The sequence below is a fragment of the Desulfitobacterium sp. LBE genome, from assembly GCF_007830365.1.
Lineage (GTDB): Bacteria > Bacillota > Desulfitobacteriia > Desulfitobacteriales > Desulfitobacteriaceae > Desulfitobacterium > Desulfitobacterium hafniense.
On sequence record NZ_VLKD01000001.1, the window covers coordinates 202,904 to 260,574 of the forward strand.

55 protein-coding genes (1 of these 55 cut by a window edge) are annotated in these 57,671 nt (G+C 48.4%); 53 read left to right on the forward strand and 2 right to left on the reverse strand.

The features are described from left to right. The first annotated feature begins 60 nt into the window (after positions 1 to 60). The 12 genes from DESLBE_RS00940 to DESLBE_RS00995 all read left to right on the forward strand — a co-directional run bounded on the left by DESLBE_RS00940 (position 61) and on the right by DESLBE_RS00995 (position 15,791). Positions 61 to 2,793, forward strand: coding sequence for a molybdopterin-dependent aldehyde oxidoreductase (locus DESLBE_RS00940; protein ID WP_011459977.1), 2,733 nt, complete (start codon positions 61 to 63; stop codon positions 2,791 to 2,793). Between the two features lie 125 nt (positions 2,794 to 2,918). Next, the gene (locus tag DESLBE_RS00945; RefSeq protein WP_144674859.1) at positions 2,919 to 5,216 is read left to right on the forward strand and encodes a pyridine nucleotide-disulfide oxidoreductase/dicluster-binding protein; all 2,298 of its coding nucleotides are present in this window, start codon (positions 2,919 to 2,921) and stop codon (positions 5,214 to 5,216) included. After that, positions 5,213 to 5,422 (forward strand): DVU_1557 family redox protein, encoded by a 210-nt coding sequence (locus tag DESLBE_RS00950; protein WP_015944419.1) that lies wholly within the window; start codon positions 5,213 to 5,215, stop codon positions 5,420 to 5,422. Before DESLBE_RS00945 ends, DESLBE_RS00950 begins: the two co-directional genes overlap by 4 nt. A gap of 11 nt (positions 5,423 to 5,433) precedes the next feature. Continuing rightward, complete coding sequence (locus DESLBE_RS00955; RefSeq protein ID WP_144678595.1) at positions 5,434 to 5,874, forward strand: DVU_1555 family C-GCAxxG-C-C protein; 441 nt, start codon at positions 5,434 to 5,436, stop codon at positions 5,872 to 5,874. Further along, on the forward strand, positions 5,867 to 6,613 hold the full coding sequence (gene trsM, locus DESLBE_RS00960; RefSeq protein WP_144674860.1) for a DVU_1556 family methyltransferase: 747 nt from the start codon (positions 5,867 to 5,869) through the stop codon (positions 6,611 to 6,613). Before DESLBE_RS00955 ends, trsM begins: the two co-directional genes overlap by 8 nt. Beyond that, on the forward strand, positions 6,610 to 7,923 hold the full coding sequence (gene trsS, locus DESLBE_RS00965) for a radical SAM (seleno)protein TrsS (protein ID WP_144678596.1): 1,314 nt from the start codon (positions 6,610 to 6,612) through the stop codon (positions 7,921 to 7,923). The genes trsM and trsS overlap by 4 nt, the downstream gene beginning before the upstream one ends. 2 nt (positions 7,924 to 7,925) lie before the next feature. Then, complete coding sequence (locus DESLBE_RS00970) at positions 7,926 to 9,269, forward strand: DVU_1553 family AMP-dependent CoA ligase (protein ID WP_144674861.1); 1,344 nt, start codon at positions 7,926 to 7,928, stop codon at positions 9,267 to 9,269. Then, entirely contained in the window at positions 9,266 to 10,435 is a 1,170-nt protein-coding gene (locus tag DESLBE_RS00975) for a DVU_1551 family NTP transferase (RefSeq protein WP_015944414.1), read from the forward strand. Before DESLBE_RS00970 ends, DESLBE_RS00975 begins: the two co-directional genes overlap by 4 nt. Next, a complete protein-coding gene (locus DESLBE_RS00980) occupies positions 10,428 to 11,624 on the forward strand; it encodes an XdhC/CoxI family protein (RefSeq protein ID WP_144674862.1) in 1,197 nt (398 codons plus the stop codon). Before DESLBE_RS00975 ends, DESLBE_RS00980 begins: the two co-directional genes overlap by 8 nt. Beyond that, positions 11,621 to 12,214: an alpha-ribazole phosphatase gene (cobC, locus tag DESLBE_RS00985; RefSeq protein ID WP_144674863.1), complete on the forward strand. Its 594-nt coding sequence runs from the start codon at positions 11,621 to 11,623 to the stop codon at positions 12,212 to 12,214. Before DESLBE_RS00980 ends, cobC begins: the two co-directional genes overlap by 4 nt. 323 nt (positions 12,215 to 12,537) lie before the next feature. Continuing rightward, positions 12,538 to 14,571 (forward strand): methyl-accepting chemotaxis protein, encoded by a 2,034-nt coding sequence (locus DESLBE_RS00990; RefSeq protein WP_144674864.1) that lies wholly within the window; start codon positions 12,538 to 12,540, stop codon positions 14,569 to 14,571. A gap of 233 nt (positions 14,572 to 14,804) precedes the next feature. After that, positions 14,805 to 15,791, forward strand: a complete 987-nt coding sequence (locus DESLBE_RS00995; protein ID WP_172625506.1) for an Rpn family recombination-promoting nuclease/putative transposase — start codon at positions 14,805 to 14,807, stop codon at positions 15,789 to 15,791. 83 nt (positions 15,792 to 15,874) lie between these two features. Here the strand turns inward: DESLBE_RS00995 and DESLBE_RS01000 are convergent, their stop codons facing one another. Then, positions 15,875 to 17,431, reverse strand: a complete 1,557-nt coding sequence (locus DESLBE_RS01000) for an ABC-F family ATP-binding cassette domain-containing protein (protein ID WP_144674866.1) — start codon at positions 17,429 to 17,431, stop codon at positions 15,875 to 15,877. A gap of 146 nt (positions 17,432 to 17,577) precedes the next feature. On the opposite strand from DESLBE_RS01000, the gene DESLBE_RS01005 reads away from it, so the two are divergent. The 9 genes from DESLBE_RS01005 to DESLBE_RS26425 all read left to right on the forward strand — a co-directional run bounded on the left by DESLBE_RS01005 (position 17,578) and on the right by DESLBE_RS26425 (position 26,705). Then, positions 17,578 to 17,895 (forward strand): hypothetical protein, encoded by a 318-nt coding sequence (locus DESLBE_RS01005; RefSeq protein WP_144674867.1) that lies wholly within the window; start codon positions 17,578 to 17,580, stop codon positions 17,893 to 17,895. 124 nt (positions 17,896 to 18,019) lie between these two features. Beyond that, positions 18,020 to 18,712 (forward strand): ATP-dependent Clp protease proteolytic subunit, encoded by a 693-nt coding sequence (locus DESLBE_RS01010; protein WP_015944411.1) that lies wholly within the window; start codon positions 18,020 to 18,022, stop codon positions 18,710 to 18,712. Positions 18,713 to 18,953: 241 nt separating this feature from the next. Further along, positions 18,954 to 21,293 (forward strand): DNA translocase FtsK, encoded by a 2,340-nt coding sequence (locus tag DESLBE_RS01015; RefSeq protein WP_144674868.1) that lies wholly within the window; start codon positions 18,954 to 18,956, stop codon positions 21,291 to 21,293. A gap of 66 nt (positions 21,294 to 21,359) precedes the next feature. Then, the gene (gene mnmH / locus DESLBE_RS01020) at positions 21,360 to 22,439 is read left to right on the forward strand and encodes a tRNA 2-selenouridine(34) synthase MnmH (protein WP_005812887.1); all 1,080 of its coding nucleotides are present in this window, start codon (positions 21,360 to 21,362) and stop codon (positions 22,437 to 22,439) included. After that, a complete protein-coding gene (locus tag DESLBE_RS01025) occupies positions 22,423 to 23,160 on the forward strand; it encodes a DUF3388 domain-containing protein (protein ID WP_005812888.1) in 738 nt (245 codons plus the stop codon). Before mnmH ends, DESLBE_RS01025 begins: the two co-directional genes overlap by 17 nt. 23 nt (positions 23,161 to 23,183) lie before the next feature. Beyond that, positions 23,184 to 23,987 carry a helix-turn-helix domain-containing protein gene (locus DESLBE_RS01030; protein WP_018211455.1) on the forward strand — a complete coding sequence of 268 codons (804 nt, stop codon included), beginning with the start codon at positions 23,184 to 23,186 and terminating at the stop codon, positions 23,985 to 23,987. A 48-nt stretch (positions 23,988 to 24,035) separates the two neighbouring features. After that, the gene (locus tag DESLBE_RS01035) at positions 24,036 to 24,527 is read left to right on the forward strand and encodes a YajQ family cyclic di-GMP-binding protein (RefSeq protein WP_015944407.1); all 492 of its coding nucleotides are present in this window, start codon (positions 24,036 to 24,038) and stop codon (positions 24,525 to 24,527) included. A gap of 53 nt (positions 24,528 to 24,580) precedes the next feature. Continuing rightward, positions 24,581 to 26,515 (forward strand): YgiQ family radical SAM protein, encoded by a 1,935-nt coding sequence (locus DESLBE_RS01040; protein WP_144674869.1) that lies wholly within the window; start codon positions 24,581 to 24,583, stop codon positions 26,513 to 26,515. 19 nt (positions 26,516 to 26,534) lie between these two features. Next, on the forward strand, positions 26,535 to 26,705 hold the full coding sequence (locus DESLBE_RS26425) for a hypothetical protein (protein WP_172625343.1): 171 nt from the start codon (positions 26,535 to 26,537) through the stop codon (positions 26,703 to 26,705). A gap of 125 nt (positions 26,706 to 26,830) precedes the next feature. Here the strand turns inward: DESLBE_RS26425 and DESLBE_RS01045 are convergent, their stop codons facing one another. After that, the gene (locus tag DESLBE_RS01045) at positions 26,831 to 27,433 is read right to left on the reverse strand and encodes a hypothetical protein (protein ID WP_144674870.1); all 603 of its coding nucleotides are present in this window, start codon (positions 27,431 to 27,433) and stop codon (positions 26,831 to 26,833) included. A 318-nt stretch (positions 27,434 to 27,751) separates the two neighbouring features. Here DESLBE_RS01045 and rimO point away from each other — a divergent pair, with 318 nt between their 5' ends. From rimO to DESLBE_RS01205, 32 genes are all read left to right on the forward strand, one after another. Beyond that, positions 27,752 to 29,080 (forward strand): 30S ribosomal protein S12 methylthiotransferase RimO, encoded by a 1,329-nt coding sequence (gene rimO, locus DESLBE_RS01050; protein ID WP_058490735.1) that lies wholly within the window; start codon positions 27,752 to 27,754, stop codon positions 29,078 to 29,080. Further along, a complete protein-coding gene (pgsA, locus tag DESLBE_RS01055; RefSeq protein WP_015944403.1) occupies positions 29,077 to 29,634 on the forward strand; it encodes a CDP-diacylglycerol--glycerol-3-phosphate 3-phosphatidyltransferase in 558 nt (185 codons plus the stop codon). Before rimO ends, pgsA begins: the two co-directional genes overlap by 4 nt. A gap of 326 nt (positions 29,635 to 29,960) precedes the next feature. Continuing rightward, on the forward strand, positions 29,961 to 30,500 hold the full coding sequence (locus DESLBE_RS01060) for a hypothetical protein (protein ID WP_015944402.1): 540 nt from the start codon (positions 29,961 to 29,963) through the stop codon (positions 30,498 to 30,500). Between the two features lie 41 nt (positions 30,501 to 30,541). Further along, positions 30,542 to 32,023 (forward strand): AAA family ATPase, encoded by a 1,482-nt coding sequence (locus tag DESLBE_RS01065; RefSeq protein WP_144674871.1) that lies wholly within the window; start codon positions 30,542 to 30,544, stop codon positions 32,021 to 32,023. A 286-nt stretch (positions 32,024 to 32,309) separates the two neighbouring features. Further along, positions 32,310 to 32,768, forward strand: coding sequence for a hypothetical protein (locus DESLBE_RS01070; protein WP_144674872.1), 459 nt, complete (start codon positions 32,310 to 32,312; stop codon positions 32,766 to 32,768). 314 nt (positions 32,769 to 33,082) lie between these two features. Next, a complete protein-coding gene (locus DESLBE_RS01075; protein ID WP_144674873.1) occupies positions 33,083 to 34,330 on the forward strand; it encodes a competence/damage-inducible protein A in 1,248 nt (415 codons plus the stop codon). Positions 34,331 to 34,337: 7 nt separating this feature from the next. Further along, positions 34,338 to 35,930 (forward strand): DEAD/DEAH box helicase, encoded by a 1,593-nt coding sequence (locus tag DESLBE_RS01080; protein WP_015944398.1) that lies wholly within the window; start codon positions 34,338 to 34,340, stop codon positions 35,928 to 35,930. 234 nt (positions 35,931 to 36,164) lie between these two features. Continuing rightward, the gene (locus DESLBE_RS01085; RefSeq protein WP_243131207.1) at positions 36,165 to 37,919 is read left to right on the forward strand and encodes a CotH kinase family protein; all 1,755 of its coding nucleotides are present in this window, start codon (positions 36,165 to 36,167) and stop codon (positions 37,917 to 37,919) included. Positions 37,920 to 38,009: 90 nt separating this feature from the next. After that, positions 38,010 to 38,546, forward strand: coding sequence for a tyrosine-protein phosphatase (locus DESLBE_RS01090; protein WP_144674874.1), 537 nt, complete (start codon positions 38,010 to 38,012; stop codon positions 38,544 to 38,546). A 1-nt stretch (position 38,547) separates the two neighbouring features. Beyond that, positions 38,548 to 38,733: a tyrosine-protein phosphatase gene (locus DESLBE_RS01095; protein WP_144674875.1), complete on the forward strand. Its 186-nt coding sequence runs from the start codon at positions 38,548 to 38,550 to the stop codon at positions 38,731 to 38,733. A 115-nt stretch (positions 38,734 to 38,848) separates the two neighbouring features. Next, positions 38,849 to 39,559, forward strand: coding sequence for a response regulator transcription factor (locus DESLBE_RS01100; protein ID WP_144674876.1), 711 nt, complete (start codon positions 38,849 to 38,851; stop codon positions 39,557 to 39,559). Next, on the forward strand, positions 39,552 to 40,940 hold the full coding sequence (locus tag DESLBE_RS01105) for a HAMP domain-containing sensor histidine kinase (RefSeq protein ID WP_172625344.1): 1,389 nt from the start codon (positions 39,552 to 39,554) through the stop codon (positions 40,938 to 40,940). Before DESLBE_RS01100 ends, DESLBE_RS01105 begins: the two co-directional genes overlap by 8 nt. A 177-nt stretch (positions 40,941 to 41,117) precedes the next feature. Next, on the forward strand, positions 41,118 to 42,194 hold the full coding sequence (locus tag DESLBE_RS01110; RefSeq protein WP_172625508.1) for a bifunctional glycosyltransferase family 2/GtrA family protein: 1,077 nt from the start codon (positions 41,118 to 41,120) through the stop codon (positions 42,192 to 42,194). Between the two features lie 100 nt (positions 42,195 to 42,294). Next, positions 42,295 to 43,230 carry a phosphodiester glycosidase family protein gene (locus tag DESLBE_RS01115; protein ID WP_243131208.1) on the forward strand — a complete coding sequence of 312 codons (936 nt, stop codon included), beginning with the start codon at positions 42,295 to 42,297 and terminating at the stop codon, positions 43,228 to 43,230. Then, complete coding sequence (locus tag DESLBE_RS01120; protein ID WP_144674879.1) at positions 43,211 to 43,615, forward strand: hypothetical protein; 405 nt, start codon at positions 43,211 to 43,213, stop codon at positions 43,613 to 43,615. Before DESLBE_RS01115 ends, DESLBE_RS01120 begins: the two co-directional genes overlap by 20 nt. Positions 43,616 to 43,791: 176 nt before the next feature. Further along, positions 43,792 to 45,006: a trypsin-like peptidase domain-containing protein gene (locus tag DESLBE_RS01125; RefSeq protein WP_144674880.1), complete on the forward strand. Its 1,215-nt coding sequence runs from the start codon at positions 43,792 to 43,794 to the stop codon at positions 45,004 to 45,006. A 219-nt stretch (positions 45,007 to 45,225) separates the two neighbouring features. After that, on the forward strand, positions 45,226 to 45,699 hold the full coding sequence (locus tag DESLBE_RS01130) for a hypothetical protein (protein ID WP_144674881.1): 474 nt from the start codon (positions 45,226 to 45,228) through the stop codon (positions 45,697 to 45,699). A gap of 265 nt (positions 45,700 to 45,964) precedes the next feature. Continuing rightward, positions 45,965 to 46,651, forward strand: coding sequence for a response regulator transcription factor (locus DESLBE_RS01135; RefSeq protein ID WP_144674882.1), 687 nt, complete (start codon positions 45,965 to 45,967; stop codon positions 46,649 to 46,651). After that, the gene (locus DESLBE_RS01140) at positions 46,644 to 47,351 is read left to right on the forward strand and encodes a HAMP domain-containing histidine kinase (protein WP_172625345.1); all 708 of its coding nucleotides are present in this window, start codon (positions 46,644 to 46,646) and stop codon (positions 47,349 to 47,351) included. Before DESLBE_RS01135 ends, DESLBE_RS01140 begins: the two co-directional genes overlap by 8 nt. Before the next feature lie 146 nt (positions 47,352 to 47,497). Beyond that, the gene (locus tag DESLBE_RS26850; RefSeq protein WP_243131209.1) at positions 47,498 to 47,671 is read left to right on the forward strand and encodes a DUF3102 domain-containing protein; all 174 of its coding nucleotides are present in this window, start codon (positions 47,498 to 47,500) and stop codon (positions 47,669 to 47,671) included. Positions 47,672 to 47,762: 91 nt separating this feature from the next. Continuing rightward, a complete protein-coding gene (locus DESLBE_RS01150) occupies positions 47,763 to 48,095 on the forward strand; it encodes a metalloregulator ArsR/SmtB family transcription factor (protein WP_144674884.1) in 333 nt (110 codons plus the stop codon). Then, positions 48,092 to 49,144 (forward strand): methyltransferase domain-containing protein, encoded by a 1,053-nt coding sequence (locus DESLBE_RS01155; RefSeq protein WP_144674885.1) that lies wholly within the window; start codon positions 48,092 to 48,094, stop codon positions 49,142 to 49,144. Before DESLBE_RS01150 ends, DESLBE_RS01155 begins: the two co-directional genes overlap by 4 nt. A gap of 191 nt (positions 49,145 to 49,335) precedes the next feature. After that, positions 49,336 to 49,971, forward strand: a complete 636-nt coding sequence (locus tag DESLBE_RS01160) for a helix-turn-helix transcriptional regulator (protein ID WP_144674886.1) — start codon at positions 49,336 to 49,338, stop codon at positions 49,969 to 49,971. 311 nt (positions 49,972 to 50,282) lie between these two features. Further along, positions 50,283 to 50,810: a hypothetical protein gene (locus DESLBE_RS01165; protein ID WP_018211468.1), complete on the forward strand. Its 528-nt coding sequence runs from the start codon at positions 50,283 to 50,285 to the stop codon at positions 50,808 to 50,810. Positions 50,811 to 50,887: 77 nt separating this feature from the next. Continuing rightward, complete coding sequence (locus DESLBE_RS01170) at positions 50,888 to 51,706, forward strand: hypothetical protein (protein WP_144674887.1); 819 nt, start codon at positions 50,888 to 50,890, stop codon at positions 51,704 to 51,706. A 167-nt stretch (positions 51,707 to 51,873) separates the two neighbouring features. Then, a complete protein-coding gene (gene recA, locus DESLBE_RS01175; protein WP_015944387.1) occupies positions 51,874 to 52,914 on the forward strand; it encodes a recombinase RecA in 1,041 nt (346 codons plus the stop codon). A gap of 1 nt (position 52,915) precedes the next feature. Then, entirely contained in the window at positions 52,916 to 53,410 is a 495-nt protein-coding gene (locus DESLBE_RS01180; protein ID WP_144674888.1) for a RecX family transcriptional regulator, read from the forward strand. Between the two features lie 328 nt (positions 53,411 to 53,738). After that, on the forward strand, positions 53,739 to 55,313 hold the full coding sequence (gene rny, locus DESLBE_RS01185; protein WP_005812942.1) for a ribonuclease Y: 1,575 nt from the start codon (positions 53,739 to 53,741) through the stop codon (positions 55,311 to 55,313). 189 nt (positions 55,314 to 55,502) lie between these two features. Beyond that, positions 55,503 to 56,015, forward strand: coding sequence for a hypothetical protein (locus tag DESLBE_RS01190; protein ID WP_144674889.1), 513 nt, complete (start codon positions 55,503 to 55,505; stop codon positions 56,013 to 56,015). An 85-nt stretch (positions 56,016 to 56,100) separates the two neighbouring features. Then, positions 56,101 to 56,880 carry a TIGR00282 family metallophosphoesterase gene (locus tag DESLBE_RS01195; protein ID WP_144674890.1) on the forward strand — a complete coding sequence of 260 codons (780 nt, stop codon included), beginning with the start codon at positions 56,101 to 56,103 and terminating at the stop codon, positions 56,878 to 56,880. A 134-nt stretch (positions 56,881 to 57,014) separates the two neighbouring features. Further along, complete coding sequence (spoVS, locus tag DESLBE_RS01200; protein ID WP_011459952.1) at positions 57,015 to 57,275, forward strand: stage V sporulation protein SpoVS; 261 nt, start codon at positions 57,015 to 57,017, stop codon at positions 57,273 to 57,275. A gap of 106 nt (positions 57,276 to 57,381) precedes the next feature. Continuing rightward, positions 57,382 to 57,671, forward strand: partial view of a dipeptidase gene (locus DESLBE_RS01205; protein ID WP_144674891.1) — the 5' end (the start) only. The gene runs 658 nt beyond the window's last position; only the first 290 of its 948 coding nucleotides appear in the window; the start codon lies at positions 57,382 to 57,384; its stop codon lies off the right edge, out of view.

Here is a 57,671-nt window from a genome sequence, read left to right on the forward strand (position 1 = left end):
TGGAACTTGCAATATATAGTTTAAAGTTGAAAATATTCTGATAAAAAAGGAGTGGTTTCTTTGATCAACAAGAGCATCATCATCAACGGAGTGCGTCAAACCCTCATCGTCGATGAGGAAGTAACCCTGGCTAATGTGCTGCGGGGACAACTGCATCTGACCGGAACCAAAATTGGCTGCGGCAAAGCTCAATGTGGCGCCTGCTCCGTCATCATGGACGGCAAGGTGATTCGTTCCTGTGTGACCAAAATGAAACGGGTTCCCGACGAAGCACAGATCACCACCATTGAGGGCGTCGGTACCCAGAAGGAGCTTCATCCCCTGCAGCTGGCCTGGATGATCCATGGCGGAGCCCAATGCGGTTTCTGCAGTCCGGGCTTCATCGTTTCTGCCAAAGGGCTGCTGGATGAGAACACCAATCCTACCCGGGAAGAGGTTCGGGACTGGTTCCAAAGACACCGCAATGCCTGCCGCTGTACAGGGTATAAGCCCTTGATCGATGCGGTCATGACCGCAGCCCGCTTAATCCGCGGCGAGGTCAAAGTGGAGGAACTGTGGGAAAAACTGCCTCAGGACGGTTCTATTTGGGGCAGCAATTATATCCGTCCCTCCGCTCTGGCTAAGGTCACCGGAACCTGCGATTACGGCGCGGATCTGGGGATCAAAATGCCCTGCGGGACCTTGCAGTTGAAATTGGTTCAAGCCAAGGTTTCCCATGCCAATATCCTTTCTATCGACACCAGTGAAGCAGAAAAAATGCCGGGAGTTTATAAGGTGATTACCCATAAGGATGTGAAAGGGAAAAACCGCATTACCGGCTTGATCACCTTCCCCAACAATAAGGGTGACGGTTGGGATCGGCCTATCCTCTGCGATGAAAAAGTCTTCCAGTTCGGGGATGCCATCGCCATTGTGGCCGCCGATACGGAAGAACATGCTCAGGCCGCTGTGGAAAAAGTCAAGGTCGAACTGGAGATCCTGCCCGCTTATATGAGCGCACCGGCGGCCATGGCGGATGATGCCATCGAAATCCATCCCGGCACCCCCAATATTTACTGGGAAACCAAGGTCATTAAAGGGGAAGAAACCGCTCCCATCATGGAAGACTCTGAGGTTGTCGTAGTTCAGGATGATTTCTATGTCGGGCGTCAGCCCCATCTTCCCATGGAGCCGGATGTAGGCTTTGCCTATATCGATGATCAGGAGCGGGTGGTGGTTCACTCCAAGAGTATCGGCATCCATCTCCACCACGCCATGATCGCTCCGGGCTTGGGCTTAGAGCCGGATAAATTAGTGCTGGTCCAGAATCCCGCCGGGGGAACCTTCGGCTACAAATTCAGTCCCACCATTGAAGCCCTGCTGGGAGTGGCGGCCATGGCCACCGGCAAGCCGGTCTTCCTGAACTTTGACTACTATCAGCAAATAACCTATACCGGCAAGCGTTCCCCCTTCTTTATCAACCTCAAGTACGGAGCGACCAAGGAAGGGAAGCTGCTGGCGATGGAAGCGGACTGGAGCGTTGACCACGGTCCTTATTCCGAATTCGGTGATTTGGTCACCCTGCGGGGCAGTCAGTTTATCGGTGCCAGCTATATGATTCCCAATATCCGCAGCAACGGCCGTACCGTCTGCACCAACCATGCCTGGGGTTCCGCTTTCCGTGCCTATGGCTCTCCCCAAAGTCTCTTTGCCACGGAAGTGCTGATGGATGAACTGGCTGAGAAGCTGGGCATGGACCCTTTTGAGCTTCGCTATAAGAATATCTACCGGCCCGGCGATACCACTCCGACCGGTTGTCAGCCCGATGTCTACAGCCTGGTGGAAATGATGGATAAATTGCGGCCCCTGTATGATGCCGCTAAGGAAAAAGCCCGGGCAGAGTCCACAGCGGATAAGAAACGGGGTGTGGGGATCTCGCTGGGCGCTTACGGAGCCGGTCTGGATAATCCGGATGGCTCAGAAGCCTGGGCTGATTATACGGAAACCGGAGTAACCATCTTCAACGCCTGGGAAGACCACGGCCAAGGGGCGGATATGGGGACGCTGGCCACCGCCCACCAAGCCCTGCTGCCTTTGGGCATCAAGCCGGAACAGATCAAGCTGGTGATGAATGACACCTCCATAACCCCGGCCAGCGGTCCCGCCGGAGGGAGCCGCTCTCAGGTCATGGTGGGCAACGCCATTAAGATCGCCTGCGAAGAATTGCTGAAAGGGATTCAAAAGCCCGACGGCACTTACCGGACCTATGCCGAACAGGTTGAAGCAGGTCTGCCCACCCACTTTATCGGCAAGTACGGCACCCCCGCCGGTTATAACGGCTGCGATCTGGAAACCGGACAAGGGGCTCCTTTCACCACCTATATGTATGCAGCCTTTATGTCTGAAGTGGAAGTGGATGTTCAGACCGGCAAAACAAAAGTTCTCGGTATGACAGGTATCTTTGATGTGGGAACCCTGGCCAACAAGCTAGTGGTGGACGGTCAAATGTACGGCGGCATGATCCAGGGACTGGGCCTGGCCTTAAGCGAGGACTTTGAAGACCTGAATAAACATATCGACCTGATCAGCTGCGGCTTGCCTTACCCTAAAGATATTCCCGAGAAACTGGTGGTTGACTATGTGATGACACCCCGTGAACATGGACCCTTTGGCGCTTCCGGTGTGGGTGAAGCACCCCTGACCTCTCCCCATGCCTCCATTATCAATGGGATCACCGATGCTTGCGGCGTACGCATCACCAGACTGCCCGCCCTTCCGGAAAAGGTCCTGGCCGGATTAAAGGCCAAACAATAATTCTGTTAGGTTTCTTACATCCCGTTAGTTGCTGATGCTGCTGCAAACCTGGCCGGTTCAGGCCGGTAAGGTTTGCAGCGGCCCTTCTTCACACGGTCGGAATAAGTCAAAAAGTGGGTATGAAAATGGAACAGGATGAACTGAGACGATTGGAGAGCAAATGTATTCAGGAAAATCCCCCGGCCTGCACGGCAGGATGTCCCATCCATGTTGATGCCAGACAAATGCTGCAGGCGATTCAGAATCAGGACTGGCAGAAGGCTTTGGGGGCTTTGTGGCAAAAACAGCCTTTTCCGGGGATCATCTCCCGGATTTGTGATCATCCCTGCCAGGAGGTTTGCCGGCGGGGGGAAGTTGGCGAGGCCATTTCCATCTCCGCCCTGGAGAAATATTGCGTGGAAAACCATAGTTATCAAGCTCCTAAGGCCAAACCTATCGCTTATAAAAATCAAAGGGTTGCTGTGATTGGCGGGGGGCTGAGAGGATTAACGGCTGCCCTGGATCTGGCGAAAAAAGGATTTCAGGTTACCCTCTTCGAGGCCGGGGACCGGTTGGGGGGAAAACTTTGGACTTATTCCCGGCAGCAGTTGCCAAGGGATGTTATAACCGAGGATTTAAAGCTTCTCAACCGTCCCAACGTGGAGGTGCGGTTGAATGCTCCAATCACACAGCAGGATCTCCCTCCTTTGCAGGAGGAGTTCCCTGCTTTGTATATCGCCTTGGCGGCCGGATCCACTCCTGCCACGGATGTGTTGGGGGAGGGCTATGCGGTGGATACACAGACCTGTGCCACCGGCCGGGCCGGGGTGTTTGCCGGGTCCTATGGCGGCGAGCCTTCACCGATTCAAGAGGTTGCCGAAGGCAGAAGAGCCGCCCTTTCCATGGACCGCTACCTGCAAGGGGCTTCTTTAACCGCTTCCCGGGAATGGGAGGGTGAATCGATCAGCAACCTCTTTGTCAATTTGGAGGGAATTGCTCCCCTGGCTGCGGTGGTCAGGAAAGATAAGGACCTGGGTTACAGTGGAGAGGAAGCCTTGGCGGAGGCCGGGCGCTGCTTGAATTGTCAGTGTTTGGAATGTGTCAAAGCCTGCAAATACCTGGAGTCCTATGGCCGTTATCCCAAAAAATATCTGCGGGAGATCTATAATAACGATGCCATTGTTAAAGGGACCCGTTATGCCAATAAAATGATTAATTCCTGCAGCCTCTGCGGATTATGTGCGGAAGTCTGTCCCCACGATCTGAATATGGGGGATGTCTGTCTCAGCTCCCGGGAAGGGATGGTCAGAAACAAGCGGATGCCCCCGTCGGCTCATGATTTTGCCCTGCGGGATATGGCTTTCAGCAATAGCGGGCAATTTCTGCTGACCCGTCATCAGCCCGGATTCAATAAGAGCCGGTTCGCCTTTTTTCCAGGCTGTCAGCTCAGCGGTTCCTCACCGGAGCATGTGGAGAAAGTATACGCCTTATTAACGGCCAAGCTGCCGGGAGGAGTGGGCTTGATGCTGCGCTGCTGCGGTGCTCCCGCCCAATGGGCCGGGGAAGAGGAACTGTTTAAGGAGGCTATGGCCGATCTGGTCAAGGAATGGGAGGGCTTGGGACGGCCCCAGGTCATTGCGGCCTGCTCCTCCTGCTATAGCATGTTTAAAGAGACACTGCCGGTGGTATCCCTGTGGGAAGTGTTGAATGACCTGGAAATTTCCCTTCCTGCCACCAGCACACCTTATCCATTGGCGGTGCAGGATCCCTGCACCACCCGTCATGAAGAGAGTATTCACAAGGCCGTCCGGGGACTTCTGACCAAGCTCAACTGTCAGGTGGAAGAACTGCCGTTCAGCAGGGAGCTGACCAAGTGCTGCGGTTTCGGGGGCTTGATGTCCTTTGCCAACCGAACCTTAGCCCAAGAGGTCACGGTGGCCAGAAGTCAGGAAAGCCCCCTGGACTATCTGGCCTATTGTGCCATGTGCCGTGATCGTTTCTCCGCTTATGGCAAGCGGATCGTCCATATTCTCGACCTGATGTTCCCCAGGGCGGAAGGGGAGGCGGCGACCCGGGAGGATCCGGGTTTTTCACACCGCCACGAGAACCGGGCCAGGTTAAAAAGAAAGATGCTGCGGGAGACCTGGCAGGAAGGTCTGGGATCAGAAGGGAGGGAGCGGGCCATCGAACTGGTAATCAGCCCGGAGATCAGAAAAAGTATGGAAGAGCGGCTCATCCTGCCTGAGGATATTGAGCAGGTCATCCAGGCCGCTGAACAAAGCGGCCGCAAGTTCATTAATCCTGAAAATGGTCATAGTTTAGCTCACCACCGCCCGAGCCGGGTGACTTACTGGGTGGAATACGAGACTCAGGAAAGCGGTGTCTATCGTGTTCATAATGCCTACAGCCACCGGATGGAAGTGATCGAGGAAGTGAAGTCATGAGTAAGACGGAGAATCAACCCCAGACAGTCTGGAAATGCGGTAAGTGCAATGTGGAACTCAGCCGGGGTACGATCATTGTTGCTTACCTGGGTAATGAAATCCGGGTGGAAGAACTGAAGTGCGCCCAATGCGGCCTGGTCTTGATTACGGAGGATCTGGCCCTGGGCAAAATGTTCGAGGTGGAGCAAAGCCTGGAGGATAAATAGAGGTGATCAAGATGCCGGTCGATGGTTTTCGTTTATTCCAATTAGCGGCTCAGGGATTTTGCTGCAGTCAAATCCTCATCATGATTGGTTTGGAGGACCAAGGCAAGGTTGCCCCGGAACTGATCCGGGCAATGCATGGCTTATGCGGCGGCATGGGGCGTTCCGGCGCTACCTGCGGTGTGCTGACCGGGGGAGCCTGCCTGATCGGGCTGGCCGCCGGCAAAGGAACCGTGTCCGAGCAAGCCCATCCCCGCATCCATCGGATGGTGCAGGAATTCCTGGAGTGGTTCGAGGAAGCCTATGGCAGCCTCCTCTGTGAGGATATTCTGCATTACAAGCTGGAAGAGGGTACGGATTATCCGGTGAAATGCGGCAGCACCATCTCCGCTGCCTATGATAAGGTTCAGGAACTTCTGGCTGCCCATATGGAACCGGAAAATGAATATGAATAATTTTTATGAGAATGATCTGTTGTACAGGACAACCGGCCCTGCCTTGCGTCCCGGCGGGTTTGAGCTGACGGATTGGGCAGTGGAGCATTGCCGGTTTCAGGCGGGAGACAGGATTCTCGATGTGGGCTGTGGTCGGGGGGCTACTGTAGATAGGCTGAGATCCCACTATCATTTGGAAGCCTATGGTATCGACCCCTCGGCAACCTTGCTGACTCTCGGCCAGGAGACCTATCCGGATTTGCCGCTCAGCAAAGGCCGGGGAGAGGATATCCCTTTTACAAACAGCTGCTTCGACGGTGTATTTGTGGAATGCAGTCTCTCTTTAATGACCGATCCCGATCAAGCCTTGAGCGAAATCCGGCGGGTACTTAAGGTCAAGGGGAAGCTGATTATCCATGATGTCTATGCCCGCAATCCCCAAGGCACTCCGGACCTCCGGGAACTCAACATAGGAACATGCATCAGAAATGCCTTAGTTAAGGAAGACTTGGAGCACGGCCTGGAGAGCAAGGGATTGCGGACTATCCATTGGCAGGATCATTCCCCTCTCTTAAACCGACTGATGATGGAACTGATCATGACCCATGGCTCCATGAGTGCTTTCTGGCTGAAATCAACCCATTGTTCAGCGGATCCCAACAGAGTGCAGGCTGCACTTAAGAAGGCTAAAGTAGGGTACTTCCAGTTGATTGCCGAAAAAGAAGCAGAAAAGGAGGCTGAACATTGTCCAGTACGATGATCTCTGATACACGCAGCGTTTGCCCGGAATGTCTGAAGCGGATTCCTGCCCGGCGGATAGTGGAAGAGGATCGGGTTTATATGGTAAAACGATGCCCGGAGCATGGTGAATACAGGGCTCTCCTCTGGAGAGGAAATCCCGGTTGGGAATCCTGGGTGAGACCCACACTTCCCAGTCAGCCCTTGGCTTGTTTTACAGAAGTGGCAGAGGGTTGTCCTTATGATTGCGGCCTATGCGCCGACCATTGGAAACAGACCTGTGCGGCGCTGTTGGAAGTCACTCAGCGCTGTAATCTGAACTGCCGCTTCTGCTTTGCCGATGCAGGGGGCAGCGCCCGGGATCCATCCCTGGAAGTTTTGACCCGATGGTTCCGAAAGGTGATGGAAGCCAGCGGCCCTACGAATATTCAGTTATCCGGCGGCGAACCGACCTTAAGGGATGATTTGCCTGAGATTGTTGCTTTGGGTAAGTCGGAGGGGTTTGATTTTATCCAGGTTAACTCCAATGGGCTGCGTTTAGCCGCTGAAAAGGACTATGTACGGCGGTTACAGGAAGCGGGGCTGGATTCCCTATTCCTGCAATTTGACGGAGTGGATGACACCGTTTACAGTGCTTTGCGGGGACGAAAGTTGTTGTCCACAAAGATAAAAGCCATTGAAAATTGTGCAGAGCTTGGCGTGGGAGTCGTTCTTGTGCCAACATTGGTGCCAGGTATTAATACTCAGCAGATTGGGGATATGGTAAGGTTTGCCCTGGAGTATCATCCCGGGGTGCGGGGGATTCATTTTCAGCCGGTCAGTTATTTCGGACGGATTCCCCAGGAGCCCCGGGATGAGGATCGCTTTACCTTGCCGGAGGTCATTCAGGCCATCGAAGAGCAGACCCAGGGGCTCATCAAGGCCTCCGATATTAAGCCTAATAACGGGAAATGTTCCTTCAGCAGCAGTTTTGTCAAACAAAGTGACGGTTCTTTAAGAAGTGTCCAGACCAAAAATTGCTGTGGTGAGCCGGAACGTGCCGAGGATTTAGTCCGCAAAACCCGATCTTTTGTCGCCCGGCAGTGGGGTGGGATAGAACAAACAGCCGGCACCTGCTGCAGCGGGAATTCCTGGGATCTCCAGCTCAGGCAGATTAAAAGCGCCGGTTTTGCCCTGACCGGCATGGCCTTCCAGGATGCCTGGAATCTTGACTTAGAGCGTCTGCAGAACTGCTGCATCCATGTTCTGAGCCCTGAAGAGAAAATGATTCCCTTCTGTGCCTATAATCTTACCGACTGTCAGGGAAAATCCCTCTACCGGAAGGAGTCCTAGCCGTGGTGCCGGAGAAAACCCCTCTGGAAGCCTGGATTGCCCGGAAGGTTACGGGCAGCAGTTCAGAGATGCTTACCACCAAAAAACTGAGAGATTATCAGCTGAACAAACTGGGGGAGACCTTAGACTACGTAAGGGCAAAAAGCTCTTTCTACCAAAGGCACTTGCCAAGGCATGGGGCCAAGGCCGATTGCTCTTTGGTTCAGCTTGAGGATATCGGGGCGCTGCCTTTTACTACCGCTGCTGATCTGCGCCGGTTCGGACAGGAGATGATCTGTGTTAAAGGAAGCGATATTCACCGGATTGTCACTCTCCAAACCTCCGGAACCACAGGGCTCCCGAAAAGAGTATTCTTCACCGAAGAGGATCAGGAATTGACTCTTGATTTTTTCCACCAAGGCATGCTGACCATGGTTAAGCCCGGGGACCGGGTACTGATCCTTCTGCCGGGGAAAGTACCGGGCAGTGTGGGTGAGCTTTTGCAGCGGGGGCTGGCCCGTGCCGGAGCCGAGGGGCTTGTTCATGGACCGGTGGTTACTCCCCAGGCCGCTCTGGAGCAAATGAACCGGGACAAGGTGAATGTGTTGGTAGGCATACCTACCCAGGTCCTGACTTTAGCCAGAGTGCAGAAAAAGGCTCAGGTAACGCTCCCGCCTTTGCACAGTGTTTTGCTGACTACGGATCATGTTCCCCGCAGCATCGTCAGGGAATTGGTTAAAGTCTGGGGATGCCAGGTTTTTAATCACTATGGCATGACGGAAATGGGCCTGGGCGGCGGCGTCGATTGCCGGGGGCTGAGTGGTTACCACTTGCGGGAAGCGGATCTCTACTTTGAGATCATCGATCCCTTGACAGGCCGGCCGGTTCAGGCAGGAGAATTCGGTGAAATTGTGTTTACCACATTGACTCGTACAGGGATGCCCCTGATCCGTTATCGGACCGGAGACTATTCCCGCTTTATAGTTGATGCCTGTCCTTGCGGGACTGTTCTGCGCAATTTAGAGCGGGTAGGTTCCAGGGACTGCCTGAATCTCGGTGCCGGTAAACTGTTAAGTATGGCTGATTTGGATGAAGTGATCTTCCCTTGGGACGGGGTGCTTGATTTTTCGGCAAGGATGGCTGAGGAGTATGGAAAAATGGTTCTAACCCTTGAGATTCTTATGGACGGCCCTAATCGGGAAAGGGTAGAGCAAACTATCCGTCAAGAGGTTGAAACACATCCGGCCCTTCGGAATCTTATGGAGGAGGGGCAGCTCCAAGTGAACCTAAACTTTAATGCCGATACCGCCGCCTACAGCGGTGGCAATGGAACAGGGAAAAGGATGATTTGTGACCAAAGGGGATGAATGGCATAGGAGCAACACCATACAGCGAATCCCAAAAATTTCATATTGCCGCCATCATTTTGGCAGCCGGTTTTTCCTTGCGGATGAAAAGCTTTAAACCCCTTCTGCCCTTGGGTTCAGCCAGTGTCATAGAAACAGCGATCCAATCATTCCGGAAAGCAGGCTTCATGGATATTCGGGTTGTTCTTGGACATAAAGCCGGGGAGCTTTTGCCGATATGTGATGCATTGGGTGTTCAGCCTATCTTGAATGAAGATTATGCTGAAGGAATGTTTTCCTCGGTCAAGGCCGGAGTGAAGAGCTTAGGTCGGGAAGTGGACGGATTTTTTCTCTTGCCTGCTGATAACCCCCTCATCCAGGCGGACACCCTACAGAGGCTATATGAAGGCTTCAACCTGGGGCCGGGAGGCATCGTTTATCCGGTCTGCCAGGGAAAAAGAGGTCATCCCCCTTTGATTTCCCGATCCTATAGGGACAGCATTCTCAGCTGGAGGGGTGAAGGCGGACTTAGGGCCCTTCTGGAACATTACCAGGCTGATGCCCTTGAGGTGGGCACGGAGGATCAAGGAGTGCTGCTGGATATGGATACCCCTGAGGATTACAGGACCCTATTAAAGCATTATGGCTGTGCCCCTACCCCCACAGAATTCGAATGTTATGAATTGCTTAAAGGGAACAACACCCCGGACCAGGTCATCAAACACTGTGAAACGGTGGCCCGTTTAAGTGTTTTTTTGGGCGAGCAATTAAGCGAAGCAGGGCTGCATTTAAATCGGGAATTATTAAGAACCTCTGCTTTATTGCATGATATAGCCAGGCTTAAACCCAATCATCCCCAAGAAGGAGCTAAACTTACTGCTGCCTACCCGGAGGTTTCCGCTATTATTGCCGCCCATATGGACTGTCCCTGGGAGCCTTCCCAACCGCTGACCGAGCAGGAAATCGTCTATCTGGCGGATAAACTGGTGGCCAAGGAGCGGATTGTTTCACTCCAGGAGCGATTTAAGGGGAGTGTGGAACGGCATCAAAACGAACCGGAAGTTCTTGAACATGTTTATCGGCGCTTTGGTCAGGCCTATAGAATCCATGACCGTGTCGAAGAAATCCTGGGAAAATCGGTACAAACCTTAATCAAGTCAAATCTGGGGAGTGATGTTCATGGATAAAGAGATTAAAATGGGGCTGCAGCATGTTCTTGAAGAAAAACTGGAGGCAGCTTTGATTACCGTCACCAAAGTGTTGGGCTCCGCCCCCAGAAAACCGGGAGCACAAATGCTGGTTCTGGCGGACGGAACCAGCGCAGGGACCATTGGCGGCGGCTGCGGTGAGGCTGATGCCAGGCAGGCAGCCCTTCAAGTCCTGGCCACGGGAAAGCCAAGGAAGCATTGTTTGAATATGACGGCGGACATCGCCGAGGATGAAGGTATGGTTTGCGGCGGTATTATGGAATTATTTATCGATTACCTGGGCCGGCACAATGGGACGGAACAGCTCAATCTCCTGGAAAACTATGTGCTTTCCTTCCATCACGGCGAAACCCCTGTCCTGGTTACCTTAACGGAGTCCAAACAGGACAAGGCCGGTCAAAAGCTGGTCATTCAAAAAAATGGTCAGGTTACAGGGGATTTAGGCTTACCCATACTGAACCAGATAGCCCTTGAGGAGGTTTGGGCGGGTAGGGGTCATGGCCATTTTGCTGTGCTCAATCTTGACGAGAGGTTCAATCCCTGTGACACAACCACTGAAGTCGCCTACCAGATGCTTCTTGAGCCACCGGTCTCAGAAACGAAGCTGGTGATTTTAGGAGCAGGACATATTGGCCTGCCTTTGGCCGGTATGGGAAAAATGCTGGGTTATGAGGTCACCGTCGTGGATGACCGGCCCTCCTTTGCCAATTCCGGCCGGTTTAGAACGGCTGACCGGGTGATCTGCAATGATTTTGAAAAAGCCTTAGCAGACCTGGTCATCGACTCCCAGACCTATGTGGTCATCGTAACCCGAGGTCATCGGCATGATAAGGTCTGCTTGAAAAGAGTAATTCATCAACCGGCGGGCTATATCGGGATGATTGGCAGCCGCCGCAGAGTGAAGGTGATGTTGGCCGAATTACAGGAAGAAGGGATTCCGGCCGCAGCCTTAGAGAAATTGTACTCCCCCATCGGCTTGAAGATCGGCGCGGAAACTCCTGAAGAAATTGCCGTTTGCATTCTGGGCGAGATCATCAAGGTTCAGAGGGAGCATAAGGACAGGGTAAAACAGCAAGACGGTGTAAGGCAGCAAGATAATGTAAAACTGCAGGAAGAGCCGGCAACTAGTGTCAGGAACAATGAAGAACCTCAGAAAATGCTCGTATGAAAAAAGTGTATATTGTGCGCCATGGTGATATCGGATTAGGCAGGAATAAACGGTATATAGGGATTCAGGATCTTTCCTTGAGTGAAGAAGGCAGGGAGCAGGCCTTTTCCTTAAAAGAGCGGCTGCGGGAGGTTCCTTTGGACAGGATCTATTGCAGTGCTTTAAGCCGGTCCCGGGAGACCGCGGCGATCATAACTGAGGCTCATTCCTTATCTTTGACCGTTCTTCCCGAGCTGCATGAGATCGGGATGGGGGAATGGGAAGGCCAGCTTTTCAGTGAGATACAGGAGCGGTTTCCGGCGGAGTACCGGCTGAGAGGGGAGGATATTGTCCATCACCGTCCTCCCGGAGGGGAAAGTTTCCTCCAGTGTTCCCGGCGCGTTATCCCCTTATTCGAAAGCATTGTCCGCTCTGATGCCCAAACCAGTCTTATTGTCGGGCACGCCGGGGTCAACCGGGTGATTTTATGCCATGCCCTGGGATTGCCCCTTCAGGAACTCTTTAGTTTTAAGCAGAGTTATGGATGCTTGATTCTATTGAACCAGGCTCATCGAGGGCAATGGGAAGTGAAGTATATTATCCCAGAATGAAACTATTTATGGCTGTTTAAGAGCAGGTATGAGGGCCGTGGAAATCTTATGATTTGCTGCGGCTCTTTGCTGTTTCTTCGGTAAAAGAAACCGCTACGGCCAGGTCTATTTATGTCGATTTATGTACTATTTTTCTTGAAATATATCTTATTTTTAAGTAAAATTAAGATAATACAGATTAAAAGCCCCCCTTTGCAAGAAGGTTAGCCAAATTCGGTAGGATAGGATGTGAATAAAGAAACAATCTGTTGTAGGGTTTTTACAGCAGATTATTTTATAGAGGCTGATTTAAACATATAAAAGTTACGAAGGAGACGAACGAGATGAAGCTGAAAAAAATCAAATATAAGCTGCTGCTGGTGTTTATGCCGATCTTTTTGCTGTCTTTCATTGCGCTTTCGGCAATCAGTTATTATTTGTCAAGCAGTGCCCTGTCCCAAAGCGTTGAGGAGACCGGAATGGCTGTGGGAAGGGAGTATGCGGTAAGGGTAGAGGGTTACATAGAACAGGCCATCATTCAGCAGGAAGCTTTTGCAGCGGAAATAGTTTATATGGGTGCCCTTGAGGATCAGCAGCTGGTAAAAACGCTGGAATGGGGTAAATCCAGAAGCAAGGTGCTGGAAAGCGCTGTCTTTATCGCTCCTTCCGGCGCTGCGGTCCGCTCCGATGGAACGACGGTTGAATTGGGGGACCGGGACTACTTTAAAAAAGTTCTGGCAACGAAGAGCCCGGTGGTTTCAGAGCTGGTTACTTCAAGAACCACGGGGAAAACAGCCTTTAATGTTGCTGTTCCTGTCATGGACGGTGATCAGGTTTTGGGCGTACTGACAGGGTCTTTCGCCATGGAAAAACTGGGCGGACTGATGAAGGATTTGAAGTTTCTGTCTACCGGCTATGGTTTGATTGTGGATGGCTCGGGCCTTGTGATTGCTTTTCCTCAAGCGGAGGAGATGGTAGGGAAATTGGATCTGTCCAAAGAAGATATTGATGAGTCCCTTAAGACAAAGGAAGCTAAATTGGACAAAAAACTGATGGAATTATTCAGCCAAAGCATGGAGGAGAAGGGACAGCTGGTCGGGAGATACACTTCCATTCGGGGCGTCGAAGTGATTGGCACCTTTACGCCGATTAACCTGGCCGGAGACCGTCAGTGGAATGTTTTGATTGCGGCGCCTGTGACGGAGGAGTATGAGCCCATAAGCAATCTGGCCAGGTCCATGGTCGTGACGTCTTTCCTATGCATCCTTATTTCCATCGCCGTTACAGTTATCTTCAGCGGCAGGATGAGCAGGGTTTTCATTCGCTTAAGGGATGAATGCCTGGTCATGGCCGAGGGGGACTTCCGTCAGAGGGATGAGGAAGCTGAAGCATACGACGAGGTAGGGCAGGCTTCGGCAGGACTGGTGAAGATGCGGTCCAATGTCAGGGAACTGATCGCAAAAGCCATGGCCGGCGTTGAGCAGGTGGCTGCTTCCAGCCAGGAGTTGACGGCGGTATCCGAACAATCAGCCAGTGCCGCCGATCAAGTGGCCCAATCCGTAGGTGAAATTGCCTGCAGTGCAGAAACTGAGGCCGTCGCTATCAAACATTTGGAAGAAGAATCCCAACGGATCATCGAGGGTCTGGAAAAAATAGATAGCTCTACCGCAAATGTGGAGAGGCTGTCTTTGGATGCCAGACAGAGCGCGGATCATGGCCTGCTTAAAGTGGAAGAAGCCATTGCCCAGATGCAAAAAGTAGGTCAAGGGTCTGCAGAAATGCAGGAAACCGTCGCCAAACTGCAGAACGGATTTGGGGAGATCTCTCAAATTGTGGATATTATTACTTCCATTGCCGAGCAAACCAATCTGCTGGCTTTAAATGCCGCCATAGAGGCGGCCCGTGCCGGTGAACATGGGCGGGGCTTTTCCGTGGTGTCTGAGGAAGTGCGCAAGCTGGCGGAAGAATCCCGGACGGCGGCAGACCGGATCAGATTGCTGGTGAAGGATAATCAGGAAAATGTTGAAATGACCGTTCAGGTTTCCCATGAAAGTGCAGAAAGCATCGACCTGGGGATTAGCCATGTTTTTTCGACCGGAGAAAGCTTTAAAGGGATCAAGACGGCTATCGAAAACCTGTCCCAAGACGTCGGCCAGGTGTCGGCAGCGGTTGAGCATTTGGCGGAGATTGGCAGAAGCTTCTATGGACAGTTGGATAAAATTAATGAAATGAGCGAGAGAACTTCAGGTGAGACTCAGAATGTCTCCGCCGCAACGGAAGAACAATTGGCGGCCATGCAGGAAGTTGCCAACTACAGCCAAAGACTTTCGGAAATGGCGGGCAATCTGCAGGCGGTCATAGGAGAATTCAAAATATAAATGCCCGGAATCCTAAAAGGCGAACATTGCCAGGCAGCCCCCGGATGCAGAAAAATAACTGCGTCTGGGGGCTGGTTTTGATCAAAAGAGATATATGAATAAGGGACCGGAAAAAGAAAGAAAACGGCGGGAACGGTCTAAAAACAATCACACCATGGCCGAGGATTATGGTATAATATGGGTGAAACCCTTGCGTGAGCTAAGAACCTTGGCGAAAAGGGGAGGTGAACGTGCTGAAAGAGTTTATCAGCCTTAAAATCGATTATGCCTTCAAGCTTATTTTCGGCAAAGAAGGAAATGAAGCCATCCTGATTGCCTTTCTCAATGCGGCGCTCAAACTGCCCCCAGAGAGCCGGATTGAAGACATTACGATTATGAATTCGGAATTAAACAAAGAATATAGAGAAGATAAGAAGTCGATCCTTGACGTTCGGGCCATAACCGGCCAAGGGATGCAGATTAATATCGAAATACAATTGAACAATCAATATGATATGGAGAAACGTTCCCTCTATTATTGGGCGGAGATATACTCCCGCCAGATCCGGGAAGGGATGGGCTATAAGGAGCTGGCCAAAACAGTGTCCATCAACATTCTGGATTTCAATTACCTGAAGCAGACTCCCAACTACCATAGTGTGTTTCATCTTTATGAAGATGAAGAGAGATTCCAGCTGACCGATGTCTTGGAAATGCACTTTATGGAGCTGCCCAAGCTGCTGATCAAGTGGAGGAACCGGGAAGTAAGCCCTTGGGAAGATGGGTTGGTCCGCTGGCTGCTGCTCCTGGAGGGAGCGGATAATCAGGAAATTTTACAGGTATTGGAGGAGATAGCCGTGAAAGACCCAGTGTTGTATCAGGCGATGGCAGCCTGGGAAGAAACCAGCGATGATCCGCGGGTGAGAGAAGCGTATTATGACCGGCGTAAGGCCATATTGGATGAGAAAGCCGCTATACGGGAGGCAGAACTCCGCTTGAAAGAAGCCCTGGAGAAGGGCATGGCTGAAGCTATGGAAAAAGGTATGGAAAAAGGTATGGAAAAAGGCATAGAGAAAGGTATAGAGAAAGGTATAGAGAGAGGCATAGAAAAGGGTATAGAAAAAGGCAAAGCAGAAGTGGCCAGAAAACTCTTGGATCTGGGTTTTGAAATAACAAAAATCAGCGAAGCGACTGGTTTGACTGAAGAGGAATTAAGAAACTTAAGAAATGCGCAAGTTTGATGATAGCCTTTCTTTCGCCTGTATAACCCATAATGAAAAACGCCCAATCTCAGTTTTAGATGAGATTAGGCGTCTTTTGTTATTTAGACTATTTTCGTGGTCCACTGCTCCAAATTCCAAATATCGCTGACCCAATCGCTGTAGAAGTCAGGATCATGGGATACTAAAAGAACTGTACCTTTGAACTCCTGGATAGCCTTTTTCAATTCGTCCTTGGCGTCCACATCGAGATGGTTGGTGGGCTCGTCCAGGACGAGGAAATTGATGTCTTTCAGCATGAGCTTGCAGAGGCGTACCTTGGCGCTTTCACCGCCGCTCAGAACCATCATTTTATTGGAGATATGCTCATTGGTCAGTCCGCACTTGGCCAGAGCCTGACGGACTTCATAGTTGGTCAGTCCGGGAAACTCCTGCCAGATCTCCTCGATGGGAGTATTGGTGTTGCCCCGGCTGGATTCCTGTTCGAAATAACCGGGGTAAAGATAATCCCCTAAGATGACTTCGCCGCTAAGAGAGGGAATGATCCCCAGCAAGGTTTTCAACAGGGTGGTCTTACCCAGACCATTGACTCCGCGGATGGCCACTTTTTGACCTCTTTCCAGGTGCAGACTGAGGGGGCGGGTTAAGGGCTCATTATAACCAAGAACCAAATCCTTGGCTTCAAAGATGACCCGGCCGGGACTTCTGGCCTCCTTAAACCGGAATTGGGGCTTGATTTTCTCTTTGGGCTTTTCCAGAATCTCCATTCTGTCCAGCTGTTTCTGACGGCTTTTCGCCCGGCCGGTGGTGGAGATGCGGGCTTTGTTGCGGGCGATAAAATCTTCCAGGCGGTCCACTTCTTTTTGTTGTTTCTCATAAGCCTTCAGCTCTTGCTCTTTTTTGATGTTATAGAGCTGCATAAATTGCTCGTAGTTCCCGGTATAACGGGTTAAGTCGGCATTTTCCACATGATAGATTACATTGACCACATCGTTTAGGAAGGGGATATCATGGGATACCAGGATAAAGGCGTTCTCATAATCCTTCAGATAATTGCTTAACCAAATGATATGTTCGGCATCTAAATAGTTGGTCGGCTCGTCTAATATTAATATAGTAGGCTTTTGGAGCAGAAGCTTGGTCAGCAGAACTTTTGTCCTTTGACCGCCGCTCAAATCGGCAACATCTTTATCCAGACCGATTTCACCGAGGCCTAAGCCGTTGGCCACTTCTTCCACTTTGGCATCGATCATATAGAAACCATTGCTTTCCAGAATGGTCTGAATTTCCCCGACATCCTCCATCATCTTGTTCATCTGCGCTTCCGTAGCTTCAGCCATGCGGTTGTAGAGCTCCAGCATCTCAGCTTCCAGCTCGAACATCTTTTGAAAGGCTTCCCGGAGAACATCGCGAATGGATTTACCTTGGGTCAATACAGTATGTTGATCCAGATAGCCCACGGACACCCGGTTGGACCATTCCACCTTCCCTTCATCGGGAATAAGTTTGCCGGTGATAATATCGAGAAAGGTTGATTTCCCTTCTCCGTTGGCTCCTACCAACCCCACATGTTCACCTTTGAGGAGACGGAAGGTTGTATTTTCCAGAATCTTACGACCACCGAAGCCGTGATTGACATTTTCAACATTTAATATGCTCATGATAAAACTCCCTTTACTTTCATACTTATCTATCTTAAAAAAAGCTTATAGACTTGTCAAAGGATATTTATAAGCGGACAGGTTATGGGGTGTTATAGATGGGGTTAAAAAGACATAGGGATGAGTAGAGGGGGAGTGGGAGTGGTATGCTTATTTGGAGTTTAATGCTGGTCTGCTTGCTTAATATTCCCTTTGGATATTGGCGGGAAAATGTCAGAAAGCTTTCCCTGCCTTGGTTTATGGCCATTCATCTTCCGGTGCCCTTTGCCGCCCTGCTGAGACATCATTTGGAATTACCCGGGGCAACACTGTTAGCTTTTTTGGCGGCCTATTTCCTGGGGCAATATTTGGGCAGCAGATTATCCAGGACGCTGCGGCCTTATGGTAAAGTCAGTTCATCCCTGGTTCATGACTTAGTTCACCGCTCCTGGATTATCATCATTGGCAGACAAATAGGAAGGTGAAATTGTGCAGGAAGAGTGACCTGCATTTTTTTATGAGCAAATCCTCATAATAGTAGAAGACAGGTTAATCCGTCTTTTGGGAATTGAGAAGGAAATGCAGACGTTATCGGAAGGAGTGCACCTTGTGAGAAGTGAAAGTGAAAATCAAAATGAACCCATAAATCCGGAGGTCCAAGCTTTAAAAGAGATGGGCCAGATTCGAATCCCTGAGCCTTCGGAGAGCATCTATTGTCTGACCGTTGTCGGACAAATCGAAGGACATCAAGTCCTTTCCGCTCAAACCAAGGCTACCAAATATGAACATGTTATTCCTCAACTCTTTGCTGTGGAGCAGAATCCTAAAGTAGAAGGGATATTGTTGATCTTAAATACGGCCGGGGGAGATGTGGAGGCGGGGCTAGCCATATCCGAGCTGGTGAGCAGCTTAAGCAAACCCAGCGTTTCCATTGTTTTGGGGGGCGGGCACAGTATCGGGATTCCCATCGCTGTGAGTTGCGATCGCAGCTTTATTGCGCCAACGGGCACCATGACCTTGCACCCCATACGTTATACTGGGTTAGTGATCAATGGACATCAGCAGTTCGATTATTTACAAAAAATGCAGGAGAGAATCAATAGCTTTATTATCCAACATTCCCAGATAACAGAAGAGCAGCTGAAAAAGCTCATGTTCGCCACCGGTGAACTGGCCCAGGATATCGGGACTATTTTAATCGGACAGGATGCTGTCGATATAGGGCTGATTGATGCTGTCGGAGGCCTGAAGGAAGCCTATGGGGAACTAAAGCGCCTGATCGGGTCAAAGCGTGAAAGTTAAATTTACAATAAAATCGGCTGAAGAGCCGATTTTTTGCTATACTATCAGAAGGTATGAGTCAAAGCGGCAGCGAAGCAACAAAATGCGCAAATGGCAAGCGTGTTTGCAACAAAGGAATTGCAGTTGAACTAGGAGGGAAAAATTTCCTTTGTGTAGAAATAGACACTACATAAGGCTTGGCAAGAATCAGATGAGTAAAGTATGATGTGAGGGATGTTTTTTGGCTAGGAAGAAAAAGAAGATGACGGTAAAGAAAAAAGGGTTTCTCAAAGATAATGTCCGCCATGAACTGATCGGCATTGTGGCCTTGGGATTGGCGGTATTGGGCATTGTGGCCCTATACTCCGGAAGCAATGGTATCGTAGGCGGCAAGATCAAAGAAGGCTTAACCGTGCTGGCCGGCAACGGTCGGGTCTGGCTGCTGCTTATGCTGGGTGCCTGGGGAATCGCTTATATGAATCGTAAACATATCAATAACCAGTGGAGAACGGTAGGAGTTCTTTTGCTATGGCTGGCTTTTGAAGGACTATTGCATTTTCAACTCCCCGGTCTTAGTGGTTATACTAATGAAACGATCCTCGATGAAGGATTGCTGGGACACGGAGGAGGAGCAATCGGTGCCCTCCTGACCATGGCTCTGAAAAGCTCAGTGGGTATTTCCGGAGGTTATGTGGTACTTATTGTCACCGCACTTAGCGGAGCTTTACTGGTAACGAACCGCTCCCTCATCGGCGGTCTGCAGCAAGTGCAAAAGGCCGGTAAAGAATCAGGCCGCTGGGTCAAAAACCACGTGGAAGATTTTATCTATGTGATTCAGGATACTGAAGAGAATCCTGAAGAAGTCTTTCCCGAAGAGCCTCTGGAAAAGAGAGCTTTAAAAAAGAATATCAAGAAGAAAGAGACGAAAGCGACCACGGAGCCCTTAAAGGTACTGGAGCCTGAATTGGTGGAGCGGCCGGTGATTATTAAGACCCTTCAGGATCTGGCGGACCATGGCGGAGAGGAAGAGAAGCCTCTGGCAGACACTCCCATCATCCAAACCGTGCTTCCTTTTGCCGAAGAAAAGAAACAGAAAACGAACCCGCCGGGCAAGGTCACAGGAACCCCTGTTTCCAGGTTGGCCCAGAAGGAGAGCGGTGATTTTCAACTTCCTAATTTAACCCTGCTCAATAAAACCATGAAGGTGAAGAATCCTCGTATTAATAAAGATTTGGCGGATAATGTGAAGATTCTTGAAGATACCCTGGAGAGTTTCGGGGTTAAAATTAAAGTTACTCATGTAACTCAGGGACCGGCGATTACCCGCTATGAGGCCCAGCCTGCTCCTGGGGTTAAAGTAAGCAAGATCACGAATTTATCCGATGATATCGCGCTGAGTTTGGCGGCTACCGATGTGCGTATCGAGGCCCCTGTTCCGGGGAAATCGGTGGTGGGAATCGAAGTGCCCAATAAAGAGATCGCTACGGTGCATTTTCGGGAAGTCCTGGAGACACCGGAATTTCAGAATTCCCTCAGTAAGCTGACGGTCGTGCTGGGCAAAGATATTACAGGGAGTCCGATTGTGGCGGATTTAACCAAAATGCCTCACTTATTGATTGCCGGCGCCACCGGCTCAGGTAAGTCTGTCTGTGTCAATACCTTGATCAACAGCATTTTGTATAAAGCAAGGCCGGATGAAGTCAAGTTCTTATTGGTGGATCCGAAGATGGTGGAACTGACGAATTATAACGGAATTCCTCATCTGATCGCACCGGTGGTCACGGATCCGAAAAAGGCGGCCGGAGCCTTAAAATGGATTGTCACGGAAATGGAGACCCGTTACGAGCTGTTTGCTGCCGCCGGGGTCAGGGATATTGTCCGCTATAATTACCTGCGCACCCAGGAAAAGAAAGAAGATGCGCCGCCTCTTCCCTATGTGGTGGTGATTATCGATGAGTTAGCAGACCTCATGATGGTAGCCCCCGGAGATGTGGAAGATTCGATTTGCCGCTTGGCGCAGATGGCGCGGGCGGCGGGAATCCATCTTCTGATTGCTACCCAGCGTCCATCGGTGGATGTGATCACCGGTTTGATCAAAGCCAATGTTCCTTCCCGGATTGCTTTTGCTGTATCTTCTCAGATCGATTCGCGGACCATCCTGGATATGAATGGAGCGGAGAAGCTCTTAGGCCGGGGGGATATGCTTTACTATCCTATGGGAGCCAGCAAACCCATCAGGGTACAGGGATGCTTCCTGGCCGATAAGGAAGTGGAAAATGTGGTCCGCTTCCTGCAGAATCAGGCTAAACCGGAATACCAGGAGATTCCTAATATTGAGCTGGGAACCGACAAGCCTGCGGAAGATACTGGGGATGAGCTCTTTCATCAGGCGGCTCTGCTCTTTATCGAGGCGGGCAATGCTTCCGTCTCTTTACTGCAAAGAAGGCTCCGCATCGGCTACACCCGGGCGGCCCGTTTGATGGATTTGTTGGAAGAAAAAGGGGTCGTGGGCGGTTATGAAGGCTCAAAACCCCGGGAAGTTTTGCTGACCAAGGGGCAATTTGATCAAAAGTTTGGGTTAGGTGAAGAAGAAATCGGGTAAAAGTTGCACATTTTGTTGAGAGGATTTATGATAATAGAAGAGAATAGTATAATTTAAGAAGGAAATATGATGGTTCAGGATATAACGATTGAAGAGTTGCTGAAAATTAAAGATATAGTTCTTCTCGATGTTCGCTCTGAAGGTGAATATGAGGAAGCTACCATACCTGGTGCACTGAATCTGCCTCTGTTTAGTAATGAAGAACGAGCCATGATTGGCACTACTTATGTACAGGTCTCGCCCGCTTTAGCCAAGGAGCAAGGGCTGGCTATAGCCGGTCCTAAGTTGGATGGACTTTATAACCAAGCCAGGCAATGGTCCAAGGGCCGGCCTGTGGTGCTCTTTTGCTGGCGGGGAGGGATGAGGAGCAAATCCTTAGCCACTGTTTTGGGTCTGATGGGCTTGCCTGTTTACCGCTTGCAAGGAGGATATAAGGCTTATCGCCATTTGGTTCATGATTATTTTAGCCGGGAGTTCCCCTTTAAAGTTGTCGTGCTGCGGGGGAATACCGGTGTAGGCAAGACTGAACTATTAAAGCGGTTAAGGGCTGACGGCTATCCGGCCATTGATTTAGAGTCCCTGGCTAATAATCGGGGCTCTGTATTTGGGTCGGTGGGCTTGGGTTCAGGTCCTTCTCAGAAAAGCTTTGAAGCCGCTTTGTACGAAGAGCTTAGGATGTTAGCGGATTTCCCTTATATTATAGTTGAATGTGAGAGTAAGCGCATTGGCCGCATCAATTTGCCGACCAATGTTTATGAAGCTATGAAAATGGGCCCGCAAATCCTGATCTATGATTCAGTTCAGCATCGGGTTGAACGCTTAATCAAAGAATACACCCAGTATCCTCATGCTGACCTGGAGATTAAGTCGGCGCTTGGGCGTCTGACGAAAAACCTGGGGCATAAAACGATTGCCCAGTACAGCGCTTTGCTGGAACAAGGAAATTTGGAAGAGTTTACAGAAGGAATGCTGAAATACTACGACGCTCTTTATGCCTATCCTAACCATCCCAGCAATGATTATGATGATTCCATAAGCAATGAAGATCCGGAAAAGGGGATCAAAGAATTGGAGGATTACCTTGATCAGTGGTCGGGTATACTCAGAAGAACAACTTTATTTGGAATATGTGATACAGCAAAATAAACCCGGCTTGCTGGGTGCTGTCTCCACATTATTGGGAATGCTTGAGATCAATATCTTAACCGTCAATGGGATCGGTGAGGACCGCCGGGGGTTTTTGCTTCAGTATCCGTCCCCGGAGAAGGTTCAAGCCCTCCAAGAGGCTTTGCAGCATGTCGATACCATTGAGATCGCAGCTTTTCGCCCGCCGACGATCTTTGATCGCCTGGCCTTGCGGCATGGGCGGCGTTTGGATAAGGCGGAAAGCAATCCGCCGACTTACCGCTTTATTAGGGAAGAATTAGGATTGCTTGTGGACTTTTTAGGAGATACTTTAGTTGAGGGTGGCAATCAGTTGATTGGTATCCGCGGGGTTCCCCGGGTAGGAAAAACGGAAGCTGCGATCAGCGCCTGCGTTTATGCCAATAAGAAGTGGATCCTCCTTTCTTCGACGATTATCCGGCAAACCTTGCGCACAACCCTTATGCTGGACGAAGCTGAAGATTCCGTGTTTTTAATCGATGGGATGACAAGCACCTCCCGTGGCAATGATGCCCACTGGGAATTATTGAACCGGGTGATGGAATTACCCACACCGAAGATCATCGAACATCCTGATGTATTTTTGCGGGATGGCCGGATCAAAAGAGACCTGGATTTTATCATTGAGATTCGTAATCAACCTCAGGATGAGATTGGGATTGATGATGTAGCCGTTAGTTTTTCTGCTTTTGATATTAGCTAAAACACTAAGAAGGAGGGTTTATCATGGCAGGAGAGGGACAAATCCTTCGCAACGCTCGTGTGGATAAAGGGTGGAGCTTAACTCAGGCTGAAGAAGTTACCAAAATCAGAATCCGCTATCTGGAAGCTTTGGAAGAAGAAGCTTATCATATTTTACCCGGTGACACTTATACCAAAGGGTTTTTAAGAACTTATGCCAAGCATTTGGGAATAAACCCGGAGGAGGTTCTAGAGCACTATAAAGCCTTAGGGCAGCAACAGGAAAAACCCTTATCCGCTGAACCGGCTCCGCCGCTGCCCCGCCGGAGGCCCCAGTGGATTAAACCTGTGCTTGTGGCTGTTACCGGAGTGGTTGCTCTTGTGGTCGTGATCGGAATTGCCTCCCTGAGCAAGCATCCGGGCACCACCATTGCTCCGGAAGATATAGTCACACCCTTGCCTACTACCCCTCAGGAAGAAGTCGTCCAACAACCGGAAAACACTCCCCCGCCGGACAATACGCCACCGGCCCAAACCTCTCCTTCCAACCCCCAAAATGTGATCGCCCAGGAAAATGAAGGTCTGGTGGCTCAGCTGGTCTTTAGTCAGCCCTGCTGGATCCGGGTCAATGTGGATGGTCAGTTTGCTTTTGAGGGAACCTTTACTCAAGGAGCCACTAAAGAGTTAAAGGCAAAGGACCAAATAGAACTGGTCACAGTCGGCAATGCCGGTGGACTTACGGTAACCCTTAACGGCAAGACCTGGCCAAGCCTCGGGGCTCAGGGACAGGTGGTTAATAACATCATTCTTAAGAAAGACAGCGCAAATCAAATCAGCCTCCTGCCTTGAGGCTTGAGGCTGGTTGAATATATTCATGGATGCAAAGGAGAGAGATTCGTGGCCAAGGATTCATCATTTGATATCGTTTCTAAAGTGGAGATGCAGGAAGTAATCAATGCGGTTCATCAAGCGCAAAAAGAAATTGAACAGCGTTTTGATTTTAAAAACAGTAAATCCTCCCTTGAACTGCAGGACGAGAAAATTATACTGGTTTCTGACGATGACTTTAAACTCCGCAATGTCATTGATATTTTGGAGAGCAAGCTGGTTAAGCGGCAGGTTTCTCTTAAAGCTCTGGAATATGGCAAGGTTCAGCCGGCAGCCGGAGATACGGTCCGCCAGGAAGTTAAGCTTGTTCAAGGCATATCTCAGGATAAAGGCAAAGAGATCAATAAGCTCATCAAAGACAGCAAAATCAAAGTGTCTAGTTCGATCCAGGGAGACCAGGTTCGGGTCACGGGGAAGAATAAAGACGATTTACAGGAAGTCATCGCCTTATTGCGCAAGCAGGATCTGGGTATCGACCTTCAATTTATCAACTATCGTTAAAGACATTCACACCTCCCACACTTGTGGGAGTTTTTGATTTCACTAGTTAAGGAGTGAGTTCGATTAAAATTCCCCAATTTCTACCTATCAGTAAACAGGACATGAAAAAACGGGGCTGGGAAGAGCTGGATTTCCTGCTTATTACCGGAGATGCCTATGTGGATCATCCCAGCTTCGGTATTGCCATAATATCCCGGGTACTGGAGAAGCATGGCTATAAAGTAGGCATTATAGCCCAACCCAATTGGCGTGATGTGAAAGCCTTTCAAGCTCTGGGCAGACCGCGCCTAGCCTGCCTGGTGTCCGGTGGGAATCTTGATTCCATGGTCAACCATTATACGGCGGCCAAGAAGCGGCGTCAAAAAGATGTCTATTCCCCGGGAGGCAAGGCAGGGTTACGCCCTGATCATGCCACCATTGTCTATACCAATAAAGTCCGTGAAGCTTTTCCGGGATTGCCGGTGATTATCGGTGGTATCGAAAGCTCCCTAAGGCGATTTGCCCACTATGATTTTTGGAGTGATAAGGTTAAGCGCTCCATCCTGTTGGACAGCCAGGGGGATTTGCTTGTGTTTGGCATGGGGGAAAAGGCTGTTGTTGAGGTGGCTCATGCCTTAAACGACGGGAAACCCATTGCTGAGGTTCAAGGTGTCAGAGGGACCATGGTTCCTTGGAAAAAGGAGATTCCGGAAGGAATCATCCAGCTCCCTGCTTATCAGGATGTAGTGGGAGATAAGAGGAAGTATGCGGAAAGCTTCTGGGTGCAATATAATCAGCAGGACCCCTATTATGGCAAGGCTATGTATCAAAGCCATGGGCAGGTCGGGGTTATTCAGTATCCGCCGGCCTATCCTTTGACTCAAGCCGAGATGGACGGGGTCTATGCCTTGCCCTATGTTGGGTCTTATCATCCTGTCTATGAGGAAGCAGGCGGGGTTCCGGCCATTGAAGAAGTGGAGTTCAGCCTGGTCAGCTCCCGGGGCTGTTACGGAGGATGCTCTTTCTGCGCCCTGACCTTCCATCAGGGGCGGATTATCCAGGGGCGGAGTGCCGAGTCCATCGTCAGAGAAGCGGAGCAGTTGACCTGGAGTCCGCGTTTTAAAGGCTATATTCATGATGTGGGTGGACCTACGGCCAATTTCCGCCGCCCGGCCTGTAAAGCCCAACTTAAACGCGGGGCATGCCCCCATAAGCAATGCCTCTTTCCTGCTCCTTGTGCCAAGGCGGATGTGGATCACACCGAATATATCGATCTCCTGCGCCGCTTGCGCAATCTGCCTAAGGTTAAGAAAGTCTTTGTGCGTTCCGGAATTCGCTATGATGCCGTCCTGGCTGATAAGAATACAACCTTTTTGCGGGAACTGTGTGAGCATCACGTAAGCGGGCAGCTTAAGGTTGCTCCCGAGCATATCAGCGAAAAGGTATTGAAAAGGATGGGAAAGCCGGGGAAAAAAGTCTACGAGCGTTTTGCCGATGAGTTTAAAACGATCAATGAAGACCTTGGCAAAAAGCAATATCTGGTGCCCTATCTTATGTCCTCTCATCCGGGCAGCGGCTTAAGAGAAGCCATCGAACTGGCGGAATATGTCCGGGATATGGGAGTCAACCCGGAGCAGGTTCAAGACTTTATTCCCACTCCGGGAAGCTTATCCACCTGTATGTATTACACCGGGCTGGATCCCCGCACCATGGAAAAGGTCTATGTACCCCGGACCATGGAAGAAAAGGCCATGCAAAGAGCTTTGATTCAATACCGGAACCCTAAGAATTACGATTTGGTGGAGAAGGCACTGAAATCGGCCCATCGGGAGGACTTGATCGGCCATGGTCCTAAATGCCTGATTCGCCCCCGCTCCCAGCATAAAAAGAGCTTGGGCCCGCTCGGAAAAAACGCCCCTTCCGCCGCTCAGCCGCGCGGCAAAAGCCCCACAAGAAGAACTAAAAAGCCCCACAAGAGTAGCTTTGCGCACAAAAGCGAACGGATTTAGCGGAAGGGCGGTCAGGTCAATGAAGCTTTCTCAACATAGCGTAGCCACTGGTTTACATGCAGAAAACAGCGGGGTTTGGCACGAAAGTGTCCGTGACGAAAGCCGGATGAGGCTTTTGCCCAAGCCGCAACACTACAGAGAAAAACTCAGCGGCGCCGGTCAGTTTCGCTCAAGGCGGCATTCTACATAGCATACTTATCCGCCGCAGATAGCTGTTAAGAAAGCGAGTTGACCAGCCCTGGAGCTATGGAGTGCGCGTTGGGCGTAAAACTACGCGACCCGGGCAATATTTTTTATCCATCAGCAGCGCGGCTTTTAATCACAGATCTCCCCGAACTCTTCCCTCAGCATGTCCTCAACTTCTTCCATTTTGACAACTCCCAGCTCTTTCTGAAAGGAAGGTTCCAGTACTATATATTTTTCATAGGTTAACTCTTCATCCTCCTCGATAAATTTGGAGAAGGAAAAGAAAACTCCCTCCTTGCTTTCTTCAAGACGCTTGAGAAGATAATATTCAGTGGGGTCTAATTTACTTTGCAGAACCAAGGTATCGCCATCGATTACGAAAAGAACCCGGGCATCTTCATAAGAGCGGTTCTGGAACTTCCATATAAACCCTTGGCTCAGTGAGTCCTGATACCCAAGGGTGTCCTCTGGGGAGGCTCCCCAGGAGAAAGCCATGGAAAGTATTCCTTTTGCTTCCATTTCTTCGGCTAGTTCATCGAGACGGGAAGCCACGGCCGAAGGGATGCGGTATTCGTCACACATGGAACTTCCACAGGAATAGACAGGCACATTGATGACTTTACCAGCGCCATGATCGAGGGCGATGGGAAGGGTGCGGGAGTTTAAATAACCTGTATCCCCACAGCCGCATTGATCGACAGGTGAAAGAGTATCGTTTAACAAACTGAGCACCTCGCAATGATTATTATACTATGTAATCTTGTCCAGAGAGCTTACTCACATCATTCTACTGCAATCCATTTGAAAATTAAAGGGAATAGTTGCTAAGCCCCTCTTTTATAATATTGCCATATTTTAGTAATAAAAGTGTTGCCTATGACCGTAACCAAGGATAATTAGTTTTGACACTTAGGGAAATATTAGTTTATACTAGATTAGTAATTACACACAAATCAAGATTTTAAAGAAAGTATACAGTGCAAGCCTATATTTTCTGACAGTGCCGGAAAAAGAATTTTGGAGAAATGATGATATGCAGAGGTGCAGACATTGAACAAAAAAGTTGCTGTCGTGACTTTAGGATGTCCGAAGAATCAAGTCGATAGTGAAATCATGACCGGTCATATGATGACAAAATACCAGATCGTGAATGAGCCGGAGCAGGCAGATATTATCATTATCAATACCTGTACTTTTATTGAAAGTGCTAAGGCTGAGTCCATCGATATGATTCTCCAGATGTCTCAATATAAGGAAGAAGGACAGTGTCAGACTCTAGTGGCCACAGGGTGTTTGGCCCAACGTTACGGTGATGAGCTCTTAGCTGAGATCCCCGAACTGGACGGGATCATGGGGACCGGGAATGTCGCAGAGATTCTGGAGACCCTTGAGGAAGCAGAGAAGAGCAAGGTCAGAAGAATCAGCGCCGAGGCGCCCGCCTTTATCTATGATGAAACCATGCCCCGTGTCCGTTTATCCCCTAAGCAGTATGCCTATGTTAAAGTGGCGGAGGGGTGCGATAATTATTGCACATATTGCATTATTCCTCATGTGCGGGGCCACTTTCGCAGCCGGACCCAGGAATCCATCCTTCGCGAAGTAGAGGCCATGGCTTCCGAAGGGGTAAAAGAGGTTTTACTGATCGCTCAGGATACTACCCGCTATGGCAAGGACCGTTATGGTGAATATAGGCTGCCTTCCTTAATCAAAGAGATTGCCGGGATTGAAGGAATAGAGTGGATTCGTCTTATGTATTGTTATCCGGAATTGTTTACGGATGAACTGATCACAGTCATGAAAGAAACGCCCAAAGTTTGCCGTTATCTCGATCTTCCTCTTCAACACGCTCATGATAAAGTCCTGTCTGAGATGAACCGGAGGGGTACGATCCGAGAGGCTGAAGGATTAATTCATAAATTGCGCCAGGAAATCCCCGACATTCGTCTTCGCACAACTATGATTACCGGTTTTCCCGGGGAAACGGAAGAAGAGTTTCAAGCTGTTGTAGATTTTGCTAAGAAAATCCGCTTTGACCGCTTAGGAGCTTTTGCCTATTCTCAGGAGGAATCTACTCCGGCCGCCCAAAGGGAGGACCAAGTGCCTGAGGAGATTCGTCAACAGCGGCGTGATCAACTCATGGAGCTGCAGCACGACATTGCTTACGAGCAGCAGCAGAGATGGGTAGGGCAGACCCTAAAGGTTCTTATCGAAGAAGCATTGCCGGATCAACGCTGGGTCGGCCGCAGTGAAGGGGATGCTCCGGAGATCGACGGTGTCGTCTATGTTGATTCACCTGGGGAACTTGAAATCGGGGACTTTGTACTGGTTAAGATTACCGGAGCAGATAGCTACGATTTAATGGGAGAGGTTGTGCAGTGAATTTACCCAATCAACTCACAATGGCGCGGATAATATTAATACCCATCTTTATGGCCTTGTTGCTCATCCAATTTCCTAAAGGTCAGCCGATTTTTCCTTATCAGGATTTTGTGGCGGCCATGATCTTCATCCTGGCAGCTGCGACGGATGGCTTGGATGGTTATATCGCCAGGAAAAGGGGCCAGGTTACAGTTCTGGGGAAATTTATGGATCCGCTGGCAGATAAACTTTTGGTTTCGGCAGCTTTAATTGCGTTGGTGGACTTGGGGCATGTGCCGGCGTGGATTTGCTGGATTATACTGGCCCGGGAGTTCGCAGTGACAGGGTTGAGAGCCATAGCCTCTGCTGACGGAACTGTGATTGCAGCCAGCAAACTGGGCAAGATTAAAACCGTATCCCAGGTTGTGGCTATTTCTCTGATTCTGCTCCATGATTGGCCTTTATCCCTCTTCAACCTCTATCTGGGACAGCCCCTTCTCTATGTAGCCCTTTTCTTTACGATTGTTTCAGGTGTGGATTATTTAGTAAAATCGAAGAAGCTTTTGAAAAAATAAAACCTATAATAAAGAACAGAGTTTTCCAGAAAACGGAGGATTCTGTTCTTTATTTTTAAGCTTTTTTGCACTTATGCATCATAAGTGTAACCAGTGACTTCGCCTTATTGGCGGGTATGGGTTTAAGGCAAACACTGTGTCTTCGGGCAAAGCCAGGTTTTCTTTAGCATTATTGGTATGAATTGCATGAAAAAATAGTACATCAGGCGTGCTATAATATTGAAGTAAATGAGTACATGCGCTTGCTATATTTGAATCTGCATCCATCGAGGAATAATCGATACATTTTGGAATTTCTATAAATTATAAGGGAGTGGAGGCGCTTTATGACTAAGCAGCGGATCACCATCATCAGCTTAGTAAGTATGCTTATTTTCGGATTATTATTAAGCGGTAAGCTCTTATATGAGAATAAATGGCTGGAAGGTTCTTTGATTAAAGAAAGTCAACAGATTTCAGGGGTGCTGTCGGCTGAAATACTGGATAAGCAGGGTGCTTCGGAGATGCTGGTCAATACCGGCCAGGTCACCAATCTGCAAACTATTTGCACTCAGCTGAAGACAATTTCCGGAACCCATCCCATCCGTCTGGTGGATCAACGAACGCCTGAATTGGAAGAAGTGTATCAGCAGATGCAATTTGCTATTCAAGAGGGAATGGTTATGGGAAATTTTACGCAAATGCAGGAAACTCTTGCCGCACAGGCTGAGCAAGCTGGAGTGATGATGAATCTGACCATGGATAATGAAGGGATTTATCTCGTCTTGACCCAAGGGGAACATCAATTGGTTTCCGTTATAGAGAGACACGGGCAAGGAACATTCCTGCCCAGTGTAGGCAAGGATTATACAGGCATGAATCATTGAACGAGACTTCTTTCAGTGATAGTTGGGAAGGAGGAGAGAGAATGGGATTGGCTAAAGATATCGCGATGGGTGTTGGCGTAGGCTTGTTCCTTTATCTTTGGGTTTCCGGGTATAATGTTTTACCCATCGGGCTTTTAGTGCTTTTGGGTGTCGCTTTCTGGAAATTCATGCCCCGGTCCATGGTGGGAGGTTCCGAGAAAGGGGTCCGAATTTCCGGCAGCACGGTTGACTTTGAAGACATAGGCGGTCAGAATGCCGCTAAGAAAGAACTCCAGGAAGCCTTGGATTTTCTGTTATACAGTGAACGCATGAGGGAGCTGGGGATTCGGCCTTTGAAGGGTATCCTTTTATCCGGTCCGCCGGGAACTGGTAAAACCTTATTAGCAAAGGCGGCAGCCCGCTATACGGATTCTGTTTACTTAGCCATTTCCGGCAGTGAATTTGTGGAAATGTACGCAGGTGTGGGGGCAGAGCGGGTAAGGAAGCTCTTCAAAAAAGCCAGAGAATCAGCCAAAAAGGAAAAAAAGGATCGGGCGATCATTTTTATTGACGAGATGGATATTCTGGGGGCCAAACGGGGCAGCAATGTCTCCCACCATGAATACGATCAGACCCTTAATCAGCTGCTGGTGGAAATGGATGGACTGGGAAACAGTGAACAAGGTACCCAAATTCTCCTGATTGCCGCCACCAATCGCGCCGAAGCATTGGACCCGGCTCTTTTGCGTCCAGGACGCTTCGATCGCCTGGTCAAAGTGGACCTGCCGGATAAAGAAGGACGCCTGGCCATCCTCAAGATTCATACGAAAAACAAACCCCTGGCCTCCTGCGTGGATCTGGAACAGATTGCTCAGGAAACCTATAATTTTTCTGGAGCTCATCTGGAAAGTGTCACCAATGAGGCGGCAGTCTTTGCTTTAAGGGATGATGCCCGGGAAGTTAACATGTTTCATTTCCGGGAGGCTGTGGAAAAGGTGCTCTTAGGAGAAAAACTGGATCGCAAGCCTACGGATGAAGAATTACAACGGGTGGCGATCCATGAAGGGGGCCATGCTTTGCTTGCTGAATTTGTACGGCCCCATTCCGTGTCGCAGATCTCCATTCGTTCCCGTGGCAACGCCTTAGGCTATGTGCGCCACTATCCTAAAGATGATTTATATCTTTACACCCAGGCCATGATTGAAGAACAGATTATGGTCGCTCTGGCCGGAGCCATAGCTGAGGAGACCATCCTGGGCACACGCAGTACAGGTGCCGCCGGTGATTATGAACAGGCCCTGCATATGGTGGAGAAGATGCTGGGCTCCGGGATGTCCACCCTTGGGGTAGTGGATGTGGTAAAACTAGGAGCTGATCAGCGTCAGCAGGTCACCCGCGAGATATTGGCAGAGTTGGAGGAAAGAACCTGCCAGGTGATCCTTGATAAGAAGGGCATCCTGGAGAGAGTGGTTCAGGTATTGAAAACTGAAGAAGTTCTTAATGGAGAGAGGCTTCGCCTGCTTATCGAAGAGGAAGCAGCTTAATCCATTCCTAAACAATTTGACCTTCAATTCTTAGACAGTTCTAATCGGACTGCATAAGATTTGAAGGTCTTTTACTTGCCTAAAAGCTTAGGACACTTGCGATCTGACAAGCAAAGGCACATGCTGGGTTTCTGTAGCGTTTTTAGTACATAGCTTATAGATCATATACGCTTTTTATGATAGAATCCATTAGTGAAAAGCACTAAAGTTCGGACATTTTTTCCGGTTTATTAAGAGTATGTGAATAGAGCAGCAATAGTTAAATATTAAGTTAAGAGGGATAGATGTGAAAAAATGGTTGATAAAGATACCTATGACTTTATTTGCAGCTATGTTTCTTCTCACAATTTCCGCTTATTTTATTTTCCCGATTCTAAACGACATAAAAGCTGAAAAACTCGCAAAAGAAATGCTCAATACTACGCCCCCTAATAATACTGAAATAGTTGAAGCTATTTCAGGTTGTGGGAACACTGGAGGAACCGGTAATCACACGGAGGTTTGGATTGGCCTTCTCGTGAAATCAGGACTTTCAAAAAAAGAACTCTTAAAATATTATAGTGATTTATACAACTATATAGAAGTATATGAAACGGCGGCAGATGGGGCTGGTTATCCTATAATAATGCAGTTTATTGATGATGAGTTTAAAAGTTTCGAAAATATTTCTAACCACGATGATTACTTCATTATAGGAAGAACCGAAAACGCTGTTTCTTCATCTTTTGATTTGAGGGGACATTAACGCAGGAAAAAAACTGAGTGAATTCCAATTTATGATTACTTCAAAGAGGCATAGTTTTCCACTGAGGAAAGCTATGTCTTTTCTTATGCAGAATGATGAGATATTATGGATGCGATGGTAATTAGATTTATTGAGGAAATGAGTTGAGAATAGGAATTTCAGGAGAAATTTCTAGGTTCAAAGCTTTAGGCTTTTCGTAAGGATAAGTTTCCCAAAGAAGAGAAATAATCTTAGTAGGAATGTTGTTTATCCCAATATGGCAAAATTAACGATGACTTATATTTGCGTTTAGAGGGGGAGAGTGATAAAATATCATGAAAGCTGAAATTATCGCAACTGGAACGGAAATACTATTAGGACAGACCTTAAATACGAGTGCACATTATCTTACAGGAAAGTTATCTGAGTTAGGAATTGAAGTGGATTACCATACCACGGTTGGAGACAACCCAGAACGGTTGAAAAAGGTAATCCGACAAGGAATAGAACGATCGGATCTGCTCATGATTACCGGAGGGACAGGGCCAACAGAGGATGATCTCTCCAAGGAGCTCATTGCGCAGATTTTTGGATTAAACATGGTTCTTGATCCGCCTAGTCACGAAAAGATTCAAGAGTTTTTCGCCATGAGGGGCAGCCAAATGCCCAAAACGGAAGAGAAACAAGCATACTTTCCTGAAGGATCTCAAATTCTTCCCAATCACTGTGGAACGGCTCCGGGAGCTATTGTCCAAAAGAATAACAAGACCATCATCCTCTTGCCGGGGCCTCCAACAGAGATGGAGCCTATGTTCAAGAACTATGTATGGCCATTTTTGGAGCGGATAGCTCAGGAAGATTCGGCAAGAATGTACGTTCGCGTGGTGAAAGTTGTGGGTTTGGGGGAATCGGAGTTAGAAGAGATGCTCCGGGATTTCATGAGAAGGCATGAACCCGGCATGACTTTGCTGTGCAAGGATTCTGAAATGCATATCCGCTTAGTAGTCAGAGGGAATGCCGATGAAGCTGCAGCAATTCTCGCTCAAGCTGAAAGCGTGATTCATGAGCGACTCGGGGATAAGGTATTCGGCACGGATGAGGATACCATGCTTGAACTCGTCAGTAAGGGCTTAAAGGAACATCGGTTGACTCTTGCCACGGCGGAATCATGTACGGGTGGACTTTTGGGGGCACAGCTTACCCAAGAGCCCGGAAGTTCAGATTTCTATTTGGGCGGAGTTATCAGTTACTCTAACGCTCTGAAAGAAGGTCTTTTGGGGGTGAGTTCCCAGACTTTGCACCACTATGGTGCTGTCAGTGCTGAGACAGCACGGGAGATGGCCGCAGGCATCCGGGAGCGTACCCAAGCCGACCTTGGTATTAGTATTACTGGAATCGCCGGACCCGGAGGAGGAAGCCAGGAAAAGCCCGTTGGCTTAGTTTATATTGGCTTAGCTACTTCGGAAGGTGTCAAAGCGAATAAGTTTCAGTTTCATGGAAGCCGTGATTCGATCCGTCAGCTTACTGTTCAAGCTGCCCTGGATTGGATTCGCCGTTATATGTTGAATAGCGAAAGGGGTTAACTATTAATTGAGTGCAGAACGTTTACAATCTTTTGGTGAAATAAGTCTGAGCAAGCAAGTGCTGCAGGCATTATCAGAAATGGGGTTTGAGGAGCCCTCTCCAATTCAAAAAGCAGCCATTCCCGTGGCTATGGATGGTGTGGATTTAATCGGCCAGGCCCAAACCGGTACAGGAAAAACTGCCGCCTTTGGGATTCCCATCTGTGAAAAAGTCAACCCTAAGTTTCAGGCAGTTCAAGCCTTGATTCTGACACCAACCCGCGAACTGGCCGTTCAGGTGTCGGAAGAGATTAGCAAGATCGGGAAATATCGCCATATTAAACCCTTGCCCATTTACGGAGGCCAATCCATCGACCGTCAGATCCGGGCATTGCGCTTCGGCAGCCAGGTGGTGGTAGGAACTCCGGGTCGTATCCTTGATCATTTAAATCGCGGAACCCTAAAATTGCAGTATGTAAAAATGGTGGTTCTGGACGAAGCCGACGAAATGCTGGATATGGGCTTTGTTGAGGATATAGAAACGATTCTTAAGCAAGTTCCCAAAGAAGAGCGCCAGGTGATGCTTTTCTCGGCTACCATGCCGCCGGAAATTAAGAAACTGGCTCAGAATTATATGCACCAGCCTAAATCCGTAGCCGTAAGCCGTGATGAGCTCACTGTGCCTTTGATTGAGCAAGTCTTTTATGAAGCCAGAGACAAAATCAAAGTGGATGCCCTCTGTCGGATTATTGATATGGAAGATATCGGTCAAGCCATTATCTTCTGTCGGACCAAAAGAGGAGTCGATGAGCTTGTGGCCGCTCTGGAGGCAAGAGGGTATTTTGCAGATGCCCTGCATGGCGATTTAAGCCAACAGCAGAGAGACCGGGTCATGAAGAAGTTCCGTGACGGCAAGGTTGAGCTGCTTGTAGCCACAGACGTGGCAGCCCGGGGACTGGATATCGATAACGTAACCCATGTTATTAACTTTGATATTCCCCAGGATCCTGAGTCTTATGTCCATCGGATCGGGCGTACCGGCCGAGCCGGGAGAAAAGGCCAGGCTATTACCTTGGTTTCTTCCCGGGAATACCGTCAACTCCGCTTGATCGAACGTTTGATCAAGACCCGGATCATACGCAAAGAGTTACCGACCCTGGCCGATGTCAGTGAACGGCAAGCGGAAAATCTCAAGAATCAGCTGGTTAAGATTTTGCAACGAAGCCACCTGGGAACCTATCGCTCCATCGTGGGATCTTTGCTGGAAGAGTATGATTCTATGGATGTAGCGGCAGCAGCCTTGAAATTTGCTGTTGAGGGTGTTGAGGAGCGAAGTGAAGAGGAAGATGATATTGCTTTTGGCAATACTGGAGCAGCCCCTGGTATGGTCCGCCTCTTTATGAATATTGGCCGTCTTCAACAGGTTCGCCCTCAGGACATCGTCCGTTGGATAGCTGACGAAAGCGGAATTCCCGGCAACATTATCGGGATGATCAACATCTATGATAAATTTACCTTTGTGGAAATCCCTGAACAACATGCCAGCCGGGTTCTCAGCTGCATGCATCAGAACATGATTAAAGGCCGTAAGGTCAACGTGGAACCGGCTAAAGCCAGATAAAGAAACAAAAGGCCGCTGTACAATGGAGTGTAAGTCCGTTGACAGCGGCCTTTTTGGGTCATTTGGCCCCCAATTTTCCGCCTTCTAACTTCACAGATGACAGCGACTATTTTCGGCAGCTGCATAGTGCATCTGCGTATATTTTGCGTACAAACTGCTTTTTGTTTTCGGAGATGTTCTCTTGTTGAACAGTTAATCTATGATCAGAGTTCAGCACTAAAGGGAGATGATAGTTTGAAAAATAAAAAAATGACCAGCAGGATTATAATCATGTTAATCTGTGCCATGTTATTAACTGCTTGCAGCACAGGTACGACACAAAACGGAACCAACACAAGCGGCGCAGGCTCGTCACAGAATGCGACCACGCTTGCCTATGCAAGCGAGATTGACAAAACCACTATTTTGACTGTTTCCATATCCGCCGACCCTGATAAATGGCAGGCAATGCTTGATAACGCGGAAGCTGAGGAGTATATTTCGGCTGATATCACAATTAACGGTACAACAATCGAAAACGTCGGTATCCGGCCCAAAGGGAACTCAAGTTTAAGTTCCATAGCGAGAGATGAAACGACCGACCGTTACAGCTTCAAAGTCAAGTTTGACGAATATGTAGACGGACAAACATGGCTGGGGCTTGACAAACTGGTTCTGAATAACAATTACTCCGACGCAACATCCATGAAAGAATATTTGAGCTACGATATCATGAACTATATCGGCGTGGATACTCCTTTATACTCGTATGCGGACATGGCGGTCAATGGCGAGAGCTGGGGCTTTTACCTTGCTATCGAGGATATTGACAGCGGATATCTCGCCCGCGTAAAAGACGATGAAGGTGAGCTTTACAAACCTGAAAGCATGGATATGGGCGGAAATATCGGGCAAAATATGGACGGAAATAGGCCAAACAGGCCGGATAATGCACCCGCTGCCGATAACGCGGACGGCGCGGAGCAGACACGCCCCAATAACCAGTGGCCGGGACAAGGAGGAATGGGCATGGGGCGCAATTCAGGTGGTGTTTCCCTCGTCTACACCGATGACAATGAATCCAGTTATTCCGCCATCTTTGATAACGCTGAAACGAAAACAGATGAAGAGGATCACCAACGTGTGATAGAAGCCTTAAAAAACCTCAACAGCGGAACAGAGCTTGAAAAATGTGTTGATGTTGATGCGGTTCTCAGATACCTCGCGGCTCACACCATAGTCGTAAATCTGGACAGTTATTCCGGCAGTATGGGGCATAACTATTATCTCTACGAGAACGACGGCCAGATCAGCATTCTCCCTTGGGATTATAACATGGCCTTCGGAGGATTCCAGTCGGGCAATGCGTCTTCGGTTGTAAACTTCCCCATAGACACACCAGTGTCCGGTGTAAGCATGGAAGATCGTCCGTTGATATCCAAACTGCTTGAAGTTCCGGAATACCTTGAAACGTACCATAAGTATTTACAGGAAATCATGGACGGATATTTCGCAGATGGAAAGTTTGAGCAGACGGTAGATAGACTTGATGCCATGATTTCTGATTATATACAAAACGATCCTACCGCTTTCTACACTTATGAGGAATATCAGGCGGCAGTCGCAGAGCTCAAGGAGCTTGGAACGCTGCGGGGGGAAAGCGTTCAGGGACAGCTTGACAGAACCATCCCCTCAACAACCGCAGGACAGTCGGCGGAGCCGGATAAGCTGATCGACGCTTTCTCAGTGGATATGTCAGCTCTCGGCAGCATGGGTATGGGCGGCGGATTTGGCGGACAAGGAGGAATGCCGAACATGCCGAACATGGCGGATGGCCTTGACATGGAAACCATGCAGCAGGCGATGGAGATTATCAGAACGGCGACAGATGGAAAACTGACAGAGGAGCAGCGGACACAGCTCCATGACCTTGGCCTCAGCGACGAGCAGATTGAACAGATGCTCACCATGCCGATGGGCGGCGGGTTCGGCGGCAGGAACGGAGGCTGATACCAAGGGCGTTTAGACCGATAAGCCAAGGCGGGATATCAATTCCGCCTTGGCTGCGATATTGTAGTACAGCTGCGACAAGAAGGGCCTATGAAATATAAAGCATTGCCGCTTATCGCTATGCTCGCAATCTCCATAGGCGTTGGGGCGTGCACAGCGCCTCGCGAGGAACAATTACTCACGGAAGCGACGCAGGCTTCTGAATTAGCAGGGATGACTGAAGCTGAATTATCAGCGTCCTGGCTTAATTTGGATTCGGTTCAAAACGCCAGACAATTAGGAGGCTATCCTACCCAAAGCAATCGTGTTGTAAGGCAGGACGCCATATTGCGCACAGGCGAGCTTGCTTTATTAACAAATGCAGATAAAGAATTGCTTGTCAACAAATACAAGTTAGCTCATATTATTGATCTGCGTGACGAGATTGAGGCTCAGGATGATCCTGACCCAAATATCGAAGGGGTGCAGTATCATCACCTTATTGTCTGGCCAAGAGAAGTAAGACAGCGGATAACTCAGGAGAGTACAACTGTTCAGGGATTTGATTCTGAATTGCATGTAAAAAACTACTATACCGCTTTTGCATTGGAGCCTGCCGCCAGTAGCCTTGGTCCTCAGTGCGCTTGACGTGGAATGGGATGTAATTGAGCAGGAATACCTGCTCTCCAACACCGCCTACGCGGGAAGCGTGGATATATCTTCGCTTAGATTTTATCTCAGTGTTATTGAAGAAAATTACCTGAGGGATGAAATGGCTCTGGATGAAAACGACTTCATCACCCTGAGAGAAAAATATACGATCTCCGCCAATTAGCAGACGCACTGTAAGTCTGCGTAAAAATTGCGTATAGAAAACCGCAGTTTTCAAGTGAAAAACTTGTTTCCAAGTGTTAGAATGGCACTATAAGGTGTGGTCGGGAGATGAGAACATGGAAACAAAAAAAAGGATCTATATTGCTGATGATGAAGAGAATATACGCGAGGCGATCAAGACCTTTCTGATGAGTGACGGGTACGAGGTCACCGCTTTTGCCAACGGGGACCTTTTGCTCGGACATTTCAAGAAAGACCCCGCCGATCTGGTTATCCTTGATATTATGATGCCGGGCTCCAACGGTTTTACGGTCTGTTCAGAGATACGCAAGCTGAGCACAGTTCCGATTATTATGCTGACTGCCCGGGATTCCGACCTTGATTACGCCACCGGGCTTAGCTTGGGCAGCGACGACTATTTCACAAAGCCATTTTCGGCCATGTCGCTTGTCATGCGTGTTAAGGCTATATTCCGGCGCATTGAGTTTGAAAAACAAAACTGCGGGCAAACCGATGACTCGCGCCAGCTTAGCTTCGGAGATATCGCGATTGATACCAAAGGGAAAACCGTTAAAGCCTCCGGACAGGAGCTCATGCTGACACCGAATGAATACGATTTGTTGAAATACTTGATCGAGCGCAACGATCAGGCTGTCTCACGGGATGAGCTGTTGGAGAGCATTTGGGGCTATAATACTGAGATTGAGACAAGAGCGACGGACGATACGGTACGCAGGCTCCGCAAAAAGCTGGAGCAAAGCAATGTTCTCATTGAGGCCGTATGGGGGTTTGGATTCAGGCTGAAGGTGCATGACGCGAATGGCTAATAAGCTGCCTCGCAGGAAGTGGCATATAAAACCGAGAATTTTCGCCATGCTGCTTCTGCTTATGGCCATCGTCTTTTCCAGTATCTATATCGCGTTTAATCTCTTTACAAGCCAATATATCCGTTCCAATGTGGAGATGCAGCTTGATGACCTGACGAATAATTTCGGCATGATGGGGGGTAATCATCCGAACAATCCGCCAGGCGAATTGCGGTTGCCTGATCTTTCCGGTCAGCGGCGAAACAGGATCGGCGCCCGTGGCGAGGTTATTATTCTGAACTCCCATTATGAGGTAAAAGAATACAATGCGTTCAGCATCAGCGAAGACACGGACGAGTTGACACATATCGCCAATTATTTAAAAAATAAGAACGTTGATTTGGCCGGCGCCAAATATGTGCGGGTGGATACGGCGGAAGGCGAATACTATGTGTCGTCAATCAAAGACGCCAATTGGCCGGACAGCTATTTTGTTTTCTATGTTAGTGTTGCGGGAATCAATAACTTAGTGGAAGCAATAAACTTGGCAATGGCGGTGATCATGGCGATCGCTATGCTGATTTGCTTTGTCATGGCCAACCTGATTGCGGGCTCTGTGACCAAGCCGCTGAAAAGACTTTCCAGATTTACCGAAGAGATCGGCAAAGGGAATTTTACGAGAAACCGCTTTGATTTCAGCGATATTGAGTTTGATGAGCTTGGTGAGGCCATGAATCAGTCCGCTGAAAAGCTGGATTTATACGACAAAGATCAGCGGGCTTTCTTTCAAAATGTATCCCATGAACTGCGCACTCCTCTCCAGTCCATCCGCTGCTACGCCGAAGGAGTGGAATGCGGTCTGATGGATGCCAAAAAATCGGGCGCTACCATCATCACCGAGATCGACCGCCTGAGCGAGCTGGTTGAGGATTTACTGTATATCTCACGTGTTGACAGCATTACCAGTCATGTGGAAAAGCGTGAGAATGATTTGCGCGACACCCTCGCCCTGTGCGCTGAGGCGCAAAAGCCGCTGGCTGACAAAAACGGCATACAGTTCGAGTATCTTTTCGACGATAATCCCGTCATGTTTGCCTATAATGAAAAGCATATGTACCGGGCTTTATCCAATCTCATTGCCAATGCGCTGCGGTATGCCCAGACGAAGGTGACGCTCCGCTGCCGTCAAGCTGATCAACAGATTGAGGTGTCTGTAATTGACGATGGTAAAGGGATAGCGCCCGAGGATCTCCCCCATATATTTGAACGGTTTTACAAGGGAAGAGACGGCAAACATGGAATTGGACTGGCTATTGTAAAGTCTGTTATAGAGATTCACGGGGGCAAAATCTCAGTCGGCTGTGACCAGGGGACCTGTTTTACAATCACTTTTAATAAGTAAACCAGAAAGGGTTGGCGTTAAGCCAGCCTTTTTTGCCCACTTCATGTGGGCTTTTTTTTCGTGTGTTTTGCGTATAAACTACCATTCCTTTTCGGAGATGTGGATTAAAAAGAGTGATATGTTTTTCATAGACGGCAGATGGAGTAGTTTCCATTGAATTATAAGGAGTTGAGCATGATGCTAAAAAGCCAAACCAGAATGGTTCTCATCCCTGCCTATCAACCTGAGAATTCATTACTTGATTTAGTCCGGGAAGTAAACGCTTCAGGTTTTCTGTCCATTGTTGTGGACGACGGAAGCGGTTCCGATTATGAAAAGCTTTTCGCACAGGTTTCAGAGTTGGCGGTGGTGTTAAGGCATCCGGAAAATCGCGGCAAAGGCCGTGCGCTCAAGACCGGTCTGCACTATATTTTTGAGAATACTGCTGATGACTACACCATAGTAACCATGGACTCGGATGGACAGCACAGAGTTGAAGATGCCCTGCGGGCTTGCGAGGTATCTGAAAGACATCCCGGCGCGTTGATTTTGGGAAGCCGTAAACTAAAGGATCGCGTACCGCTGAGAAGCCGCTTTGGCAACACCGTTACCCGTTATATCTTCCGCCTGGCAACCGGACACAATGTATACGATACGCAGACCGGCCTGCGCGCCTTTTCGTCTTCGCTCATACCGACAATGCTGGAAATAGCGGGGGAGCGATACGAGTATGAGATGAACGTACTGCTTGGGTTTACCCGCGAAAAAATACCGATTGAAGAAATTGAAATTGCCACGATATACATCGGCGACAACGCCGGTTCACATTTTGATACGCTCAAAGACTCTTTTCGGATCTATAAAGAAATTTTCAAGTTCTCAGCCTCCTCGCTCCTGAGTTTCATCGTGGACTACAGCCTTTACAGTCTGCTGAGTGTGTTGACGGGAGGACTTGGCGCAAGCGTCAGTCTGACAATGTCCAATATAATAGCCCGCGTTTTGAGCGCAAGCACGAATTATTCTTTGAACCGCAAGTGGGTGTTTAAGAGCAAAACGAATGCCGTGAAATCCGCCTGGCAATATTTTGCGCTGGCGATTGTCATACTGGCCGGCAACACATTCGCCCTAAGCATGCTTGTGAAGCAGGTTGGGATGAATCCCTATACGGCCAAGCTGCTCATTGAACTATTATTTTTTACTCTGAGTTGGTCCGTGCAACATTTCCTCATCTTTAAAAAAAGAGAGGCGCACCAGGAAACCCCGAACGCTGTTTAAGGTGTTGAGGCATAACCTGTTTTAGGCTGTAAAAAAGTGTGCTATCCATAGGGCCTGTTTCTGCCAGATGAATAAAAAATATCGAAAAGGAAGTGATGCTTTGAATAGTTTCTTTAAAAAATACATCTGGACAGTTCTGGCTGCCACTGTACTTACTTCGTTTACAGTGTATGTGGCGCTGGATACGTTCATCATAACGCGAGTGTATTCGACAGTGATAACGCAGGACAGCCTCCCCCAAAATAATTCGGCTTCAGAACCGGAAGCAAATGAGGCTGAAGCTTCACTCCCTGCCACAGAGGCGACAATGACAGAGAACACCTACAGTGACGCCAACATCACCATAACCATTGCAGAGTATCGGGAGTACAACACAACCCTATATGTTGCGGATGTTCAGGTGTCGTCGCCGGAGTACTTGAAAACGGCATTCGCCCAGAATACCTATGGCAAAAATGTCACCGCCAAAACGTCTGCCATAGCCGAAGCAAACGGAGCGATATTGGCCATAAACGGAGATTTTTACGGAGCTCAAACCAAAGGTTATGTCCTGCGCAACGGCACTCTTTATCGGGAAAGCGCCGACAGCGGGCAAGAGGATTTGGTCATTTGGAGCGACGGGTCTTTGGCGATTATAACGGAAGATAAAGTGTCTGCGGCAGAGCTGGAGGAAAAAGGCGCGGTTCAAGTCTTGTCCTTCGGTCCTGCTCTTGTCGATAACGGGAGCATTGCGGTTTCAGAAAAGGATGAAGTTGGCAAAGCCATGGCGAGTAACCCACGAACTGCTATAGGGATCATTGATGATTTGCATTATGTTTTCGTCGTTTCCGACGGACGCACCGGTGTAAGCAGCGGTTTATCCCTTTATCAGCTTGCGGAATTTATGGAAAGCCTTAGCGTGGATACCGCATATAATCTAGACGGAGGCGGTTCTTCCACAATGGTGTTTAACGGCGAAATTATTAACAATCCGACAACGAATGGCAAGAAAATCAGCGAAAGGAGCGTGAGCGATATTGTGTACATCGGATACTGAGAAACGGTATAAACAGATAAGTAAAATCGGCTCTGTCTATTTGCTCATTGCACTTTTCTGTGTGCTGTTTGGAGCGATCTATGAGCATTTTAGTCATGAGGTGTATTCAGCCTATATGGTTTACGCGTTTGCCTTTCCGCTGGCCGGAGGGACACTGCCGTATATGATACTGGCGATGTCCGGCAGCCAACGGTTGCCGGGCAGATTGTCTTCGCATCTCTATAATACCGGAATCGCAACGCTCACTGTCGGCAGTATGATGCAGGGTGTGCTTGATATTTACGGGACGACGAATGAGCTGTTGAGCGTGTATTGGTTTGCTGGGTTTGGATTCACATTAACGGGTCTGTTGGTTTATCTATTGAAAGATTCAAAAATAAAGTAGGGGACGGAAAAGCCGCCACACAACCCATAGACAGTAATCAGGGGCTTGTGATAAGTGCAAGTCTCTTTTCGTATGTTTTGCGTACAAACCGCTTTCCCTTTGCGGAGATGCCCGCAAAATAAAGTGCTATTCTCTAATCAGAAAGCAAACCCATTAAAATTGAAAGGACGATAATCATGTTTGAAGGCAATATCAACACCCAGGAGGACAACGCTTCCGTTCAAAATGACACGAGCTCCAGTATCCCCGAGATGACAAGCGAAGTACCGTTCCACGGTGGTTCCAAGAAGCCGGGAACCAGGTATTCAGCCCTCGCGCTTGCAGCCTGTGTCGCAGCATCCGGACTGTTCGGTTTTGCGGGTGGATATGTTTCAGATCAGATTCAGGGAGCATCGTCCGACACGGCAACCGTTTCTCAAACCGAAGTATTATATCAGTCCGTTATACGCACGGTCGCTTCTGGTGACAGTTCCGTAAACGCAGCGATGACAGTTTCGGAAGTCGCAGCCGCGGTAAAACAGACGGTTGTTGAGATTACCACGGAAACGATGACAACCAATGGCAGGATGGGACAGCTTATCACCGAGGGAGCTGGAAGCGGCGTCATCATCAGCTCTGACGGTTATATTGTTACCAACAATCATGTCGTGGCAGGTGCGAGAAGCATCGCTGTACGGTTAGCCGATGGGACGGAATGTACGGCGTCTCTGGTTGGCACAGACGCCAAATCCGATCTTGCAGTGCTTAAAATTAACGCAACCGGCCTGACGCCTGCGGTATTGGGAGACTCCTCCTCGCTTCTGGTTGGTGAAACGATGGTTGCGGTGGGCAATCCTCTCGGTGAACTAGGCGGTACAGTAACCAGTGGCATCCTGTCTGCCCTTGACCGCGAAATCACCATCGACGGCGAATCCATGCGGCTCTTGCAAACCGACACGGCTATCAACCCGGGCAACTCGGGCGGCGGACTGTTCAACCTTTACGGGGAACTGATCGGCATCGTCAACGCCAAATCCTCGGGCACCGATGTGGAAGGACTCGGGTTCGCAATTCCGATTAACAGCGCGAAAACTGTAATGGAAAACATTATCGAGTATGGATATGTGCAGGGACGTATTGACACCGGTTTTACACTGATCGACCTCACAAGTGCACAGACAGCCATGATGTACCGTGTAAACAAAACCGGCTTATATATCTACGAATCCACCAACAGCCAACTCAAATCAGGCGATAAAATCATCTCGATTGATGGAACCGAAATAACCAACATGGCGGGTTATAACGCCGTTATGAAGTCCCATAAGGTAGGTGACACAATTAAAGTCACCGTTTTACGCAACAATCAAAACCTGACGGTTTCCATCATTTTAGGCGAGCTCAGGAGTTAGGACCTGGGATGTTCCGGAAAATGGCGTTATTTGCCTTTGACTAAATGCCTTCGTCACCATGAAAATGGTGCGAGGGTATTTCTGTTAAAGGATTATTCCGTGTTATGCTGATTTTCTTCTGAAAATAATTCAGCTAAAGTTCAGACAGTCAACAATGATTATTCAGTAAGGGAATATAAAATGAAAAAGAAAAGTCAGGAAATAGGAAGGAGACGAAATATGATGAAAAAGAAGCTGCTTTGTACCGCACTTGTGCTGGGGGTGGGTCTGTTTTTGCTTGGCGGGTGCTCTTCCTCCGCAACGAATAGCGGTACCCCGGATTCTTCGCAACCGGAAGCCCCTCCTGCTGCATCCTCGGCACCGGATGAGCGTAACGCTACCCTTATTCTCCAGGTGCAAAGCATAGAGGGCGACAAGGTTACGGGCCTGGCGGGGACCTTATCGGAATTAGCGATGGAGCAAAGGCCTCAAAATCGGCCGGACATGCCATCAGCGCCAGACAGCGGACAACGGGGAAACAGGCAGCCAGCTGATGGTGATGGGCCGCCACCTGACGGCAATGAGCGGAGGTCCTTCTCCCCGCAACAATTTGCAGCGGGAACTGAGACGATCACCTTTGCCATTGACGCTGCTACCGTATCACCGTTGAAGCGATGCCGGACAGCACGGCGGGCTCCAGCAGCGACATTGTAACCGGCAGTGTTCTTGAAGTGATGCTAAATGATCATAATGTGGCAATATCCGTAACTGTTAAAATGACAATGGGCAACTTTGGAGGTGTGCCCCAGAGGTGATTTCCAAAACGGCGAGATGACCAGAGGGTTATCCCTAAATGAAACAGCAACCATTTGAGTACTTATAATCAGATGATAAAGCTTGATCTTCAGCCAAGATTACATAATTTGATTTTCCGGCATGGCACTATATAATGAAAACGCTTCAGACAGAGGTGCTGAAAATGGCAAGAATATTGATATGCGACGATGAAGCGGGTTTACGCGCGGTGATAAAGCGATATGCGGTTTTTGAAGGGCATGAGGTGGCTGAGGCCGGCGACGGCTTGGAAGCCATAGTGCTCTGTCAGACGGAGCAATTTGATATGATCATCATGGATGTTATGATGCCGGAGCTTGACGGCTTCTCGGCGGTCAAGGAAATCCGCAAAACCTCCGAAACGCCGGTAATTATGCTTTCAGCCCGTGGTGAGGAATATGATAAGGTGTTGGGTTTTGAGCTCGGCGTAGATGACTATGTGGTAAAACCCTTTTCCTCCAAGGAAATCATGCTTCGTGTTAACGCTATTCTGCGCCGGCTGGCGAAAGGCGCGTCGGCGAAATCCGATGATAAGGGACACATTGTATTTGAGAAAGACGGCTTGAAGGCCGACATGACTGTCTATAAGGTGTTTATTGACGGAGTACAAGCAAATATGGCTCCCAAAGAATATGACCTTTTGTTTTACCTTATCCGCAATAAGAATATCGCAATTCGAAGGGAAAATATCCTTACCGAGGTGTGGGGTTACGATTCCTTTGGCGACGACAGAACATTGGACACACACATGAAGCTGCTGCGGCGGTCACTCGGTCCATATGCGCATTTTATTGCAACGCTGCGCGGATTGGGGTATCGGTTTGATGGATAAGCTCAAATTGCAATGGAAGGTGTTTGCCTTTCTGCTCGGGTTTTCTACTCTGCTCATCGCTATTCTCTGGTTTTTTCAAACCGTATTTCTCACGGATATGTATAAAATGGTCCGCAAAGGAGAGCTTGAGAAAGCCATCGCTCTCATTGTGCCAACAAAGGAATTTTTGATGCCGGACAGGCCGATGGGAGATAATCGCGGCAGGCTGCAGCCTGAAACCATCACACAAGAAAAAGTGTTTACCTTACAGGATGGAAGAACCATATCACTCACGTTTTATGCAATGATAACCCCTGTTGATGCAACGGTTTCGACACTTCGAACACAGCTATACATCATAACGGGAATCATGTTTTTACTCTCAGTTGTTCTATCCATTGTGATTGCCCGATATATAGCCAGACCGATTGCGAAAATTAATGAAAGTGCAAAGGTGCTGGCGACCGGCAGCTATGACACCCACTTTAATGGGCATGGCTTTTTAGAGATCAAGGAGCTTTTGGATACCCTCAATACAGCGGCCATTGAACTGTCCAAGGTGGAGTCTTTGCGCCGTGAACTGGTCGCGAACGTCTCCCACGACCTGCGCACGCCGCTGGCGCTTATTTACAGCTATGCCGAGATGATGCACGATTTCCCTGATGAGATTATTCCGGAACAAACGCAGATCATTATGGACGAAACCAATGTCTTTTCTTAGCAGAACAATGAGATATTATGGAAGCGATGGTAAATGTACTGTGGCGATAAAATTTGATTGGTCGGACGGTTTAAACTGCGGATTATGAATAGTATAAGGAATTGTAAAATGGGGAAGACAGTTCAAATGTTGCAGCGCTGCATCATTTGGACGATATGCAGGGGCTCGCCCTCTTTGGAATCCCGGATGAAGATCCGGAGCAATTTATGGCGGACAACGAGGTATTTGACGAGGATGATTTGCAAAGCATTGAGATGTTTGATGTCCTTGCAAAGCAAGGAAGTCGTTTTTTTTGGCTCAAGTTCAAAGAATCGTCTTAGAAGGTTGCGAAATACACCTTAAAACATATTGACTTTTTCGATATGATAGGCATAATGAACATATCGAAAAATTTAGATTGGAGCGTTATGTATGAAAACACACCATTTGGAAAGCGCTAAAGTGTTCAAAGCCTTTTGCGATGAAACCCGGCTTGCCATTTTGGAAATGCTCCAAAGCGGTGAAAAATGTGCCTGTGTGCTGCTTGAAAAGGTAGAAGTGGGACAGTCCACCCTTTCCCACCATATGAAGATTTTGCTGGAAAGCGGCGTTATTTCTGCACGGAAGGAAGGCAAATGGACTTACTATTCCATTAGTGAAAATGGCAGAAAGCGTGCCTTAGCGTTGCTGCACGCCATAACTGAAACCCATCTGCTCACAGGAGAAGCAGAGGAAAATTGTTGTGAAAAGGAGAGCGTCTTATGAATAAGGTTATCGAAAATGTCAAAGAGTATTACGGCAAAATTATGCATAGTACAGCTGATTTGCAAAGCAAAGCCTGCTGCTGTTCGCCGGACTCAATGCCAAAGGAAGTAAAAAAAGCCCTCACTTTTATAGCAGATGAGGTTATCAACCGCTACTATGGCTGCGGCTCGCCGTTACCCCCCTTGCTTGAGGGCATGACCGTTCTTGATCTCGGATGTGGCAGTGGACGTGACGTATACGTTGCGGCTCAGCTGGTCGGTGAGCATGGGCAGGTGATAGGCGTTGATATGACCCAGGAGCAGCTTGATGTGGCAAGAAAATATGAGGACGAACAGCGCCAGCGCTTCGGCTACGCAAAATCTAACGTGAAATTTTTGAACGGTTATATTGAGGACTTAAGCACGGCCGGAATTAGTGATTCTTCGGTGGATATAGTAATCTCGAACTGCGTTGTCAATCTTTCTCCTGATAAGGAAAAGGTCTTTGCAGAAATCTGGCGGGTATTGAAGCCGGGTGGGGAACTTTATTTCTCAGATGTATTTGCTGACCGTCGCATACCCGAATATCTTGCGGCTGACCCGGTATTGCGCGGCGAGTGCATTGGCGGTGCGTTATATTACGAGGATTTTCGTCGTATTATGCAGCGGGTTGGCTTTACCGATTTTCGTTATAAATCTATCCGAACTATAGATTTGGATAATGAGGCGATCATAGAAAAAGTGGGATTCGCAAACTTTACAGAGCGGACAGTCAGAGCCTTTAAATTAGATGACCTTGAGGATATTTGCGAAGATTATGGACAGATTGCCGTCTATAATGGCAGTATCCCTGGTTACCCGCATTTCTTTGATCTTGACGACCATCACCGCTTCTTTACCGGCAAGCCGCTTTTGGTTTGCGGCAACACGGCTTCCATGCTTGCCAAAACCCGCTTCGCTTCCGCATTCAGGGTAACAGGCAATCGTTCCACCCATTACGGAGTGTTTGGCGACTGCGGAGGTACAAGTGAAACAAATTGTTTTGATACTGGCGGTTCATGCGGGTGCTAAACTAGACGTGACGTAGATTATCCTCAGCAAAATAGTCAAAAGGCCGCTGTTCAACGGACTGTACAGTCCGTTGAACAGCGGCCTTTTTGTTACCGGATGCAACTGCCGGTTGCTAAATTGTCAAGAGGAGTTGATCGACTTTTGAAAGAACGCATAGTAAAATATGGGTATCAAAATTAAGGAGGGGCCTTATGACCTTGGGAGAAAAAATATATGAGCTCAGGACAAAGAATGCTATGTCTCAGGGGGACTTGGCCAATACCTTGGAAGTATCGCGTCAATCCGTTTCCAAATGGGAAACCAATACCTCGGTTCCGGAACTGGACAAATTGGTGAAGATGAGTGAAGTGTTTAATATTTCCCTTGACGAATTGATCCGGGGTGAAAAAGGGGAAAAAGTGCAAGAAGTGAAGTGCGAAATCCAATCCCCCGCCATAAGCGCCCCTCAAAACGGCTTGCCCCCACGAAAAATTGTCGGCCTTTTTATTCTGGGCTTTGGCCTCATCGTATTTCTGTTCCTGTCACTTCTGGGCGATCTGCTGTCCGCGCTTTTCCTGAGTTCGCCTCTGTTCGTATGTGCTCTGATTTGCCTGACGGTCAATAAACATACTGTTCTATGGTGTGGTTGGGCACTGTATGGTTTGATCTATGCATATCTGCGCTATGCAACAGGTATCCGCCTGTGGTGGATATTCCAGGGATGGCTGTATCGAGGCGGATTGGAGATACATGCTGTAATTGCCTGGCTGCAGGCACTGGGACTTATGATGTTAATAATAAGTACAGGTCGGTTGTTTTACAAAGGCCGGAAAAATTTATCGGACTGACATAAACAGGCAAAGTGAAGTAGGTTCCGGCGGTCGGGCAAAAATAAAACCGGGAGGGCGCGCAGGGCAACATCCTGATTTTATCTTTGTTGATGTTCTATACCTGAAATAAGTTCGATTCTACACAAATCCATTGACAAAAAGTCTGCATGAATGCAAGATTATAATAAATAAGTCGCATCCCGCTGAAATGATGAAAACGAATATAAACGAGCGACATTGCCGAATCTGCCATCAAAGCCTGAATTGTTCTTTTTGGCAGATTTCTCATTTAATCAGGTTATAAAGATATGAAAGAAGGTTGAAGAACAATGGCAGAGATCATCAAAGTTTATAAAGAACATCTGCCCTCATTGCGTTTCATTGGCAAATGCTATACTAATGCTGATAGAGTTAGTGGATTTGGTCACAAATGGGCGGAATGGTTTCAAAACGGCTGGTTTGAAGAGCTTGGAAATCTGGGCGGGGCCCCGGATATTGAAAATGGTTATCTGGGCTTGATGCGCTGCGACAGCAGCAATTTTGAAAACACTTTCGAATACTGGATTGGCTTGTTTTTTTCCTCAGATACATCTGTCCCCAGCGGCTATGATTACATAGATTTGGACGATGGTCCCATCGGTGTATGCTGGATTAAAGGCAAAGAGGACGAGGGCGGCATCTATGGCATGCATGATCAATGCGCTGCTAGATTCCGGGAAAGTGGTATGGGTAATTTTAAAAACGATAATGAAAACAGGGTTTATTTTTTCGAAAGATATAACTGTCCGCGATTTACCGAGAAGGATGAACAAGGCAATGTTATTTTGGACTACTGTGTCTGCTTGGCAGAGCAATAGATAGACCGCAGAGCTGCCCGATTGTGAAACCATTGCCTGTAATCTTTACTTTGATGGCTGCAAGGGAGAGATTGTTTGTGAGAATAAAGTGGCTTCCTATAATTATACTGTTGTGCTTGTTTCCGCTGATGGGCTGTTCCAGCGAACCCCGGCAGGAACCTGAAAGATGGACCTTGGTAGAAGAGAAAGTCATGACGTTCTCAGACGGAGAGAGCGTCAACTTATGGAGAAGAGTCCCCTTTGGGCATGCCGCTTACAAACTTTCGGATGAAACGACACTATTGCTCGTTCAGGACCCAGCCGGCCCGGCTAATGTTTATGTAGGTGGAGTGAAGAGTTTGGATGATTTGAGCGAACCTGCCCAGAGAGCTGTTGCTGCATTTTATGAGGAGCAGGGCTTGCTCTACAACGTCCCATCTGAACTGGAAAAGGCCTATGCAGATTATCTGGCCTGCCAAGACAAGGGAACGTTATTCCATGAGCATTACATCAGTCAGGATATTGTTCCCACCGCTTCTAACGAGAGTATAATGTGTTTTCTCACATCGGTTATCCTTCCTGTTAATGGACAAATAGCTCAGAAAGTTCGTTTAGGTGCGGTGTTCAACCGGGAAACAGGAGAGGTGTTGAATAACTGGGAATTGTTCTCTTTGCCGGAGGAGGAAGCTCGCCTGCGGCTTTTAGACGCATTTAATATTGGGGATTCCGCTTTGCAGAAGGAAATGCAGGCGGCACTGAAGCCGGAGTACATTATTTTGTTCCCCGACAATTTGGATGTTACATTTCCAAGAGGAACTCTGCCAAGCCAAGCATACAGCTATAGTATTGGGTTAGGCTACGATGAACTCCAAGGAGTGATCCAGAGTTGGGCAATTCCTAATTCGGATGGAATATGAGCTGATGAGTATCATTCTTCCGGAATCTATTTTGACCAACCCCCTTTGTTATTTTCTTCTAAAATAAAGGATTGACAGGCTTCACGTGCAAAAGTATAATGGAAATCGAACAAATGTTTGTTTTTTGTGATGAAAAATTTAAAAGTATTCGCTGAGGAGGAAACGAGATGGCCGGTAACGATAAATTAAAAGCCCTGGATATGGCTTTAAGTCAGATTGAAAAGCAATTTGGAAAAGGGTCGATTATGAGATTAGGGGAGGCTTCTGCCAAAATGGCGGTGGAAGTGATTCCGACGGGCTGTCTGGCCATTGATATAGCTCTTGGGGTGGGTGGAGTGCCCCGGGGGCGTGTTATAGAAATCTATGGACCTGAGTCTTCCGGTAAGACCACCGTTGCTTTGCATATTGCGGCAGAAGCCCAGAAGCTGGGCGGCGTTGCTGCTTTTATCGATGCGGAGCATGCTCTCGACCCGGTTTATGCCAAGGCTTTAGGGGTCAATATCGATAATCTTCTGGTATCCCAGCCGGATACAGGGGAGCAGGCCCTGGAGATTTGCGAAGCCTTAGTGCGCAGCGGAGCTATCGACGTCATTATCATTGACTCTGTGGCAGCTCTTGTTCCCCGGGCAGAGATTGAAGGAGAAATGGGAGATTCCCATGTGGGTTTACATGCCCGCTTAATGTCTCAAGCCTTGAGAAAATTGACCGGTGCCATCAGTAAGAGCAATACCTGCGTTATCTTTATCAACCAAATTCGGGAAAAAGTAGGAATTATGTTTGGTAATCCAGAGACCACAACCGGCGGACGGGCTTTGAAGTTCTATGCCTCCGTCCGTTTGGAAGTACGCCGTGCGGATACCCTGAAGCAAGGTCAGGATATGATTGGCAACCGTACCAAAGTCAAGGTTGTTAAGAATAAGGTGGCTCCGCCCTTTAAACAAGCCGAATTTGACATTATGTACGGAGAAGGTATTTCCCGTGAAGGCAGCATGGTGGATGTGGGTGCGGAGTTGGATATCATTAATAAGTCCGGGGCTTGGTACTCTTATAAAGGTGAGCGCTTAGGTCAGGGAAGAGAGAATGTCAAGGAGTTTCTGAAGAAGAATCCTGAGATTGCCGCCGAAATCGAACAAGGGATCCGGGCCAGCATTGCTAACGTAAGCGCTCCGGTTGCAGATGATGTCCAAGAGGAGCCGGAAGACATCTAAGATGAAGGGTGCGTTGGATGTCGCCTTAACCTATTTATCGAGAAGAATGCTGACACGCTGCGAACTCAGCCAACGGCTGGCGAGGAAGGGCTTTCCAAGTCATGAGATCGAAGCTGCCATAGAGCGGCTTTTAGAATGGGGCTATCTCAGCGATCAGGAATATGCCCGTGCTTATTGTCTCAGCAAGCAAACGAATTACTCCCAGAAGAGGATTAACTATGATTTGAAGGGCCGGGGGATCGAAGAGGGTATCATAGAGCAGGCTTTGCGGGAAACCTATTTACCGGGCCAGGAAGCGGAGCTTTGCCGAAAACATGCGCAAAAGCTTTGGGTTGAGGAATCCCGGCGCTGGGAGAATACTTACCGGCATAAAAAGAGTTATGAGAAAATCCCCCGGGAACTTATGCTAAGACAGAAAGTCGGGCAAAAGCTTATGCAAAAAGGCTACCCTCAGGAAATGGTTTTTGAGATCCTTGAAGGGATAGCGAAGGAGTAACAGGAAGGCGAGTCCTTCCTGTTTTCCTTATAGTTTCTTAGAATACTTGTATTATACATCTATATTGCAGGTGGTTCTTGACAAATTTTTCAAAAGATATTACACTAAAAAGAGCCTGTTTCTTTTAAAGTCAGACCTTTAAGGTTTTCTTATAGATTGCATCGTAGTTAGTATTATATATGGAGGTATCGGACTAGCGGCGTGTAGGTTTGTAGGAAAAAGGGGCAATGTATTTTGCCTTTAATTAAAGGTTTCTTTTAAAGAACTGGCATGGTCCCAGTTTTTTTGTTTTTATAGGGAGAACTAGGAGAATGATAACCAAATAAGTATGTGTTTAGGAGGTGAAAACTACTTGGAACTAACTGAATTAATCTTTATTGTTGTAGCAGTCGTGGTATCCCTTTTTGTGGGTGGTTTTATAGGTTGGCTTATTCGTAAGAGTGCCGCGGAAAAGCTCATCGGCTCAGCTGAAGAAGAGGCAAAACGGGTCATCGACAATGCTCAGGGTGCCGCTGAGGCTAAACGCCGTGAAGCTGTCATTGCCGCTAAAGAAGAAGTCATGCATATCCGCAATGAAGTGGAAAAAGAATCACGGGAACGCCGCAACGAGATTCAGCGGATGGAGAGACGGGTTATTCAAAAAGAAGAGTCTTTAGACCGCAAAATGGAGTCTTTGGAGCGCAAGGAAGATAATCTTCATCGTAAAGAAGAAGAAGTGGATCAGCTCAAAGAGGTCCTGACGCAAACTGTAGCCAAAGAAAAACAAGAATTAGAACGGGTCTCTGGTTTATCCACTGAAGAAGCGAAGCAAATTCTGCTGCAAAGTGTGGAAGAAGAAGTTCGTTACGAATCCGCTATTATGATTAAAGATATTGAGACGAAGGCTAAGGAAGAAGCAGAGAAGCGGGCTAAGAACATTATCTCTTTGGCAATTCAGCGTTGTGCTGCGGATCACGTCGCCGAGAGCACGGTGTCTGTGGTGGCCCTGCCCAGTGATGAGATGAAGGGACGCATTATCGGACGGGAAGGACGCAATATTCGGACTCTGGAGACCTTAACAGGTATCGATCTGATTATTGATGATACTCCCGAAGCGGTCATTCTCTCTGGGTTTGACCCCATCCGCAGAGAAGTTGCCCGGGTTGCCCTGGAAAAACTGATTGCCGATGGACGGATTCACCCGGCTCGCATCGAAGAAATGGTTGAGAAATCTCAAAAAGAGGTGGATCAGCGTATTCGTGAAGAAGGAGAGCAAGCTACCTTTGAAACCGGAGTGCATGGCTTACATCCTGAAATCATTCGCCTCTTAGGACGATTGAAGTTTAGAACCAGTTATGGTCAAAATGTCCTCAAGCATTCTATGGAGGTATCCCATTTGGCAGGTTTAATGGCCGCCGAACTGGGGGTCGATGTACAGCTGGCCAAGCGGGCAGGTTTGCTGCATGACTTAGGCAAAGCTGTGGATCACGATACTGAAGGGACTCATGTTCAGATCGGTGTCGATCTAGCGAAGAAGTATAAGGAATCTTGGGAAGTTATTCATGCTATTGAAGCTCATCATGGTGATGTTGAAGCGAAGACCATCGAAGCAGTCTTAGTAGCTGCTGCCGACGCAGTCTCAGCCGCTCGCCCAGGAGCTCGCCGTGAGACTCTCGAATCCTATATCAAGCGCCTGCAGAAGCTGGAAGAGATTGCCGACACCTATGATGGTGTGGAAAAATCCTACGCGATTCAAGCAGGACGTGAGATTCGAATCATCGTCAGACCAGATAAGATCGATGATGTTCTGGCTCCGAAAGTGGCTCGGGAAATCAGTAAACGCATTGAGGATGAATTAGAATATCCAGGCCAAATCAAGGTTGTCGTCATTCGTGAAACTCGTGCCGTGGATTATGCCAAATAATCATGGAATAGTTGAATCTTGAACATTGCGGACAGGTGAGAACATCGCCTGTCCTTTATAATTTTATAAGTAACAGTAAGGCGGAAATCACCAGGCAGGAGTTTATCGGAAATTGACGAATTATTATGGAGTGATGAGCAGCAAATATGCAGAGCAAATAGTCAGTATGATGAGAAAGAGGATGACACTATGGGACGTTTAAACCTCCATTATAAAGATGGGGGATGTGCACCTGATGGAGTTGGGTTGCTGATATCCATTTTAATTCGCTATCCTGAGGTATGCTCCGTACGTTATCAACAGCCGGAACATGCCCTGACCTTTCGCTTTACGGTGTCGGGCTCCGAGCAGGGAGAAAAATTCATGGATACCTTACAAGAGGCTTTAAAGGCTTATCATAGATTAGAAGGCCAATCCATGCGGATCTGCAGGATAGAACATAAGCTGGAAAGCGGTGTAACCTTAGTGACCATTACCCGGGATGTTGAGAGTATGAACGAAAGGGAAATTGGTCTGATCGTTGATTTGGTGAGAAACATCGCTCAGAACATAATCTATGATGATACAGAGATTCCTGAGGAAGAGCAGATTTTTCAGGAGGAAGTGATTGGACAAATTCTCCAGTCTTTCCGGGACTGCCGCTTAGAAAAAGGGTTTATTGCGGTTCGGGAGGAAGGAAGGGTTTTAGTCTATAATAGCTAGATATCATGTGCGTAGGTTTTGGATGGTTCTTTTTTGGGCATATCAATACTATAATCGGATCGATGGATGATTGGGGATTTATGGAGTGAATATACTATTTATTGGCGACATTGTTGGTAATCCTGGCCGTGAGGCGATTAAGGTGTTGCTCAAACCGCTTATCAAAGAGTATGGGATAGATTTAACCATAGCCAATGGTGAAAACGCCGCCGGAGGTAAAGGCTTAACCAAGGAAATAGCCGAAGAGCTTTACGACGATGGCATCGAATTTATCACCATGGGCAATCATGTCTGGGATCAGCGGAGCATCATGAAGTTTATTGACCAGGAAGCCCGTTTGATCAGGCCGGCCAATTATCCGGTGGGCGCACCGGGTAAAGGGTATGGTTACATAAGGACAAAGGGTAAGAAGGTCGGGGTGCTTAATCTTTCCGGCCGGGTATTCCTCAATAGTCTTGAGGATCCCTTCAGCGGCGCTATTCGCTGGATTAATGAGATGCGGCAGGAGACCCCTGTCATCATCGTTGATTTTCATGCCGAAGCTACCTCAGAGAAGGTGGCCTTGGGTTGGTTCCTGGATGGCAAAGTTTCCGCTGTCTTGGGGACTCATACCCATATCCAGACGGCAGATGCCCGCTTGCTGCACCAAGGAACTGCCTATATCACGGACGTGGGGATGACCGGACCCCGGGATTCTGTTTTAGGGGTTAAAAAAGAAACTATCATTAATCGATTTTTGACTCAACTTCCCGCTAAATTTGAATTAGCGGCAGGCCCCATACAGCTTAATGCCGTTGTGCTCGATGTGGATGAGACCACAGGAAAAGCCCGCTCCATCGCACCTATTCAACGGGTAAAAGAGTGAATTTTGACGATAGGAAAAAATATTTAAAAAAGTCTGAAAGCTCTCAGAAAAAAGAGGATTTTTTCCACCTTCTGGAGAATACACTTAGTGTGTTAGGAATATCTGTCAGTGATTCGAACAGGAGGTTGTCGTTCATGGATGTGTTAAAAGTCTCAGCAAAATCAAGTCCAAATTCTGTCGCAGGTGCTTTGGCTGGTGTGCTCCGTGAGAGGGGAGGTGCGGAGTTGCAGGCCATTGGTGCAGGTGCACTCAATCAAGCTGTAAAGGCCGTAGCTATTGCCAGAGGGTTTGTTGCCCCCAGCGGAGTCGATCTTGTATGTATTCCTGCTTTCACCGACATACAAATTGATGGGGAAGAGCGAACGGCAATAAAACTAATTGTAGAACCACGTTGAGAAAGTTTGGTAGGAGATTGTATTTTTAAGTGTTCATGGTTTTAAAGCAGGACACCTGTTGGCTTAAAGCGGCAGGTGTTTCTGATTGTGTAAGGGAGGATAAGGTATGAAGGATGTTTGGGTCATCGATGGTCATTGTGACAGTATTCTCGACTTTTTAGAGGGAAAAAGAAGTCTGACCACCCCTCTGGAGGGAGGACATTGGGATATCCAAAGAGCCAAAGAGGGCAAAGTCATGCTCCAGTTCATGGCTGCTTTCATTGAGAGCCAATATAAACCGGAGAGAGGCACTCTGAGAGGATTGGAACTCATTCATGCTGTCCACCGATTTATTCAGATCAATGGGGAGAGTGTGGTTTTGGTCAGACAAGCAGAGGATTTGCGGCGCCTCGCTCC

Excerpts from the sequence above, each read along its gene's own strand:
- DESLBE_RS00990 (WP_144674864.1), top strand. The coding sequence starts at position 12,538 with ATGAAGCTGAAAAAAATCAAATATAAGCTGCTGCTGGTGTTTATGCCG.
- DESLBE_RS01005 (WP_144674867.1), top strand. The coding sequence starts at position 17,578 with ATGCTTATTTGGAGTTTAATGCTGGTCTGCTTGCTTAATATTCCCTTT.
- DESLBE_RS01030 (WP_018211455.1), top strand. The coding sequence starts at position 23,184 with ATGGCAGGAGAGGGACAAATCCTTCGCAACGCTCGTGTGGATAAAGGG.
- spoVS (WP_011459952.1), top strand. The coding sequence starts at position 57,015 with ATGGATGTGTTAAAAGTCTCAGCAAAATCAAGTCCAAATTCTGTCGCA.
- DESLBE_RS01150 (WP_144674884.1), top strand. The coding sequence starts at position 47,763 with ATGAAAACACACCATTTGGAAAGCGCTAAAGTGTTCAAAGCCTTTTGC.
- DESLBE_RS00980 (WP_144674862.1), top strand. The coding sequence starts at position 10,428 with ATGGATAAAGAGATTAAAATGGGGCTGCAGCATGTTCTTGAAGAAAAA.
- recA (WP_015944387.1), top strand. The coding sequence starts at position 51,874 with ATGGCCGGTAACGATAAATTAAAAGCCCTGGATATGGCTTTAAGTCAG.
- DESLBE_RS01135 (WP_144674882.1), top strand. The coding sequence starts at position 45,965 with ATGGCAAGAATATTGATATGCGACGATGAAGCGGGTTTACGCGCGGTG.
- trsS (WP_144678596.1), top strand. The coding sequence starts at position 6,610 with ATGATCTCTGATACACGCAGCGTTTGCCCGGAATGTCTGAAGCGGATT.
- rny (WP_005812942.1), top strand. The coding sequence starts at position 53,739 with ATGTGTTTAGGAGGTGAAAACTACTTGGAACTAACTGAATTAATCTTT.
- DESLBE_RS01125 (WP_144674880.1), top strand. The coding sequence starts at position 43,792 with ATGTTTGAAGGCAATATCAACACCCAGGAGGACAACGCTTCCGTTCAA.
- DESLBE_RS01190 (WP_144674889.1), top strand. The coding sequence starts at position 55,503 with ATGGGACGTTTAAACCTCCATTATAAAGATGGGGGATGTGCACCTGAT.
- DESLBE_RS01015 (WP_144674868.1), top strand. The coding sequence starts at position 18,954 with ATGACGGTAAAGAAAAAAGGGTTTCTCAAAGATAATGTCCGCCATGAA.
- DESLBE_RS01000 (WP_144674866.1), bottom strand. The coding sequence starts at position 17,431 with ATGAGCATATTAAATGTTGAAAATGTCAATCACGGCTTCGGTGGTCGT.
- DESLBE_RS01160 (WP_144674886.1), top strand. The coding sequence starts at position 49,336 with ATGACCTTGGGAGAAAAAATATATGAGCTCAGGACAAAGAATGCTATG.
- DESLBE_RS00955 (WP_144678595.1), top strand. The coding sequence starts at position 5,434 with ATGCCGGTCGATGGTTTTCGTTTATTCCAATTAGCGGCTCAGGGATTT.
- DESLBE_RS26425 (WP_172625343.1), top strand. The coding sequence starts at position 26,535 with ATGAAGCTTTCTCAACATAGCGTAGCCACTGGTTTACATGCAGAAAAC.
- DESLBE_RS00975 (WP_015944414.1), top strand. The coding sequence starts at position 9,266 with ATGAATGGCATAGGAGCAACACCATACAGCGAATCCCAAAAATTTCAT.
- DESLBE_RS01155 (WP_144674885.1), top strand. The coding sequence starts at position 48,092 with ATGAATAAGGTTATCGAAAATGTCAAAGAGTATTACGGCAAAATTATG.
- DESLBE_RS01130 (WP_144674881.1), top strand. The coding sequence starts at position 45,226 with ATGATGAAAAAGAAGCTGCTTTGTACCGCACTTGTGCTGGGGGTGGGT.
- DESLBE_RS01100 (WP_144674876.1), top strand. The coding sequence starts at position 38,849 with ATGGAAACAAAAAAAAGGATCTATATTGCTGATGATGAAGAGAATATA.
- DESLBE_RS01165 (WP_018211468.1), top strand. The coding sequence starts at position 50,283 with ATGGCAGAGATCATCAAAGTTTATAAAGAACATCTGCCCTCATTGCGT.
- DESLBE_RS01060 (WP_015944402.1), top strand. The coding sequence starts at position 29,961 with ATGACTAAGCAGCGGATCACCATCATCAGCTTAGTAAGTATGCTTATT.
- DESLBE_RS01075 (WP_144674873.1), top strand. The coding sequence starts at position 33,083 with ATGAAAGCTGAAATTATCGCAACTGGAACGGAAATACTATTAGGACAG.
- DESLBE_RS00945 (WP_144674859.1), top strand. The coding sequence starts at position 2,919 with ATGGAACAGGATGAACTGAGACGATTGGAGAGCAAATGTATTCAGGAA.
- trsM (WP_144674860.1), top strand. The coding sequence starts at position 5,867 with ATGAATAATTTTTATGAGAATGATCTGTTGTACAGGACAACCGGCCCT.
- DESLBE_RS01065 (WP_144674871.1), top strand. The coding sequence starts at position 30,542 with ATGGGATTGGCTAAAGATATCGCGATGGGTGTTGGCGTAGGCTTGTTC.
- DESLBE_RS00950 (WP_015944419.1), top strand. The coding sequence starts at position 5,213 with ATGAGTAAGACGGAGAATCAACCCCAGACAGTCTGGAAATGCGGTAAG.
- DESLBE_RS01110 (WP_172625508.1), top strand. The coding sequence starts at position 41,118 with ATGCTAAAAAGCCAAACCAGAATGGTTCTCATCCCTGCCTATCAACCT.
- mnmH (WP_005812887.1), top strand. The coding sequence starts at position 21,360 with ATGATGGTTCAGGATATAACGATTGAAGAGTTGCTGAAAATTAAAGAT.
- DESLBE_RS01090 (WP_144674874.1), top strand. The coding sequence starts at position 38,010 with ATGAAATATAAAGCATTGCCGCTTATCGCTATGCTCGCAATCTCCATA.
- DESLBE_RS01180 (WP_144674888.1), top strand. The coding sequence starts at position 52,916 with ATGAAGGGTGCGTTGGATGTCGCCTTAACCTATTTATCGAGAAGAATG.
- DESLBE_RS01140 (WP_172625345.1), top strand. The coding sequence starts at position 46,644 with ATGGATAAGCTCAAATTGCAATGGAAGGTGTTTGCCTTTCTGCTCGGG.
- DESLBE_RS01105 (WP_172625344.1), top strand. The coding sequence starts at position 39,552 with ATGGCTAATAAGCTGCCTCGCAGGAAGTGGCATATAAAACCGAGAATT.
- cobC (WP_144674863.1), top strand. The coding sequence starts at position 11,621 with ATGAAAAAAGTGTATATTGTGCGCCATGGTGATATCGGATTAGGCAGG.